The sequence below is a fragment of the Hyphomicrobiales bacterium genome (genome assembly GCA_016710435.1).
Taxonomy (GTDB): Bacteria; Pseudomonadota; Alphaproteobacteria; order Rhizobiales; family Aestuariivirgaceae; genus Aestuariivirga.
Genome location: JADJVV010000012.1, coordinates 1 through 44,955 on the forward strand (window position 1 = coordinate 1; position 44,955 = coordinate 44,955).

57 protein-coding genes are annotated in these 44,955 nt (G+C 59.6%); 26 read left to right on the forward strand and 31 right to left on the reverse strand.

What is annotated here, in order from left to right:
• Nucleotides 1–40 precede the first annotated feature (40 nt).
• From IPM06_18505 to IPM06_18540, 8 genes are all read left to right on the forward strand, one after another.
• Nucleotides 41–2,884 (forward strand): hypothetical protein, encoded by a 2,844-nt coding sequence (locus IPM06_18505; GenBank protein ID MBK8772394.1) that lies wholly within the window; start codon nt 41–43, stop codon nt 2,882–2,884.
• Between the two features lie 28 nt (nt 2,885–2,912).
• On the forward strand, nt 2,913–3,173 hold the full coding sequence (locus tag IPM06_18510; GenBank protein ID MBK8772395.1) for a hypothetical protein: 261 nt from the start codon (nt 2,913–2,915) through the stop codon (nt 3,171–3,173).
• Nucleotides 3,173–3,532 (forward strand): hypothetical protein, encoded by a 360-nt coding sequence (locus tag IPM06_18515; protein MBK8772396.1) that lies wholly within the window; start codon nt 3,173–3,175, stop codon nt 3,530–3,532. Before IPM06_18510 ends, IPM06_18515 begins: the two co-directional genes overlap by 1 nt.
• Nucleotides 3,532–3,768, forward strand: coding sequence for a hypothetical protein (locus IPM06_18520; protein MBK8772397.1), 237 nt, complete (start codon nt 3,532–3,534; stop codon nt 3,766–3,768). Before IPM06_18515 ends, IPM06_18520 begins: the two co-directional genes overlap by 1 nt.
• Before the next feature lie 2 nt (nt 3,769–3,770).
• Nucleotides 3,771–4,133, forward strand: coding sequence for a hypothetical protein (locus IPM06_18525; GenBank protein MBK8772398.1), 363 nt, complete (start codon nt 3,771–3,773; stop codon nt 4,131–4,133).
• Between the two features lie 2 nt (nt 4,134–4,135).
• Complete coding sequence (locus IPM06_18530; GenBank protein ID MBK8772399.1) at nt 4,136–5,704, forward strand: hypothetical protein; 1,569 nt, start codon at nt 4,136–4,138, stop codon at nt 5,702–5,704.
• A gap of 73 nt (nt 5,705–5,777) precedes the next feature.
• Nucleotides 5,778–6,242 carry a M15 family metallopeptidase gene (locus tag IPM06_18535; GenBank protein ID MBK8772400.1) on the forward strand — a complete coding sequence of 155 codons (465 nt, stop codon included), beginning with the start codon at nt 5,778–5,780 and terminating at the stop codon, nt 6,240–6,242.
• Complete coding sequence (locus tag IPM06_18540; protein MBK8772401.1) at nt 6,239–6,703, forward strand: hypothetical protein; 465 nt, start codon at nt 6,239–6,241, stop codon at nt 6,701–6,703. Before IPM06_18535 ends, IPM06_18540 begins: the two co-directional genes overlap by 4 nt.
• On the opposite strand, the gene IPM06_18545 is transcribed toward IPM06_18540, so the two are convergent.
• Nucleotides 6,693–7,943: an AAA family ATPase gene (locus tag IPM06_18545; protein ID MBK8772402.1), complete on the reverse strand. Its 1,251-nt coding sequence runs from the start codon at nt 7,941–7,943 to the stop codon at nt 6,693–6,695. The genes IPM06_18540 and IPM06_18545 overlap by 11 nt on opposite strands.
• Nucleotides 7,943–8,752 carry a hypothetical protein gene (locus IPM06_18550; GenBank protein ID MBK8772403.1) on the reverse strand — a complete coding sequence of 270 codons (810 nt, stop codon included), beginning with the start codon at nt 8,750–8,752 and terminating at the stop codon, nt 7,943–7,945. Before IPM06_18550 ends, IPM06_18545 begins: the two co-directional genes overlap by 1 nt.
• A gap of 262 nt (nt 8,753–9,014) precedes the next feature.
• Here IPM06_18550 and IPM06_18555 point away from each other — a divergent pair, with 262 nt between their 5' ends.
• The 18 genes from IPM06_18555 (at nt 9,015) to IPM06_18640 (ending at nt 31,143) form a co-directional block, all read left to right on the forward strand.
• Complete coding sequence (locus IPM06_18555) at nt 9,015–9,659, forward strand: DUF2815 family protein (protein MBK8772404.1); 645 nt, start codon at nt 9,015–9,017, stop codon at nt 9,657–9,659.
• 16 nt (nt 9,660–9,675) lie between these two features.
• Nucleotides 9,676–10,695 (forward strand): DUF2800 domain-containing protein, encoded by a 1,020-nt coding sequence (locus tag IPM06_18560; protein ID MBK8772405.1) that lies wholly within the window; start codon nt 9,676–9,678, stop codon nt 10,693–10,695.
• Between the two features lie 51 nt (nt 10,696–10,746).
• Complete coding sequence (locus IPM06_18565) at nt 10,747–10,884, forward strand: hypothetical protein (GenBank protein ID MBK8772406.1); 138 nt, start codon at nt 10,747–10,749, stop codon at nt 10,882–10,884.
• Nucleotides 10,884–11,099 carry a hypothetical protein gene (locus tag IPM06_18570; protein MBK8772407.1) on the forward strand — a complete coding sequence of 72 codons (216 nt, stop codon included), beginning with the start codon at nt 10,884–10,886 and terminating at the stop codon, nt 11,097–11,099. The genes IPM06_18565 and IPM06_18570 overlap by 1 nt, the downstream gene beginning before the upstream one ends.
• A gap of 348 nt (nt 11,100–11,447) precedes the next feature.
• Complete coding sequence (locus tag IPM06_18575) at nt 11,448–11,951, forward strand: hypothetical protein (protein ID MBK8772408.1); 504 nt, start codon at nt 11,448–11,450, stop codon at nt 11,949–11,951.
• Nucleotides 11,938–12,372 (forward strand): DUF3310 domain-containing protein, encoded by a 435-nt coding sequence (locus tag IPM06_18580; GenBank protein MBK8772409.1) that lies wholly within the window; start codon nt 11,938–11,940, stop codon nt 12,370–12,372. Before IPM06_18575 ends, IPM06_18580 begins: the two co-directional genes overlap by 14 nt.
• A gap of 9 nt (nt 12,373–12,381) precedes the next feature.
• Nucleotides 12,382–14,445, forward strand: coding sequence for a hypothetical protein (locus tag IPM06_18585; GenBank protein MBK8772410.1), 2,064 nt, complete (start codon nt 12,382–12,384; stop codon nt 14,443–14,445).
• Between the two features lie 8 nt (nt 14,446–14,453).
• Nucleotides 14,454–15,770, forward strand: a complete 1,317-nt coding sequence (locus tag IPM06_18590) for a hypothetical protein (GenBank protein ID MBK8772411.1) — start codon at nt 14,454–14,456, stop codon at nt 15,768–15,770.
• 79 nt (nt 15,771–15,849) lie between these two features.
• Entirely contained in the window at nt 15,850–17,193 is a 1,344-nt protein-coding gene (locus IPM06_18595; GenBank protein MBK8772412.1) for a hypothetical protein, read from the forward strand.
• A 13-nt stretch (nt 17,194–17,206) separates the two neighbouring features.
• Nucleotides 17,207–17,524, forward strand: a complete 318-nt coding sequence (locus IPM06_18600; protein MBK8772413.1) for a hypothetical protein — start codon at nt 17,207–17,209, stop codon at nt 17,522–17,524.
• Between the two features lie 77 nt (nt 17,525–17,601).
• The gene (locus IPM06_18605; GenBank protein ID MBK8772414.1) at nt 17,602–17,973 is read left to right on the forward strand and encodes a hypothetical protein; all 372 of its coding nucleotides are present in this window, start codon (nt 17,602–17,604) and stop codon (nt 17,971–17,973) included.
• 61 nt (nt 17,974–18,034) lie between these two features.
• A complete protein-coding gene (locus IPM06_18610) occupies nt 18,035–18,814 on the forward strand; it encodes a hypothetical protein (GenBank protein MBK8772415.1) in 780 nt (259 codons plus the stop codon).
• Nucleotides 18,814–20,952 carry a hypothetical protein gene (locus tag IPM06_18615; protein ID MBK8772416.1) on the forward strand — a complete coding sequence of 713 codons (2,139 nt, stop codon included), beginning with the start codon at nt 18,814–18,816 and terminating at the stop codon, nt 20,950–20,952. The genes IPM06_18610 and IPM06_18615 overlap by 1 nt, the downstream gene beginning before the upstream one ends.
• On the forward strand, nt 20,945–22,579 hold the full coding sequence (locus tag IPM06_18620) for a hypothetical protein (GenBank protein MBK8772417.1): 1,635 nt from the start codon (nt 20,945–20,947) through the stop codon (nt 22,577–22,579). Before IPM06_18615 ends, IPM06_18620 begins: the two co-directional genes overlap by 8 nt.
• Nucleotides 22,580–22,588: 9 nt before the next feature.
• Complete coding sequence (locus IPM06_18625) at nt 22,589–23,278, forward strand: hypothetical protein (GenBank protein MBK8772418.1); 690 nt, start codon at nt 22,589–22,591, stop codon at nt 23,276–23,278.
• 12 nt (nt 23,279–23,290) lie between these two features.
• Entirely contained in the window at nt 23,291–23,641 is a 351-nt protein-coding gene (locus IPM06_18630; protein MBK8772419.1) for a hypothetical protein, read from the forward strand.
• Nucleotides 23,641–25,092, forward strand: coding sequence for a hypothetical protein (locus IPM06_18635; GenBank protein ID MBK8772420.1), 1,452 nt, complete (start codon nt 23,641–23,643; stop codon nt 25,090–25,092). The genes IPM06_18630 and IPM06_18635 overlap by 1 nt, the downstream gene beginning before the upstream one ends.
• A gap of 24 nt (nt 25,093–25,116) precedes the next feature.
• A complete protein-coding gene (locus tag IPM06_18640) occupies nt 25,117–31,143 on the forward strand; it encodes a hypothetical protein (protein ID MBK8772421.1) in 6,027 nt (2,008 codons plus the stop codon).
• Between the two features lie 50 nt (nt 31,144–31,193).
• Here IPM06_18640 and IPM06_18645 read toward each other — a convergent pair whose 3' ends face one another.
• From IPM06_18645 to IPM06_18785, 29 genes are all read right to left on the reverse strand, one after another.
• Nucleotides 31,194–31,418, reverse strand: a complete 225-nt coding sequence (locus IPM06_18645; protein MBK8772422.1) for a hypothetical protein — start codon at nt 31,416–31,418, stop codon at nt 31,194–31,196.
• Complete coding sequence (locus tag IPM06_18650) at nt 31,411–31,716, reverse strand: hypothetical protein (protein MBK8772423.1); 306 nt, start codon at nt 31,714–31,716, stop codon at nt 31,411–31,413. Before IPM06_18650 ends, IPM06_18645 begins: the two co-directional genes overlap by 8 nt.
• On the reverse strand, nt 31,713–32,210 hold the full coding sequence (locus IPM06_18655; protein ID MBK8772424.1) for a hypothetical protein: 498 nt from the start codon (nt 32,208–32,210) through the stop codon (nt 31,713–31,715). The genes IPM06_18650 and IPM06_18655 overlap by 4 nt, the downstream gene beginning before the upstream one ends.
• Nucleotides 32,197–32,373 (reverse strand): hypothetical protein, encoded by a 177-nt coding sequence (locus IPM06_18660; GenBank protein MBK8772425.1) that lies wholly within the window; start codon nt 32,371–32,373, stop codon nt 32,197–32,199. Before IPM06_18660 ends, IPM06_18655 begins: the two co-directional genes overlap by 14 nt.
• Nucleotides 32,366–32,590, reverse strand: coding sequence for a hypothetical protein (locus IPM06_18665; protein ID MBK8772426.1), 225 nt, complete (start codon nt 32,588–32,590; stop codon nt 32,366–32,368). Before IPM06_18665 ends, IPM06_18660 begins: the two co-directional genes overlap by 8 nt.
• A complete protein-coding gene (locus tag IPM06_18670; protein ID MBK8772427.1) occupies nt 32,587–32,988 on the reverse strand; it encodes a hypothetical protein in 402 nt (133 codons plus the stop codon). The genes IPM06_18665 and IPM06_18670 overlap by 4 nt, the downstream gene beginning before the upstream one ends.
• A 183-nt stretch (nt 32,989–33,171) precedes the next feature.
• Nucleotides 33,172–33,387: a hypothetical protein gene (locus tag IPM06_18675; protein MBK8772428.1), complete on the reverse strand. Its 216-nt coding sequence runs from the start codon at nt 33,385–33,387 to the stop codon at nt 33,172–33,174.
• Nucleotides 33,388–33,690: 303 nt separating this feature from the next.
• A complete protein-coding gene (locus IPM06_18680) occupies nt 33,691–33,867 on the reverse strand; it encodes a hypothetical protein (GenBank protein ID MBK8772429.1) in 177 nt (58 codons plus the stop codon).
• Nucleotides 33,867–34,082 (reverse strand): hypothetical protein, encoded by a 216-nt coding sequence (locus IPM06_18685; GenBank protein ID MBK8772430.1) that lies wholly within the window; start codon nt 34,080–34,082, stop codon nt 33,867–33,869. The genes IPM06_18680 and IPM06_18685 overlap by 1 nt, the downstream gene beginning before the upstream one ends.
• Nucleotides 34,082–34,345 carry a hypothetical protein gene (locus IPM06_18690; protein ID MBK8772431.1) on the reverse strand — a complete coding sequence of 88 codons (264 nt, stop codon included), beginning with the start codon at nt 34,343–34,345 and terminating at the stop codon, nt 34,082–34,084. Before IPM06_18690 ends, IPM06_18685 begins: the two co-directional genes overlap by 1 nt.
• A 488-nt stretch (nt 34,346–34,833) precedes the next feature.
• The gene (locus tag IPM06_18695; protein MBK8772432.1) at nt 34,834–35,073 is read right to left on the reverse strand and encodes a hypothetical protein; all 240 of its coding nucleotides are present in this window, start codon (nt 35,071–35,073) and stop codon (nt 34,834–34,836) included.
• Nucleotides 35,070–35,435 (reverse strand): hypothetical protein, encoded by a 366-nt coding sequence (locus IPM06_18700; GenBank protein ID MBK8772433.1) that lies wholly within the window; start codon nt 35,433–35,435, stop codon nt 35,070–35,072. Before IPM06_18700 ends, IPM06_18695 begins: the two co-directional genes overlap by 4 nt.
• Entirely contained in the window at nt 35,432–36,496 is a 1,065-nt protein-coding gene (locus IPM06_18705) for a hypothetical protein (protein MBK8772434.1), read from the reverse strand. Before IPM06_18705 ends, IPM06_18700 begins: the two co-directional genes overlap by 4 nt.
• 17 nt (nt 36,497–36,513) lie before the next feature.
• The gene (locus tag IPM06_18710) at nt 36,514–37,857 is read right to left on the reverse strand and encodes a hypothetical protein (protein MBK8772435.1); all 1,344 of its coding nucleotides are present in this window, start codon (nt 37,855–37,857) and stop codon (nt 36,514–36,516) included.
• Between the two features lie 29 nt (nt 37,858–37,886).
• Nucleotides 37,887–39,104 (reverse strand): hypothetical protein, encoded by a 1,218-nt coding sequence (locus IPM06_18715; protein ID MBK8772436.1) that lies wholly within the window; start codon nt 39,102–39,104, stop codon nt 37,887–37,889.
• Nucleotides 39,088–39,336 carry a hypothetical protein gene (locus IPM06_18720; GenBank protein ID MBK8772437.1) on the reverse strand — a complete coding sequence of 83 codons (249 nt, stop codon included), beginning with the start codon at nt 39,334–39,336 and terminating at the stop codon, nt 39,088–39,090. The genes IPM06_18715 and IPM06_18720 overlap by 17 nt, the downstream gene beginning before the upstream one ends.
• A 21-nt stretch (nt 39,337–39,357) precedes the next feature.
• Nucleotides 39,358–39,738 carry a hypothetical protein gene (locus IPM06_18725; protein MBK8772438.1) on the reverse strand — a complete coding sequence of 127 codons (381 nt, stop codon included), beginning with the start codon at nt 39,736–39,738 and terminating at the stop codon, nt 39,358–39,360.
• 169 nt (nt 39,739–39,907) lie between these two features.
• Nucleotides 39,908–40,183, reverse strand: coding sequence for a hypothetical protein (locus tag IPM06_18730; GenBank protein ID MBK8772439.1), 276 nt, complete (start codon nt 40,181–40,183; stop codon nt 39,908–39,910).
• Complete coding sequence (locus IPM06_18735; protein MBK8772440.1) at nt 40,173–40,382, reverse strand: hypothetical protein; 210 nt, start codon at nt 40,380–40,382, stop codon at nt 40,173–40,175. Before IPM06_18735 ends, IPM06_18730 begins: the two co-directional genes overlap by 11 nt.
• 139 nt (nt 40,383–40,521) lie before the next feature.
• On the reverse strand, nt 40,522–40,905 hold the full coding sequence (locus IPM06_18740) for a hypothetical protein (GenBank protein MBK8772441.1): 384 nt from the start codon (nt 40,903–40,905) through the stop codon (nt 40,522–40,524).
• Nucleotides 40,906–41,026: 121 nt separating this feature from the next.
• Nucleotides 41,027–41,212 carry a hypothetical protein gene (locus tag IPM06_18745; protein MBK8772442.1) on the reverse strand — a complete coding sequence of 62 codons (186 nt, stop codon included), beginning with the start codon at nt 41,210–41,212 and terminating at the stop codon, nt 41,027–41,029.
• A 21-nt stretch (nt 41,213–41,233) separates the two neighbouring features.
• On the reverse strand, nt 41,234–41,599 hold the full coding sequence (locus tag IPM06_18750; protein MBK8772443.1) for a hypothetical protein: 366 nt from the start codon (nt 41,597–41,599) through the stop codon (nt 41,234–41,236).
• Nucleotide 41,600: 1 nt separating this feature from the next.
• Nucleotides 41,601–41,933: a hypothetical protein gene (locus IPM06_18755; protein ID MBK8772444.1), complete on the reverse strand. Its 333-nt coding sequence runs from the start codon at nt 41,931–41,933 to the stop codon at nt 41,601–41,603.
• An 88-nt stretch (nt 41,934–42,021) separates the two neighbouring features.
• Nucleotides 42,022–42,195, reverse strand: a complete 174-nt coding sequence (locus IPM06_18760) for a hypothetical protein (protein ID MBK8772445.1) — start codon at nt 42,193–42,195, stop codon at nt 42,022–42,024.
• Nucleotides 42,196–42,198: 3 nt separating this feature from the next.
• Complete coding sequence (locus tag IPM06_18765; protein MBK8772446.1) at nt 42,199–42,402, reverse strand: hypothetical protein; 204 nt, start codon at nt 42,400–42,402, stop codon at nt 42,199–42,201.
• Nucleotides 42,377–42,724, reverse strand: a complete 348-nt coding sequence (locus tag IPM06_18770; protein MBK8772447.1) for a hypothetical protein — start codon at nt 42,722–42,724, stop codon at nt 42,377–42,379. The genes IPM06_18765 and IPM06_18770 overlap by 26 nt, the downstream gene beginning before the upstream one ends.
• A 274-nt stretch (nt 42,725–42,998) precedes the next feature.
• On the reverse strand, nt 42,999–43,220 hold the full coding sequence (locus IPM06_18775; GenBank protein MBK8772448.1) for a hypothetical protein: 222 nt from the start codon (nt 43,218–43,220) through the stop codon (nt 42,999–43,001).
• Nucleotides 43,217–43,501: a hypothetical protein gene (locus tag IPM06_18780; protein MBK8772449.1), complete on the reverse strand. Its 285-nt coding sequence runs from the start codon at nt 43,499–43,501 to the stop codon at nt 43,217–43,219. Before IPM06_18780 ends, IPM06_18775 begins: the two co-directional genes overlap by 4 nt.
• 640 nt (nt 43,502–44,141) lie before the next feature.
• On the reverse strand, nt 44,142–44,669 hold the full coding sequence (locus IPM06_18785) for a hypothetical protein (GenBank protein MBK8772450.1): 528 nt from the start codon (nt 44,667–44,669) through the stop codon (nt 44,142–44,144).
• Nucleotides 44,670–44,955: the final 286 nt, after the last annotated feature.

Consider the following 44,955-nt stretch of genomic DNA (forward strand, 5'->3'; position numbering starts at 1 on the left):
CACGGACGCGCTCACGGCACAGGCGGAGCCCTGGGATGCCATGGACAAGGGAGCCTTCCCGTTCCCGGAGTACTTCCCTCTCTACCGGGTGACCTACAAGGCATCGGTCGCCTACACCGGAGTCACTGGCCGGGTTCGCATCGAGAAGGTCACCAGCGTTGCCCAGGGAGGCGAAAGCGGAGTCTCGGGAGCCACGGTGCACAACTCCCTGAGTGGTCGCGATGCGATCGACGCGCATCCAGCCCTCTCGATCACTGACATCTACAATCTGACCAACGGGGCCCTCCTCAAGAAGATCTCCACCGGAGTCGTGGCGGCCACGGCCGCGGATCTCCCGGCGCACGCATCGCGCCACCATTACGGCGGATCCGATGCGCTGACAGGGCAATCCATCGGAGGACTCCGCGTATCGGACAAGCCGACATTCGCAGGACTGATCTCAAAGGTGACTGGAACAGCTACCGACATCGATTTCTACAGCCTGGGCGGATACCGGCAGATGTCGTTTCGATGGAGCGACACGTCACAGCAACTTGAACTCTTCTCCTCGAACGATACTGGAGTAGCTCGCGCGAATCGGATGCTGATTCCGCGCTCGTCATCTTCGCCGGTTTCGATCCTTCTTGGATTGACAGTTACTGGCACGACGACTCTTGACACGTCTCTCTCTGGGATGCTGAAGGCTACAGCCGGAGTTGTTTCGGCTGCAAGCGCAAGCGATCTTCCGCTTCATGCTTCTCGTCACCACTCTGGGGGGTCTGATCCACTGGCTGGCCAGTCGATCGCAGGACTCCTCACCAATAGCGTCCCAACATTTGCTGGACTCAACCTGAAGGTTTCTGGAACAGCAGCCGATCTCAACTACCAAAGCTTGGCTGGTGTTCGCCAAATGTCTGTCCGTTGGAGCGACGCGTCGCAACAGATCGAGGTATTCTCTTCGAATGATGCTGGTGGATCGCGTTCTAATCGAATGCTGATTCCGAGAGCAGATGCATCTCCAGTTCAGATCCTTCTTGGCTTAAAGATCACTGGCACAACGACTCTCGATACCAGTTTGACGGGGATGTTGAAGGCTACGGCCGGAGTCGTGTCAGTTGCCGGCGCATCCGACCTTCCTGCGCACGCCTCACTCCACCAGTGGGATGGAGCAGACCCGATCCAGGGGCAACTCCTGCTTGGGCTTCGCGCGCACGAAACTCCATCATTTGGAGGGATCCAGAGCGGATCTGTAACTGGATATTTACCTATCCGCGGAAATACTGGCGTAGAAATCGCAAGGTTCAACGCTGATGGATTTATTAGCTATGGCGATATTACGCTAAGTGGCGACTTATCAATCGCAAATCTTAGCGGAGTTCTTTATGCGGCAAATGGAAGAGTTAGAGTAGCGATTGGAGCTGATCTTCCTGCGCATACGCATTACACGACAGATGTATCCGAAGGAACAAATCTCTGGTTCACATACCAACGAGCCCGTGATGCGATAAGCGGAAGCCATCCAATGTCAGTGGTTAATGGCGTTGTTTTGCACGCAGACACTGATGGATATAGGCACGTTCCGGCAAATGGTACAACAAATAGCGGAAAGTTCCTTGTATCTGGCGGATCGGCTGGATCATACACATGGGAAACAATCGCGGCAGGAAGCCTACCGGTTCACGCATTCAGACACCATTACAATGGATCTGACCCGCTTGCTGGGCAGTCGATTGCAGGTCTACTTATATCTAGCTCTCCTGAGTTTGCTGGATTGAAGATTGGGTCGATAAGTGGAATCTTGAAGGCGACGGCAGGAGTTGTTGGCGTTGCTAGCGCAAGTGATATTCCAGATCATGCTGGAAGTCATTACTGGGATGGTGGAGACTCTATTCAAGGACAGAGCCTGGCTGGCCTTCTTCCATCATCTAGCCCTGCTTTTGCTGGACTGACCGTTGGATCGCTTACCGGAATGATTAAGGCTACGGCTGGCGTACTAAGTGTTGCTAGTGGAAGCGACATTCCTGACCATGGATCTCGCCATCATTATACTGGAGCAGATCCTATTACTGGTCAATTGCTTTCTGGACTTCTTGTGACGAGCACGCCAAGATTTAATGGGGTTAACCTACAGGGAGCAACATCAGATTATTCCAGCCTTCGCTTCTATGATAATTCAGGAGTTCTAAAGCATCAGATATTTAGGGCATCAAACTCAAATGGCGGAGTATTATCGATAGTTGGGGCTTCCTTAACGGACTATAGGATTACTATCCCATCGCTTGGAACGCTTCCAATCGAAATCGATGGAGGTATGAAGTTTTTCAGCGGAGATCTAACGCTAAATACTTCGCTGAATGGGATGCTGAAGGCTACATCGGGTCTTGTCGGAATTGCTGGAGAGTCTGATCTTCCAGGAGGACCATACCTTCCTCTTGCTGGCGGAAAGCGAATCAGCGGGTGGGTCGCCTTTGATGCTGTGCTTTATGCCACAGACTCGATAGGGTTTTCAGGATACACAATGGGTCAGCTTGGAATGGAATTGTATACCGCATATTCCATCTATGGAGACGTCCAGTATACGATTGAATCTCCAACTAACATCGATAATGTTGTCAGCTTTGAGAGCAAGGGAACTTTCAAATTCAAGCCAAAGCTGTTTTCGTCAGGCTTCGAACTACCCGTGCTCGGGGCGCAAGAAGTCATCATGCTGGTTGGGGATACGGGTGCTGACAACCCGTACTACTGGTACACGGCGACTCAGAACGTGAGGTATCGAGATGGAGGGGCTACCGTAAGCGTGTCTGCTGGCGGGAACGCCATCAACGTGGACGCCAGGGGCAAGTGCATGATTCTTGTCGGGCCAACGACAAACTCCTCAGACCAATGCTCCCTCTACATCGTTTGAGGGTATATTTCCGGGAAGGAGGGATCTCATGCCACAGATCAGCGTCAACTTGGACCAGACCACCCACGACCTATTACAGGCGGAGGCCCACCAGCTCGGAGTCTCCCTGGAGGAGGTCGCTTTTGGTGACCGTCCCGTGAAGGATGTCGCCAGGGAGAAGCTTCACCAGGCGCTTTCCCGCGATTTCGATGCTGGAAAGATCCCGTCCGAACTGGTCGCTTCTGCCATCGCCTTCGGGCTGAAGGTAAAGGCTGACCGCGAGCAGTCCAAAGCCAAGGGAGTTGTCTGATGAGCAATATCCTCCAAGGGCTCACCAACGAGAAGGCCAGCCAGATCGTCATCGCCATGAGCATGATGACCGGGCCAGGGGCGGAAAGCCGTATTGAGTTCGTGGCTGAGCTCCGCAAGCGGTCGCTGGCCAAGACCCTCGACAAGGACATCGTGGTCACCCGCCGCGTGGCGACCGACTTCCGCAACGGCATCATGTCCGGAGTCCAGGAGAAGGGCCGTACCGACATGGAGGCCGCCTTGCTTCTGGAAGTGGCATCCACGTTGGGAATCCGGTCCTGGATCAAACTCCCCCAGGCAGAGGAAGCCAAGGACGAGTTCGACCCGCCAGAAAACATCCCATTCGACGGAGCTGAATAATGACTCAGGCCCAACAGAAACAGGTTTCGGTCGCAACTCTTGTCACGATTTGCACCCTGTTGGGCGGAGTCGCCGGGGGAATCCTCACCGCCTATAAAATCGGTGACGATCGGTACACGCGCAATGAGGTGACCGCCCAGATCAAGGAAAAGCTCGACAATCTGGAGAAGGGGCAGGATCGTCTCGAAAAGAAGATTGATATGCTTTCCCAACCACTTGCACACAAGGCGGACTGACCATGCTTCTCGAACTTCTCAAGAAGGCCACATCGACGGTTGCTCAACCAGCCGCCAGCGAGTGCAAGAGTTTCGACTCGCGCGAGAAGGGACTCCGCTCCGTTCATTCCGTGAAGACCTTCACGATCGCCGGTCCGAATACCGGGACCTGGTCGGCAACGGTTGTCGTCGGAAGTACTCCGGACGGCAAGGGGTGGAGACCAACCACCAAGACCTACATCATCTCGAACTCGACTCCTGCGGTTGATGATGCTCTGGACATTGCTGCCGACAACTGGGGAGCCTGGATCACCGCGTACTCCGGCGATGCAAATGTGCTCGGTTCCAATGGATGGCAGGGGATCAACGTGATGGTAGAGGCGTAATCATGGGAACCCCATGGCTTCAGCCGACTCAGGATCCCTCCACCAACACCACCCGGTTCGATGGGGAGGTAGAGGTCGCCGGAGTAGTCACCGATTCCCTTGGCTGGCCAGCATTCCGCGACCGGTACGAGCTGAATTTCCCGACGCTCGCAGATACCGACGTCTGGACAACGGAAAAATTTCTGACCGCGTATCAAAACGGGGCAGTTCAGACGATCGTGATCCCAGCCAACACGTTCACAGCCAACACCATTGGACGCACGCTGAATTTCGTCTTCGATCTCGGGCTCCAATTTGTGCTCCCAACTGACGCGCTCGCCATGAAAATCTACGCGAACGGCGCTTTGCTGGGATCCGTCGGAATCAATCTGAGGCAAACTGCGAACCTGCCGAGCGGACGCGCTCACATCCTGAAAATCGATGCATCATTCATGCAAACTGGATGGACGGCAGGAACCACCTCAGCATCGGGCCGATTCCATGGGAAAAACTCGCTCTATCCGCAGGATGGCGTGACCGGAGACATCGACATCGGCGGGTTAGTCAAATCCTCCGACGGAACCCCATCGTTCAACGCAACCGTCGATCAAACCATCACCATCGGTCTAACCTGGAACACCCGTGGGAATTTCGGTGCAGGCGGGATCACTCGCGTCGGAAATCGTTTCATTTGGCCTACGGCGGCTGGCTCTGCGGTTGTCGGGGCGATCCTCGAAACCTCGTCGGAAAATGTTCTCGGATCCACTCGAAAAATTTATGCCAGGCTGAACGACAACGTCACGGTTACGGGGAATGCCACCGCCACGAATGGACTGCACGTCATCGCCGCAAATAATAGCGGGATTGTCACGGTCGGATATTTGGGGGGATCATACCGCGCAGTTGAACACGGGTTGACAACCGCACACCTTCAGGCGGCCTGCTACAACAAAGCAACGAAGACGTTTTTTGTCGCTGGCGTTGGTGGCGTGATTCTGAAATCGCTGGACAACGGAACCACCTGGGCGGCAGTCACAAACGCCCAGACGTGGGACATCTATTCAATGGTTCCATTTGGGAATGGTTTCGTGGCGGTCGGAAACTCCACCACCCAGTATCTGACCTCGTCCGATGGTGTCACTGTGACGACCGGTACCAATACGACGTCACAGGTCCTCCGGGCGGTCTGGATCAATGCTGCCGGAAATTGGCTGGCGGTCGGCGCTTCCAATGCGGCGCTCTGGTACAACGGATCCACGGTCGCTACCGGTAAAAGCACGGGGATGAATGCGTACTCCGTCTATTTTGACGAGGCCACATCCAAATGGTGGGTTGGCGGAACACAGCTATGGTCCACGTCTGATCCGTCCACGTCCGGCACCTACGCGCAGGCCACGCTCCCGTCATCCGGATTCGATGCCTGGACCGGTACTATTGGTGGGATCAACTCCAAGGGCACCTACATGATCCTCTGTAACATCGGAGGTACGCACGTTTTGTTCTCAACCAACTCCGGTACAGCATGGTCGCGACTCGGGTATAATAACGGCCTATGGTTCGGAGACTCGGCATCCATTCGGTTGGGGCTATGATCCGCCGCGCTCGTGGACTCTGGACCCTCCTCCTCAACCTTACCCACGGCAGCGCGTACCAGGAGGGGCAGGGGTGAGCTACATCCTCGGTACCCGGTCACGCGAGAATCTTGTCGGCGTCCATCCCGACCTCGTTCGCGTCGTGCTCCGTGCCATCGAGATCACAGCCCAAGACTTCCAGGTCCACGACGGAGTCCGCACGACCGAGGAGCAAACCGCCCTCGTTGCATCTGGGGCCAGCCAGACCATGGACTCCCGCCACCTGACGGGCCATGCGGTCGACCTGGTTCCGGTAGTCAACGGGAAGCTCCGGTGGGAGATCGTCCCGTGCTGCAAGATCGCGGAGGCGGTGCGCACGGCGGCCAAAGATCTCGACATCGCCATCCGTTGGGGCGCATGCTGGGACGCACGGCTGGACCTGTCGACATCCTCGACCGAGGACATTGTCGCAGGGTACGGGGAGAGGTGCCATCAGCTCGGAAAGCGATGCTTCGTTGATGGCCCTCACTTCGAGCTTCCGAAATCGGAGTACCCATGACCTTTCCGATTTCCAGGATCATCAAGGGTGACGAACGACTCCGTCGAATAGGCGCTCCTGTCCCCGATGGCTATTGGGACATCTCGATCGAGATCAAGCAGCAGGAATGGAACGGGATCGGATCCGACCGTGGCTGGTTGAAGGCGTTGGTCATGCCGACCAACTTCCTTTTCCCCTGGATGCTGGAGGCAAGCCTTCCTCACGACCTCTGGTGGGGCGTGTTCAACGATGGCAAGCGCGAGACCTTCGAGAAGTCCAACTGGGCATGGAAGGACACCTGCTACAAGCTGGCCGACGACTCGTTGAACTGGATGTGGCCCAAGGGATTCCGCGAGACCTTCCGGGATTCCAGGAAGTTCCAGTCCCGGCAGGGGTGGAAGATCCTGATGTCGGACAAGTGCTGGGAGGTTTTCCAGGAGTCGGCACGGCTGGTGGACGAGGGGTCGGAAACTACCGCTTGACCAGGTCATAGAACCTGGTCCTGCTTCCATCAAACCCCGCCATCGTTTCTCCATGAGGCCCACGCCTGTTCTTCGCCACCGACACCATGCGCTCCGTGTCTGGCGACATCGATGCCGGGTCCTGCCATAGGAAGATCACGATGTTCGCATCCTGCTCAATCGCCCCTGACTCCCGTAGGTGGTGGAGTGCAGGCCGCCCCGCCTTTGCGCCATCCCTGGAAAGTTGCGACAGCAGGATCACCGGGATGTCCAGGCTCATTGCCATCAGCTTTGTGCTCCTGGAGATCTTGGCCACCACGTCGTTGCGGCTGTCGCCATCCCCGTCCATGAGCTGGAGGTAGTCGATGCAGACGAGCTCCAGGCCACCACCATTCTTCATGGCCATCGCCTCCGCCTGAAGCTCCGACACCGTCGTGCAGTGCACAATCCGCAGGTTCTTCTCGCGGATCATCATGACCTCGCGGCATGTCGCCCACTCCTGCGGCGTCAGCGTGCGGTTCGCGATCCTGTCGATCGGGATGTTCGTGAGGATGGACATCATGTTCTCGATGAGTTCGTCCTCCGACATCTCCAGGCTGTTGATGAGTACCGGACCCACAAGCGACACGTTGCACGCGATGGCCAGCATCAGCGACGTCTTCCCTGCCCCGGGTGTTGCCCCAATGACGATCTGGTTCGTCCTGCGGATCTGGATGTAGTGGTCGAGGAACTTGAGTCCGGTCTTCAGGCACTTCGGCTTCTCATTGGTGAGGATGCGTCCGGCTGCCGCCATGATGCTTCCAGATCCCGCCGTACGCCCGGCTGCCATGTCCGTCAGGCGGGAGATACCCCTCCATGCTGTCTGGACAAGGTCGATCGCTGATCCGCCCTCCTGGGCCTCCGCAGCCAGCTTTCCGGCGAAGGTGATGGCGGAGCGGGAGATGGAGTGGTCGCGGACGATCTTGGCGTACCCCTGGAGCCCGATGTCGGAGACGTACTCGTCGGCAACCTCCATCAGCCAGTCGTCGCCGCCAACCTCATCCAGGCGGCCCTGGCGGCGTAGCTCCTCAGAGATGACCAGAACATCGCCCCGAAGACCGGAACCCGCCAGGTTGCGTGCGCAGGACCAAAGAACCTGGTGCCTGGGGATGTAGAAGTCGAGAGGGTCGACAGAAGCGAGGATGGCGGGGATGGCCTGGGATCCGCGGACGGCGGCGGCGATGATGGCGCGCTCGGCCGAGATGGAGTGGGGGGAAAGCATCAGTTGTCTCCGAACGGGGCGTAGGGTGCGCGTGCGGCGGTCTCGGCGGCACGGCGGGATGCGATGTAGGCGGGGCCGTGGTCCCGCTTCCAATTGTTCGAGCAGGTCCTGGCGCAACCCTTCCAGTTCTTGATGGGCTTGCCGTCCTTGAACTCCCAGTTGCCCTTCTCGTAGTGGGCGTAGGCGCTCTCGGCGTCAACGGCCGGCCACCAGGGGAACGTCTCCTTGGCGTAGGCATGCCACTCCTCGATGGTTGGTGCTGCTGGGAGCGAGGTTGGAGCTTTACGCTGACGCTGCCTAGCTTCAGCCTTTACGGGCGTGGGTTGTTGCTCCGGTGAGCTGACAGTTTTGCCTTCGCTGACGTTGCTTCGTGTCGCTGCGCTTTGTTCTTCAGAAGTAACAGATGAAGTAACAGATGTATGATCGTTCGCCGTCCCGGACGGCAATCGTCCGCCATCCGCGGCGGCAATCGAATCGGATTCCGGGCGGCAAACGAGAGCCTCCAAAACCTGGAAGTTGATCGAGTACCAGATGGTCGCCAAAGACGCTCCGCGCTTCAGGATTCCACGGCGCTCCTCAAGCACCCCGACCTCACGCAACTTCCTCCTGGCGCTCTCCTGGCGCTCGTTCGTCAGTCCGGTCTGCTTCTCCATCTGATCCTTGGTGCAGTACCACCAGGACTCCTTGTACCAGTTGTTGGACAGGTCCTGCGACGAGATAGCGCTTCCGAGCCAGATGGCGGCGTCCGACCCGAACGAGCGGACGATGTCGGCCGAGACGGCGATCAAGCGGAATTTTGAGGGGATCATCGAAACCTCGAAGATTGGGAGCCAGCCCCTGCGGTAGAAACCCTTCGTCCCCTTCAGGGATCTGGGCGCAGAGGCTGGCTAACCATTCGAACAAGTCATATAGCAGGTCGTTTCTACGCGGCCTGACCCATAGAAGATACTGCCGAAATTTATTTTCCGCAACCCCTTGTTTTCTGCGTACGCATATCGTATATTGTATGGACCAGGAGGGCGGCGAGCCCCGATGGAACCTAAGCCAAACCAGAAACACGGAGAGAACCAGATGTCAGCCACGCCATTCACCAGTCGCCTCGAATTCGTCCGAAACCCAGAAGGTGTTCTGCAAGCCATCAAGCTGCACAACGTCCGCCTGAGCTACCCGAAGCTGTTCAAGCCGGAAGCCGACAGGAACAACCCATCGGCCGTCCCCAAGTTCGGCGCGGTGTTCATCGCCAACCTGAGCGACGCCGAGAAGGGCGAACTCGCGAAGTTCCTCAAGGAGGCATCTGCCGAGGCATTCAAGAAGATGCTCCCGGCCGACAAGTACTTCGCCAAGAACGGCGACCTGTCCGGGAAGCCAGAGTACGCTGGCTGCACCACGTTCTCCGCCTCCGAAGGTGAGAAGAATCCTCCGAAGGTCTACAACCGCCACGGCATCCTGACCAAGTCGGAGATCGAGGTGTACTCGGGATGCATGGTGACCGCAGTCATCAAACCCTGGATCCAGAGCAACACCTTCGGCCAGCGCATCAACGCTTCGCTCCTGGGAGTCAAGTTCGCCGGTGACAACGAGCCGTTCGGGCCTCCTCCTGTCGACGTCGCCACCATGCTCGGATGCGACCCGAACCAGGCGGACCCGATCGACTCGGTGATCCCTGGGTTCACGCCGTTCGCGAGCAACGACGACGACAGTTCACTCCCGTTCTGAAATTGCAGGAGGGATCATGCAATTCACCAGACACACCCTGTGCGGCCCGTCCTCCCTTGAGAGGCGGGCCCTCTGCCCTGGATCGCTTGCCCAGGAAAGCTGGCTCGACCGGGGAGACGAGAAGGACGAGGACGCTGATCGCGGGACAACCTGCCACGCAGCGATGGAGGCATTCGTTCTCGGGAGACCGGAACCAGAACTGACTGACGACGAAGCTCGCGACGTCAAGAAGGCCAAGGAAGCCCTGGAGATGCTCCTCATGGGAGATGTCATCCTCCAGGAGGAAGTTGCACCGAAGGTCCGCAAGACCAGAGGTGGCGCCAATGTCTACGTCGAACTCGAGCTCCTGGATCTTCCGTACTCCATGGAGTCCAACGAGATCGGAACGATGGATCTGGTCTTCATCTACGAGGACCACATCCTCCTCATCGACTGGAAGTTCGGCGGGTCATTTGTCCCGGCTCCAAAGTGGAACCTACAGCTCAAGGGGTATGCACTCGGCCTGTGGAATGACTTCCCGACCTTGCCCATCCACGTTGTCATCGTTCAGCCACAGGTGATGGTCGACTACCAGGTCGTCCCCTGGGTCTACGAGCCCGAGGAACGGGACGAGTTCTTCTCGGAACTGTCCGGGATCGTCTCCAGGTGCCACCGCGAGCCAGACCTGCTAGTCGTCGGGAAGGCTTGCCAGTTCTGCAAGGCCGCGCGCCACGTCACCTGTCCTGCCATCCAGCGGTCGCTGGGCGCCTTCGCCAGCATCAACGCCGCCGGAACCCAGTGCCTGGAGGAAATGAACTCGATGGAGCTGGGTCGCGTCATGGCCGCTGCCAAGGCTGCCGAGAAGGCCGCGACCGCGGTTGTTGCCCAAGCCAGGAAGCTGGCCATGGGAGGTAAGGCGATCGATGGCTGGTCCTGCAACCAGGATTCCTCCGGCTCCTACCGGCTCGCCAGGAAGGCGGCGTCGCCAGGATGGCCGAAGGATGCCATCACCCACGACTACTCGGACAACCTCCGGGAACTGCTGTTCAAGGATTGAATCCCGAACCGGCCCACGGGATCATGGGCCACCCACCACAAGGAGAACGAGATGAACAAGAAGCCAGCCATCGCTGCCCCCGCCGCCAAGAAGGCTCCCAAGCCTGCCGTCGCCACTGCGGTCGCCAAGCCGGTGCCCAAGGGAATTCCGGTCAAGGCCGTCGCTACCAAGAAGGCCGGGAAGAAGTAATGCCCACCTACACCGTCATCAGCAACGAGAAGAGCAACGTCGAGGCCGTCATCATCGCGCCCAACCGCGCTGCTGCCCGGGCCGCCGCCCTGGCCTCCGTGTTCACCATCCGCGAAGCCACCACCGAGGACATCGTGGACTTCACGCGGTCAGGCAAGGAGATCAAGCGGTACGCCCCGAAGGAAGCGAAGCCTGCGTTCGTTGACCCGAACTAGACCAACATCCTGGACGGCGATGCACAAACTTGAGCAACTGACGGACAGCGAGTACATCAGCCTGGCGGTCAGCAATGGCTGCCTGGCGTGCTCACTCGACCGGAACCCAGGGACGCCAGCAGAGTGGCACCATCCACGGGAAGGTGTTGGAAAAGGGGAGAGGGGGCCAGACCGCGAGGGCTACCCCCTTTGCCCTTCCCACCACCGAACCAGCGTTGGATGCTTCTCGATTCATCTGCACCCGCGCGAGTTCAAGCGGCTGTACGGAAACGACGAGAAGATGGCGAAGCTCACACGGATCGGGGTCCAGAGGATTCTCGATCGATCAATCGGAATGAGGAGGGCGAGATGATTTGGATCGGGGTCGACAACGGAGTCAGCGGAAGCATCGGGATCATCGGGACCGGACTCGAGCCAATGCTGGTGAACGCCAGGGAGTACACCAGGAAGAAGAAGCGCGGTGGCCTCGAGGTCGACCCGACAGCCTTCCTCCAGATCATCACCGAGCACGGCCCTGTTGCCGGCGTCATCCTGGAGAACCCATTCCGCGGGCAGCACAGGAACGTCGAGGTCAGCGCCGCCCACTTCGACTCCGTGGCCAGGACGATGATGGAGATCCACCAGATCCCGTTCGTCAGCGTTGCCTCCGGAGACTGGCAGCGCCCGCTCTTGAAGGTTCCTCCCCGGAAGAAGGGGATCAAGACCGACACCAAGCGCATCTCGATGGAGGCTGGCGTTCTCCGCTGGCCATCCCTGCGCGCGCAGATCGAAGACCAGGGCGACGCCGACGCGCTGTTCCTGGCTGTCCACGCCATGCACGAATTCCCAGGAGGCGGAGATGCCAACTTTTGATGAGCAGGAATGGCTTGACGGAAGAGGCTTGCACCCAAGAGAGGCCAGGGTTTTGATTGAAGAATTTCGTAAATCGAAAGCATCTGGAATGACAGTCGACGATTGGCTGAAAGCAAGATCGCAAGCGATGAAGGATGACGTTCCGCCACCTCCGCATCCAAGGGAGATGTCACCACCCGCCCAGAAGCACGATGCCCACTACCGGGAGATCGAGGCCATGGGCGTGGAGCCGATAGCTGTAGCAGAATCGATCATCGTCGCCGGCATCCCGCCAGAGTACCACGAAACGGTGCGCAGGAACTATTCCGCCGCGCTCGCTGTGAAGTACCTGATGCGGCTTGGTCACAAGGATGATGGGAAGAAGGAACTTGACAAGTCCGCGAACTACATCCATCGGGCTAGAACCGGAACTTGGATGTAAGTTTCTTCTATGGGGAAGACGTTCGCAAAGCAATGGTGCCAGCCAATCGAGAACCTTCCTGAAGACGAAAGGAAGAGGATCGCGGCCTGGGCGCTCGAGACGATCGACCGCGACTCGAGGTACTACGCTCCGCTTTGGAAGCGCGGACGGACATGCCTCGAGTACGTCGAGGGAAAGATCTTCAGCCTTGCCGAACTCGAGGAATTTGCCAACCGCGAAGTCGTCCCCATCCAAACTCCCGAGCTGAAGCCTGCCCTTGACTCGATCATGGGCGAGCTCCTAAACACTGGCAAGTCCGGCGCGGTCACCGCTGTCGGGCCTGAGGATGCCGCTGGCGCCAACGTGCGCACCGTCATCATCAAGGCTGTGGAGCGTGAGAACCAACTCCGCTTCCGGGAAGCCCAGATCGCCAGGGACACATTCACGACCTCCGTGCCTGGCTGGGCCTGGATCGAGGCCTACGACCCAACCAACCCAGACGAGCCCGGCCTCACAGTCCTCCAGGAGGAATGGGACGGGGTGATCCCCGACTGCGCCTGGACCGACCGCCAGATGCGAAACCTCGGCCACGCCACCCGGATCAGGCAGTGGTCGATCGAGGACATCGAGCGGTATGTCAAGGATCCCGAGATCCGCGCTAAGATGGTCTACGAAGCCGACAGCATGTCGACCACCCTGGGAGCCGACTACTCGGGCCGCGATACGATCGTGGAGAACATCCGCGCTTCCCGCCAGAAGTTCACCCAGACAGGGCAGCTTGCCGTATTCGAGATGACCCACTGGGTCAGGATGCGCATGGCCTCGTGGTATGACCCGGTCTCCGACGACTCCGGAATCATCCCGCAGAACTGGGGCCCGAACGAGATCAACTCCTGGATGCAGCAGAACCCGCAGATCCAGCTCCAGGAGAATGACAACCAGCGCGTCCTCTGGGTGACCACCATCACCTCGACCGGAATCCTGCTGGCCAATGGCCCGCACTGGCTCCAGGCAGGCGTCTTCCCGGGGATCCCTTGCGTCCCCGACAGGATCAATGGGAAGTGGGCAGGCCTCATCGAGTTCGTCCTGGACGTCGTGAAGGCTGGAGCCTACTCGGAAACGGAATGGGCGCACTCGGTTCGCACCCTGAACAACAACCTGCTGAAGGTGCGCAAGGGTGCGGTCGCCGACATGGATGCCTTGCGTCGCGAGATGGCAACGCCGAACGGAATCGTCGAGATAGAGATGTCGGCCGACATGGACAGCGTCCAGTTCGTGGAGAACAGGCGCGAGCAGAAGGCCTTCGCCGACTGGAAGGAATCCACCCGCGAGCAGCTCTCCCGCCTCCTGGTGCCCGACAACTTCGTCGGCGGCACCCAGTCTTCGCAGGAAGCGAACTCCGCGATCGAGACCCGCATCCAGCAGACGCTCTCCCGCCTGGCGCCCGTCGTCTGGGGATGGCACGCGTTCCGCCTTCAGATCCGCCGCGTGCTCACGAAGGCGATGCCCTACGCGATCACGACCCAGAAGGCGTTCAGGCACATCGACCCGAAGAATGGCGACCAAACGGTTGAGGTGAATACCCCTGCCGAGTACGACGTTTACGGCGATGTCGTCCGCACGATGAACAATCTCGCTGGCGACGAGTATGACTACATCGAAATCGAATCCGACGATTCGCTGACTGGCCAGGAATTCGAGCGCCAGCAGTTCGGCGCATTCATGGAGAAGTGGGGCAACCTGCCTCCTGACGCCCTCATCCAGGTCGCCAAGAACTACCCAAACGTCAGCGTTCAGCGTCTTGGCCGCGACATGGAAGAGTCCGCGAAGAACACGCCGCCTCCGGCTCCCGAAGTCAAGGCCTCGGTTACGCTGCCTCTCGACAAGCTCGCCGCGAATCCGCTTGCACAGAAGGCAGCAATCGCGCTGAACATCCTGAAGCCGGAGGATATTGAAAAGATCAACAATCCGAATGGCTTGCCTCCGGGTGGACCGGAACCTATTCTTCCTGAAGCAATGCCATCCCCTGATGTTGGGGGAGGGATTGAGCAAGCCCAGATGAATCCACAAATGCAAATGGAAGGGATCCCATGAGCACCACCATGACCGCACCGCCCCCCACCCCGCAGTCAGCGGCACCCGTTGTTGCGCCAGTCGCACCAGCCTCCGTTGCCGCGCCCGTCGTTGCGGTCGCACCTGTCGCTCCTGTGGATCAGCAGGCGGCTCCTGCTTCGAATCCGTCTCCATCCATCGAGCCCAGGTTCTCGAAGGACGACTACGACCTCCTCATGAAGGGCGGCCCGGCAGCGCAGAAGGCGTTCGCCGACCAGCTCACGGACGAGGAGAACAAGATTGTTGCGAAGGGCGGCCTCGCCTCCCTGTTCGCCAAGGAAGCCGCGGCGGTTGATCCCCCGCCGGTGGCCCCGGCCCCGGGCGTGGAGGTTCCGCCTCCCGTCCTGGATGCCGGAGCCGAGGATCCTGCCTGGATGCTCAACGAGGACGAGTATTCCAAGGCGGATCCAAAGACCCGCGCCCTGTTCGACGCGCTCCTGGATGCCCAGACGAAGCTCGAGCAAGCTCCTCCTGCCGCCGACCCATTCGCCAACGACCCCGTCATCGCGTGGCGTCGCCAGGCCCTGGCAAGCGGAACCTTCGACATCCCGGACGCGCCCACCATCGACGACCTCGGTGGCATCGAGCTTCTGCGCAGCCTGGATGAGGCCTTTCAGCAGGAAGACCCGAACATCTGGATCAAGGCCGCCAGCGACCTGGTCAACCAGGCTTCGAAGGAAGTGGTTGCTCGCCAGGCCGCGACCATGCAGGCCAAGATCGACAACGCCTACGAGACCGGAGCCAGGACGTCCGAGTTCCGCTCCGAGCTCAAGTCATTCGTCAAGTCCACTCCCGACTTCAAGGGAGTGGCCGACGACATCATCGTGCGTGACCCCGAGGGCAACGCCATCCTGAACGAGGCTCACCCAGCAGCCGGGTTTGCCAAGTGGATAAAGGAAGAGTCTGTCGCCGGCCGCCTAAATGACAGCTACGTCCAGAAGTACGGCTTCGAGCCGCTCTGGCATCTGTTCCAGTCCGACAAGGCTGGTGGCTACGGCAAGATGATGGCTGGTTTGCGCCAATCCCTGGGCAGCTCGATCACCAAGAAGATGTCGGACGTCAGGGCGAACGCCCTCAAGTCCATCCAGGCGCCATCCGTTGGCGGCCAGGGATTTGGTGGAGCTCCAGTCGGCCAGTCGGCCAGCGAGCTGTACCACGGATTCGACCTCGCCACCCTGTCGCGGGACCCACAGGCCGCGCGACAGGCTGTCGACACCTTCTACCGAACCGGCAACAAGGAAGCCTCCAATGGCCTTGTCGCCGCGCTCCAGAACTATACCGCCAAGCAACGAGCTGGCGGACGGTGAGATAGAGATTTGCACCGCCCGGTTTCGGGCATCAACCACGTTCTCCAAAAGAGAACGGCTTCAATGAGGAGAGAACACCATGGCTATCGGCCAGCTTGATTGGAGATCCCAGGCGGTTGGGTCCAGCGACGCGGTGAACAACTACGTCGTCCAGGCCGCACTCGAGCGTCAGAAGTTCTACGAAGTCCGCGACAGCGGCGTCTTCGGGGACATGGCAGTGGACAAGACGGATGCTTCCGGCAACGGGATGTTCGACGCCAACGTCGACGTGTCCGGCACCGGAGCCGTGTGGTCCGCGTCCGACGCCAACAGCGACGAACATCGCTTCATGCTGGAGCGCATCGTGGGCGGTTCCGCCACCTATGGCGACGCGCCCCCGGCTGAAGGCGACTACAACGCTTACCTGTTCCAGTCGGTTTTCCAGAACGAAGTGGACAGCCCCAAGCTGCCCATTCCTGGACGGATGAGCCAGCTGCGGATCAAGAACATGATCCCAGACACCAAGGAGCCGGCTCGCCGCGCCTCCAAGGCCTGGCAGATCGAGGAGCGCGACTTCGACTTCCACACCGCGCTGACCATGGGCGAGTCCTACGGTTTGCTCCTGGACCCCGCAACGGTGCCTGGCGCCCTCGGCAAGGACCTTGGTCCTGGCGTGGGAACCGACGCCCCCTGCGAGCTGCTCATCACGGCAACGGCCGGAGCCCAGGTGACCATCCCGTCCCAGGGCCCCCGCAGCACCCAGTATCGTGATGCCGTCATCACGGCGCTGGCCGCGCTGTCCGCCTCCGGCTCCAAGTACATGACCCGGGTTTCCCCCCAGGAGATGTACTACCGCGCCGACGAGGCCAAGATCAAGAAGGTGCGTGGCGCCGACTGGGACTACGAGGGAATCATCGACGGCTCCTGCCTGAAGGATCTCCTCAACAGCTCCAGCGACCTGATGAAGCAGTTCCAGACCGCCCAGCAAGGCCAGGGTACCGCCAACCAGCGGTCCTTGAAGAATCTGGGTGGCATCATCGTCGACGGCATCCGCTTCATCCCGTCCAAGACCCTGGAGAAGTTCCGTCCCTACGGTAACGGATCGAGCACCGGCCTCAACGCCGGCTCGCCCATCCTGCGCTACGGTGACGGCACCCGCGATCGTCGCAACAAGCGGTTCACCTCGTCCGACTACAAGATTGGGCTGTGCTTCCTGCTTGGCGAGGCCGCGCTCCTGGAGCTGAATAACGGCTCGATCGCGGACGTGGAGATCGAGACCCCGGACGGCAAGGGCTGGGAGACTTTCTCCTGGACCATGCGCGGCGTGCGTCGTGGATTCTGGCAGCGCCGTGATGGCGAAGCCATGACCGCCACCGACGGATGGCTCCAGCAGAACGTGATGGAGTTCGCTTTCAACATCAACTCGGCCAGCGCGCTGGTCTAAGGAGGATCTGAACATGGCTCGTGCAACCGATACCCTGTTCGCGGTGAATGTCGTTCCTGAGCGGACGACTCGCGATCAGCTGAAGGACGCCAACGGCGATCCCTTGTCCAACGCTCTGTTGGCTGCTGTCGTTTCCGATTTGTCGGGAGCTGCCGTCAACCAGACCTTTGCCATCATCCTGACGCAGGACGTCCCGGCCAGCTCCGGAACCCGGTATAAGGGATTGGTGAAGGGCTCGCTGGCGATCGACATCGTCAACGGGAAGCAGTACATCAAGACCTCGGCCGTTGGTGCAACCGACGCCTGGGCCGTGGTGGGAACGCAGACCTGACCGGAACCGAGAGGTAACGATCAAAGGGGCCAGGGCAACCTGGCCTTTTTGCTTATATTCAAAAAACGGAGGATCACATGGAAGTCAAGCTTATTAAGGTCGGGGCCATCCAACCGAACAACCAGATCCACTCGTTCTCCCAACGGAAGAACTTCGAGTGCATACTGGAAGGCGATCCCTCCGCGTGGATCCTCACGGTCACGGACCTCGAGCTTGTCTCGAACGCCGTCAAGTACCACGGATGGTGCCTGCTCGAGCCGGAGAACGTCCAGTGCCCGATCATCCCGAACTGCGATGGCCACGATATGCCATCCGACTTCATGTTCGAGCGCGGCGATCTCGCCAAGCGGTACTTGAGCAAGCAGACCGAAGCCACGCAGGAAAAGCTGTCACGGTTCACCAAGAAGAAGGCCAAGGATGATCCGAACAACCCTCCAGCGGCTGACTGAACGCCTTCCAAGGGCGTTGCAGAACAGGTACTCGCTCCCTGCTGGAGCGTTCTGGGTCGACATGTACAACGATCTGCTCGGTGAACTCGAGCGGATGGCGTGCGGCCCGAACGGAATCATCAGCGTCCCGATTCCGTGGGAGATGTGCCAGAACGAGGTCGTGCTCCCGCAACAGCTCGTCGACGTGACGGCCGCATACCGCTCGACGACCGGACCCGAGAATGGCAAGTTGAGCATCGCCCCATCGGAGGGCGGCTTCTTCATCGTTGATGAAGTTCCTGCTGCGTCCACCATGGTTGGCCACGACAGCCTGTCCCTTCAGCAGTTTCGTGGGCGCGACTGGGTTGCCAGCGACGCCATCGACCTCGCCCTCGCCGGCGACGCCATCATCACGCACTCTGGGCCTCCAGGCAACGACAGCTACTTCATGTCGAGTTTCCCTACCGCCGCCTGGATCGCCACAACCGTGACCGCGGACTCCACGGGTCGCAACGTAGCCGCCATCCCATACGAGCAGGGCGAGCAGGACTGGGCCCCGGTCGGAAGCCAACACTCCTTCGTGTTCCGCGACTTCCTGGTTGCCATCGGTCACCGCAAGTACAAGCGGGCCGCATCCCTCGCGTCGCAGTCCAGCATCGCCCCGGAGTGGGATGAGCTGGTCGCCACCTGGCTTCGGTTCAAGGGTGAGACCCAGACTGACGCCGAGTCCGAGCAGGCCGCCTTGTGGGCCAGGGCGTGGGTGGCGCAGTCCGAGCGGTGGAAGGCGTTCCATACCAGGGCTCCCATCAATCTCCGCCCCAAGGGCCTCCGCCTGCCACTGGTGATGAACGGGGCTCGCTGATGCCCGATGTGAACCGGATCCAGCTTCTTGGCCAGGACGATGGCGAGGACAGCCTCAACCAGGTCCAGGACGTCGGCGGCAAGGCGATGGTCGAGCTCCGGAACCTGATTCCTGGGAAGACCTCGACTCCCCGTGGCGGCATCCCACGCATTGCGGAGAATGCCGCGCTCGCCAACCTGGATTGGGTATACCCATTTCGGTCGACTCTCCAGCCGGAGCTGACGATCGGGAAGATCGGGGTGGACCTGGTGCAGATCGACCAGCGCGCGAACGTGGTCGTGATCCGCAGCAAGGCCTTCCCGTCATCTGCCACCAAGCCATGCGCCGAGCGCGTGGGCGACACCGTCATCGTGAGTTGCGACTATCCGTCCCTGGCCACGACCGCATGGGCCGTGACGCAGGATGGCCGCTCCCTCAAGGTGAGGCCTGCCAACATCGAGCGATCCTCGAGCACGGTTATCTCGGCCGCATTCAACCAGTTCTCGTCCGCCTTCATGAATCCGAAGCGTGCGGCCCGGATGTTCTCCACCACCTGGGTGATGCGTGACGACGACGGCGCCATGTCTCCCACAGGATCTGGCGTTCCTGGAACGACATACACCTGGGGCGAGGCGAAGTCCGAATCCTGGGAGGACCTGAACGGCCGCTTCATCTTCGGCGGCGAGGACCTCGATGGTGAGGGCGAGCTCGAGGTGACGGTTACGGTCTCGAACATTCCAGAGGGCGCGACGCACCTTCGGATGTGGTGCACCAAGATGTCGGAGTGGGAACAGCTCTCCGGGAACGATGCGGCGGCGACCATCGTTGCCGGCCTGTCGCTGCGCTGGTGGATGGACATCTCGATCGCCGACCGGGTTGTGACGCCCAACGGAATCCAGTTCACCCAGAAGCTGAACAAGTCCGAGGGATCCCTGGCTGGGGAGATCAACGCAGTCGACACGACAGGAGCCAACGAGGTCCCGCCGTGTCGCTCAATGCGGTACCTGAACGGGCTCCTGTGGGCATGCGGCGCCAAGATCGGAGACTCCCCGGGCCGGTGCTACTACTCCCTGGACGTGACCGGAACCAGCCCGCTGCGCTCCCTCTCCCTGTTCAACCTCACGGACAGGGCGATCGACACCAGCCAGGACGACACCGAGCAGTCGATGGGACTTGCCTCCACCAGGGGCCACCTCATCATCATCAACGAGCGCGACGTGTGGATGCTGGACAACGGCGACCCTGACAACCAGCCGCGCAAGATCGCCGAGGACATGGGCACCCTGTTTCCTGGAACGATCTGCGAGCACAACCAGATGGTCTGGTACCTGTCCAGCCAGGGGCCTGCCCGCATCAGCGGCGACACGGTGGAGCTGGTGGAGAAGTTCTCCATCTCCGACCTGTGGCCATCCCCAGATGGCGGCGACCCGTACTTCCATGCCTTGAGCCGCACCGAGAAGGCGAGCGTTTGGAGCGTCTGGCACAACAACACCTGGTACATTGGAAACCGCAACCGCGTTGTCGGCATGAAGATGTCGGCCAACAAGATCGAGGGTGGCTTCCGCGTGACTCCAGCTTCTGGCTCTGGCGTGGTCACCGCGCTTCCTGCCAGGATGTCCGACTCGCGCGTCATCATGTTCGGCGGCGGGGCGATCCATACCTGGATGGATCCGAACCAGACTGTCGACGGCAATGGTTTCTACTTCACAGCTGAGGCCCGATATCGCATTGGGCGCATCGATGGACGCCGGTGGTACAAGGTGGCCGAGGCCTATGACATCCTTGCGCATGCGCACTGGGATGATGACGGCGACATGCTGACGACCGTCGAGTCGCAGGGTGATCGGTACGCATTCCTGTTCAAGTATGAGCAACGTCCCATCACGGACGCCCTCCAGAACTCCGACATCAGCAACGGTGCACGCTGGGTCATCCAGCAAGGCCTTCCTGAAGGCATCATCGGCGCGTTCTTCGTGGTCGGGATCCGGAAGATCGTGCGCGGCCCGTTCATCCTTGGCGGCATGGAGATCGGAATTGTGCCATGCAAGGGCCATGAATTCGAGTACGTTTCATTTAGTTCCGGCCAGGTGATCGAACCCGAGCTGGACGGAAACCTTCTGGTCTTCGATCCAGAGTTCAATCGAGGGTACGATGGGTGATAGAGTCACACGCCAGTTCATCGACGAGACGACCGGAGACCCGATCACAGGCGGTCAGTTCCGCCTCGTCTCGAAAACCGACACGGCGTATGCGAACATCACCTTGGTCGAGATCCCTGACCAGACTCCAGGTGTTCCTGACGGACGCTATGCCTCCCCGACGACGGTTCAGACTGGCGTGTACGGGATAGAGCGGTATCTCAATGGCGCATGGGAGCCGACCACCGATGAGCTGACTGTTGAGCCTGGCCGCTGGCGCAATAGTGGCGGCGGCGAGATGATCGTTGCCGACTACCTGGAGGCAGTGATCCGCGCCGGCGGGCACTTTGGCGAGGGAAGCAACCCAGATCTCGTCACCCTTGGAACGGTTCTCAGCTACGCTCATGATGAAGGATTCAACACGGTTGTTGTGGGATCCTTCCGCGGAACCAAGGTGTGGACGGGAGCAGCCGCCCTGGTCGTCCCTGACGGGATGTTCCTGGACCTGGCTGGAGCGACCATCCAGTGCTCGACGCCCGACGTGGCGGCGGTGCTGTGCGATGGATCGGCCTGCATCGTCAACGGGACCATCGCCTGCTCCGGCACCGGATCCGCCCAGCACGTCACAGCAGGAGACCCTACCAAGGAGATCTCATTCATCGACGTCGCCTTCACGGGCCTGGCAGGCACCCATGCGACCGTGACCACGGCAGCAGGAGCGAACGCAAGAGCGACATTCATCGCCTGTTCCAACGTCGTCGTACCCACCATCGACGCAACTCTCTCGGTCGCTCCGCAAACGGTGATCGGCGGAAGGCAGAACGCCTCCCAGGTGAATGGGGATCCTTTCATCCCGGCCGCCCAGGCAAATGCCACGGCTACAGAGATTGGTGATCTCGTTCGGTTTCTCCAGTCCGCCGTCGCTCCTGCTGGCTCCGAGATCCCACCAACGAGCGAGCCGTTCACGAACATGCGTCAGGTTGCGGCAGCAATGAGGGATTTGTGGTTCACGCAGAAGCCACTCATCTCTGGTGCCGCCAGCGCAACATCTGTCGTCTATGCGAAAAAAGACTCTGACCTCGGAGTTTCTGACCCAAAGACGAAAATCACTTCGATCAGCGCAAACGCGTACGGAGATTCCGTCAACTCGAACGCTTCGATTTCTCTGAATGGGGTCGAAAGAAAATGCATCGTCATCGAGAATGGGAAATTCAGGTCAGCAAAGATCTACATCGCAATTGGCGCTCTGCACCAATTCACGTTCACTCCAGTCATTAATCCGCAACCTATCAATGTCAGTGGATCTATCGAGGTGAATATCGCAGACTTCATCTCTGATTTGAAGTCTGCATTTCCAAGCAATTCGATCAAGGGATTGAAGATCGACTACAAGGAAATGGTTGTCGGCGTTTCGAACATCGGCGGATCTCCTCTATACAACGGAGGAAGCAACTCTTTCGTGATCCCGATCGTAGATCCTGTTTCAATCAGCTTGTACAGGCCGGTGTATCCTCTGTACTTCTACACGCCGAACACGAAAGCGTACAACGCGAAGATCGTGATCGAGATCGACGTCGAGATGTTCAACGAATCAACCGCGAACGGTCTCTTCCAAAGGTACGGGACGATCGCGTCCCCATCCATCTAAGAGGAAACGATGGCTCAATACACGAAATACACGGGACCATCTTCTGGCAATCGTCTTGGCGTTGCGGCTGACGAACTGCTCGGTCGTCGCATTGCTGGCCGTGACCCGGGGCTCAACGCTCGCTTCGCCATGGCGGACGAGGCAACACGCCAGTCCGTAGCCAACGCCAATGCGACGAACGCAGCGACCCTTGCTCGCGGAGGCGGAGCGTTCTCGCCAGCCATGCGCAGGAACGTCCAGGGAGGCCAGTACCAGGGCGCCCAGGCTGTTTCCCAGAACATGCTGGGCCAGGCCTCGCAAGCTGCCCAGGCACAGGATAGCGCCATGCAGATGGGCATGGCTCGTGGTCAACAGGACGCGGACCGACAGATGGGATACCTGAAGCTGGCCAACGAGAATGCCCAGGCGATGGGTGACGCAACGACGTCATCCGCCCTCCAGGGGATCTACATGGGTGGAGCTGGCCAGGAGTACACGGATGCGGGCCGCTCCAGTCAAGCCCAGGATGCGCAGCGCGCAGCCGAGGAAGAGGCGTGGGCGAAGCGCTACATGGAAAGCCAGAATGTGAAGGGTGACGAAGATCCCGCCTGGAAGCGAGGGCTCAAGGGAGTTCTTGGTGGCGCGGCAGCCGGGTCCGCATTTGGGCCAATCGGTTCTGGCGTAGGCGCTGGGGCCGGAGCCCTTCTTTCCCTGTTTTGATGGAGGCTTCTGATGGATAACGTGAATGGTGGATTTGGCGGATTCATGAAGAAGTACTCCAGCTGGGACTTCTTGAATTCTCCAAAAGCAAAATCTGCTGATGGAACAGTGGCGACCCCTGGCTCTGGAGCAGGCGATCTGACGACGGTTCAGAAGATTGGGCGCGGCGGCCAGATGGCGAACACGTTCTTGCGTGACTTGTTCAGCGAGAGTGATGCGCGCGCGCAGCGCAAGCGCGAACTCGAGGAGCAGAACGCCAGGCTTGCCGAGTCGTTCCGATCGCAGCTTCCTGCCTTGGTCAAGGTTCGCCAGGATCTAGCCAATAGGACGGCCGCGCTCTCCTCCCTTTCGAGGATGTTCTGATGCCACTGTTCAGCGAAGCCATGGGCCAGCAGCTTGCCGACTACGGTGACCTTCGCGGGAAGCGTCAGGAGAAGGGCTTCAACCTGGCCGCCCAGCTTGAGCACATGAAGCGCATCACCGCCCAGGTGGACGAGGAGATCGCTCGACAGCAGGAGCTTGAGGCGTCGACACAGGCTGCCCAGGCGATCCCGTCGATGGCCGCTCCGGATCAGGTTGCGCCCACCCCAAGTATCCCGGCTGCCATCCAGTTCGCGATGAAGTCGGAATCCCCGACGATCATCCCGCAAAATCCAATTCCTGGATTCTCTGTCCCGATGCCGGGCGCCCCGGCGCCAATGCCTGGCGTCTCGTTCTCGAGCGCGCCGAAGCAGCCGCTCATCACGGGTGAGATCGGAAAGCGCTCCGTTTCCAACCGCGGCATCTCAAGCGAAGGTCGCAACACAGCGGAGCGGACCATGTTCGGTCTGCTCTCGAAGGCTCCGGAGCGCGAGCTGGACCGTAACCGCATGCTGCTCGACAGGATGACCAGGGAACGCCCAGACCTTATCGCTTCCATGTACGACGGAGACCAAGAGATCGCCAAGGGCTACGACAGCGAGATCACCAGGCTTCAGAACTCGGTGACCGCTGGTGACGCAGCCAAGGACAAGCTGTACGTCGCCCAGCTTAACGCCTCCCAGCGTGCGACCGGATCCTACATGAGCGCGGAGATGGCGGCAGAGAGGATTGTGGCGGCAGCAGCAAACAAGGCTAAGGACAACGAGTCCAAGATGGACCTTGAGTCGTTCAAGCAAACCTTCAAGTCAAAGCAGGAGCTTGCGAAGAATGCTGCCAAGGCGGCTGACCGGATCATCCGTCAGATGCGCGCGAAAATCACTGACCCAGAAACTCTTCAGTTCGCGACCCTTGAAGAGCAGGACAGGTTGCGCGCGAACGACAACTACTACTCCAAGAGAGCGGACGCCCTTTCCACCACAATCCAGAATGCTGTGGCCGGGCTGTTCTCGAGAGATAAGGAAACAGAAGCGCGGTCGTACCAGATTCTCACGCACTTGCAGTCAATCGGCGACGCTCCTGTTCTCCCAAATGAGAGCGACAAAGAGAAGACGTGGGGAGATAGGGTCGATGAGTTCGGCGGAGGCACCCAATACAAGGATAGGCTGAAAGCTCTCGAAAATGACGCGAAGGAGTTCAAGGCTCGCACTGATTCTGCCGGAGCTGTGCCTGTACTTCCTGACCAGACATCCGGCCCAGCCCCCAATGGCGACATCGGCGCAATCAGGGCCAAGAAGGAGAGGCGTTCCATCGCGCCACCTCCACCGCCCGCGAAGCCTTCCGTTTCAGCCAAGGAGATCGAGGCTGCCGTCCGGGCCGAGTACGCGAAGCTTGGGGCTGACGAGGCCACGATCCAGACCGCCATCAAGAAGCGGATTGCGAAGGCTAGGAAGTAGCTTTCCTACAAAAGGGAGGCCAGGATGGGGAAGCTAAAGAAACAGGTCGTCGACGTTCTCTCGATGCTTGCATCGGAGGATGGAGATCCGGTTGCTCCAGCCAAGATCGAGGAACAGCTCTCGGGAAAGAGCGACGCCTTGGTTGACCTGTTTGCCAAGGACCTCGGCTACGAGGGCGACAGCTTCTCCAGGCAGTATGGTGGAGCCTTTGAGCCGGACGCCCCTGTCGCGCCAGCCAGCAAGACCGAGCAGTTGTTCGGCCGGATCAAGCCTCTCCTGACTGGTAGCGCCGACAGCACTGGTGCATTCAAGGCTGGCGGCAAGCAGGAGGCTGAGTCAAACCGCACGATCGAGGGCATCTACAATGAGACTATCAAGGCAGTCAAGGGGCGCGTCGGAAAGATCCTTGGCCAGGACGCCAACTTCAAGCCGATGCTGTCGCCGCTCGGCAGGATCCTCAATGCTCCGAAGGTCGAGGAGGCCACCAAGCAGGCGTCAGCCGATGAGCTCGGTCGCGTCGTCGACCTGAACTCGGCCGAGCGGTTCGTTCGCGACCTCGCGTCTGGTGGAATGCCGCAAGATGGCACGCTGAACAAGGTGACCGGAGCCTTGAACGCTGGCGCCTCCCCTGTTCGAAGATCTGCAATCGGAAAGATCGGTCCTGGACTTACAAACACATTCTCGCTCCCATCCATCATCGGAAGAGGCAAGACGAAGTTCATGGAGGGCGACGTAGCCCGCTCTCTCGATCTGATTGGCCTGACTGGTGCGCACAATCCTGTCGAACAATTCAACACGGCTCGTGATGCCGCTGACGCAGGCCTTCTGCCGTCCCTGGCTGGTGCCGCGGCTGAAGGTGAACTGGATGCCGTGAAGGCCAAGGCCTACGCGAACATCCCGCTGACGGAGCAGGAGCAGACGATCCTTGATCGCGAAAACCGCGGACTTGGATCGAAAATTGGTGGAGCAGTTGGCGACATCGCGCACGAGGCATGGCGTGATCCAGCAAACTTCCTTCAGCAGCAGGGCGACGCGCTTGGAGATCCATTCAATGCCGCCCTCATGCTCGCGACCGGAGGCGCGGCAGGTGCTCGAAGCGCTGCCGCCAGATCCGCTGGAAACATGGCTGCGCGCGCTAAGCTCATCCCGAAGGCGGGCATCCCGCTTGGCAAGCCCATCGGCGCCCTGGCTGAAGTCGGCGCTGTCGGCGCTCTGGCGCAGGCCGGCAATGAGGGACGCATCACCACCGAGGGAGTGGTTGGCGGAATCCCGCTTGCTGTCGCAACATCGGCCATTGGTCGCATCGCTGGCGGACGTCGCGCTCGCGCCGAGGGCGGGGCCGCCCCGCGCCCCGACGAGACGGCCGCGCCCACCGCGCCCCGCGCCACCGTGCCAACCCCGGACGCGCCTCCCATCATCACGCCAATTCCTGACGTGACCATCCCGCCACCTGACGCCACCTCGGTGCCGCGCACCAGCGTCGACGGCACGCCCATTCCCGACGCGCTCCCGGCCGCCTTCGTCCCGGAGCAACCTCGCGCCGGGCCGACACCAGAGCCCGGCCCCAGCCAGGCTCCCAAGGCAAAGGGGCGCAAGGGAAGTCGCATGAAGCGAACTGCGACCGGAGCCGACGTGTCGCCCGCCCGTGCCGCCGCCCAGACCCAGTCCATCGTGGAGACAGCTCGGCGTGAGGCGCAGCACTTCTCGGATGCCGGGGATCCTGAACTCGCCAGATCCATCATCGAGCGCACGCGCCCAATGCAGGAAGCCCTTCATGGTCCTGACGCACAGAGGGCGATGGACGCCACCCTTGCTGACATCGCGGCCACCACCGAACGCAGGCAGCGCGGGAAGGCCAAGGAGAAGCCGAAGCAGATCCCCATGGACAATCCGCCCATGGACAAGGAGGCGGCCCGGAAGGCCATCGAGGAGGCTCGCCGTGAGGCCCAGTACTACGCCCGCAATGGGGAGCTCGATGTCGCCAACAAGGTGATCGATGATGCAGCCGACGCCTTCAAGGCGAAGCATGGTGATGACGCGCCCAACGCCATCGAGACGGAGAAGAGGATTGTCGCAAAGCAGGTGCCCGCAAAAAAAGCTGACCCGAAGCCGGCCAAGGTAAAGCCCAAGGTCCCGGCTTCGACGGAAGAGGCTGTCGCCATTGTCCAGGAATCCCAGGACAAGATCAATCAGGCCGTAGCCGACGGTGACGCGGAGGCGGTGCGCACGGCTGCCGAGGAAGCCTCGGAGGCGATGAAGGTCGTGCACCCGGAAGGAGATGTCGCGGCCACCAAGACGCAGGAGATCGTCCAGGAGGCGGAGGCCAGGATCGAGGCAGCCGCCCCACCCCCGGAGTCTGATGCAGCCCCGGCGCCCACCACTCCTGACGCACCATCGTCCGAAGTTGTGCCGGATGCCGTGCCAGCACCGGAGCCCAAGGCTCCGAAGACCAAGAAGCCGAAGCAAAGTAAGGAAGAGGATCCGATCGCGCTTGCAAGGAAGTTGCGCGGCGGAGAGCCTGATGGAACCGAGTCGAAGGAACGGCTGACGGTTGAAGTTCGCACACCAGGCGCGAAACCAAAGACTCTCAAGTTCTCGTCTGAAGCCGACTACAAGGAGAATCCTGTCACGGCCGCGCTGAACGACTTCCAGAACATTCGGTCCGTAAACCATTACATGGGACCGAGTAGCCCGTTTGCGAACGTGGAAACTCGCGTTGCCGTCGTGAACAAAAAGCTGAACAGGTATTCGGAGAACATCACGAAGGAGTACGAAACTCCTGATGGCCCAAAGACCTACGCGGAACTTGCGGAAGAAGGAACGCAACACGTCTTCGACGCAATCACAGATGGAGACGTCGCCCCATACGAAGCGTTCCTTGCAGAAAACAACCTGACTCCAAAGAAGTTCGCCGAGATCATCGATGCCGCGTCCATGCCGATAGATCTCCAATCCGAGATTGGTGCCATCAAGGAGGTTGTCAAGAATGGGCGTGACGGGGCTGCCCGCCGAGGCGGACAAACCATGGCGCTGGCTACCAGCCTACTTGGCGCTGTTGCCAGCATGCTTGGGGTTGACGATGCTGGACTCGCAACGATGGCGGCCGCACCAATTCTTGCGGCCACTCCAGAGGCGAGTCGTGCGGTCGCCACTTCTGTCGGAAACGTCTTGACAAATATCGGCGACGCCACGCAACGAGGAGTTGGAAAGCTTGAGACCAGGTCGAATCGCCTGGATCGGAAGACGCTTAGCGTGATCTCCGAAAGTGGAAACAAGAAGGCTGTGCAGTCCGCCATGAACGTCGGCCACAAGACGCGCAGGGCTACAGCGACGGCCGACGACTTCATCGGAAAGTACGGTGGGGCTGTGCGTCAGGCATACGAGGGCATTCCATCGTACGAGACGAGCGCAATTGGGCAGATGGATATTCCAATTCGCGGAATCAAAACAAACGATGCCGTGTATCATGTCACCGATGCCATCGAAGGCAAGAAGGACCCGAGCACATTCTCTCCTCCGGTGAAGCGCTTGTACGATGCGGCGAAAAACTACTGGGATGCGACTCGCGCATGGAACGAGAAGCTTACTGGGCGCAAGGGACGCGACAATTTCGTCCCTCGCCTGGAGAAGCAGTTCGAGGTATACGAACTCACCAAGAAGGCGACCGAGCAATACGGAGATTCGTTCCCTGACAACGAGGCGACGACCACCGTATCCGCAAGGATTCCTGACCCAGTAGACCCAGTTGTCGATGCTGCGGTGCGCGCGCAGGCAGACGACATGATGGCAGGATTCGAGGTGATGCCTGATGGAACTCTCGCTCTCACGATTGATGACAACGGAAGACCTGTTCTCGAGAACAGAGCATGGTACCTGTGGGAGCTTGATGACGAACACGGCGACTCGATGAAGCCGCATCTTCCAGAGATCTTCAAGACCGATCGCGTCAAGGACGCTGATGGAAACGAGACGACAATTCCCGTCCTCCGCAAGGACAAGGCGTGGACAAAGGAGATGCTGTACGACCTACTGAAGACTGAGGGTATTCGGTTGCTGACGAAGCGCCACTCCGTAGACCCGAACGCTCCAGCCGCGCACACAGGGATGTCGAGAGACTTCAAGTCGAAGCGCTGGCAACTTGATCCATCGCTCACCGGGCGGCGCCTCATGCCCTACCTAGGCGACCAGTTCTACAACCGCAACATCATGGATCTGATTGCACATACCGGCGAGCGCCAGGCGCGCGGGCTTGCGCGCATCGAGGAGTTTGGTCGCGATCGAAGCGGGCTCTTGCGTCCGATGCAGCGCATCCGCGCAGGAGTTCCGCGCAGCAAGATGTCGGACGCAGAACTTGGCGTCGTCATGATGAAGGATGGATCGTACCGCCTGGCAATTGCTGCCGACGGCGATGCCTACATGAACTCCATCGTGCGCGACATCGATGATGCTGCGATGGGGTATGCTCGCCCCTACATGGACGCGACCACGATGCACAAGATCTCCAGGATCGCATCACAGATGGTCAGGTTCCCGCTTCTCCTTGGGAAGCTGACGACGGCAGTTCCTGACGCGACGTACCAGGTGACGTCCGCCGCCAACATCGGGCTCGGCACCGAGTTCGGTAAGCAGCGCCTTGGAGTTGCGTCACACCAGATGCCTGGTGGATTCCGCTCGCTGGCATCGTCCATCCTTGAGGGCGCGGCATTTCCAGCAAAGCTGATCGGGGCTGACAAGGCGCTTCGTGACAAGGCTGCATCCATCAGGTACCACGACCCGATGTGGGAGTACATGCAGGCCGGTCTCGTCGACAACGCATCCATCCTTGGATCCAATCCGCTGGAGCGCGCTACCGTGCAGGCGCAACGCATCTTCGGTGCGTTCTCCCGCAACGCGGAGGGAGCAGCGATCGCAGCGCGCCTGGCTGGAATCGAATGGCTGAAGGGATGGGTCGCCGAGGCAAAGCGGACTGGCCGCATTCGCAAGGGTGACGCCGACAACGTCCTCACTGAGGGCGTGCACCGCAGCATCAGCCGCGCCGACATTCGGGAACTGATGGCGCTTATCGATGAGAATGGCGAGCCTCGCGACGAAGGCTCCGCCCGAAGGTTCCTTCAGGTCGCAGCCCCGTTTGCGGACGAGGTGGCCAGCCAGATCAACGGATCGAGCAACGTCTTCCATCAGCCACGGATCACTAGCTCGCTTGACGCCAAGAACTGGGCGTTCATGATGATGACACCGTTGACCCTTGCATCGAATGCGATCGCCAACATCAATCGCGCCAGCAAGGGGAATCGGTCAAAGCTTGGGAAGGTTGCTTCCGTTTCCGGTAGGACCGCCCGCCTGGCCGCCACCTCGGCCGCTGGCAGCCTCGCCAAGACGGGGATCATGGCGACCAACCCTGCGCTGGCGGCAACCCTGCTTGCCATCGCCACGGGCTCCGTGGTGCCAGTAGGGATTGCGGCCCTGACGACCGGAGCCTGGAAGGACACGGACAAGTTCGATGTGAACAACGAGCGGGCAGAGGCGTCATGGAATTACCTGAAGGGGGTTCCATCCAGCGATGCGGCCGACATGATGGGGGCTGCCGCCCGTCTCACGGCAACAGGGCTTCCGGTCAACCCTCGGTTCCTGGACTTGAACATCATGCCAAAGGAAGTGTCTGACGCTGCTGGGTTCCGCGCGCCACCTGGAGCAAGCGGAGCAAAGTTCGTCGGGTCCATGCTTGAGCCAGGCCTATCCGCCCTTGCAGACGAGACGTACCGGCGAGGCACGGATCTCAAGCTTGCGTATTCCTTGGCAAAGAATGGAGGAATCGCAGACGCGATCCAGTTGGCGACCGCCTCCACGTTCCTTCCGTCCACTAGAGAGATGGCAGGGATGAAGTTCAAGGATCTTCGCGAAGGAATGAAGCCGATCGATGCTCGCGAGAAGAAGCGTGACGACATCGAGCTCGCGCGCAAGCCGTATGTACCGGGCCTCAAGCGCGACGCGAAGGTCAGGAAGAAGACGTCGAAGATAAAGGGAGTCAGGGCGATCAAGGAATACGAGTAGGCCGAAAACGAAAAAGCCCCACCAGGAATTTCCTGATGGGGCTTGCCAGTTCACGTCACCTCGCGCAACGAATCTTCCCAGTATGTGGACCAGTCGCTGAACCCGATCCTGTACGACTCCTCGTGCGGATCATCCGGAGACGGCATCCAGAACTTCCACCCGGGCTGCTTGACGGGCTTGAGCTGGTACCAGTGCCACTCGCCAGCGTAGTCCTGGGCAACCCACCCTGGCCCGTGTTGGCGTCGGCCAACTTCGACCGCCTGGTCCTCATCCATCCTGGAGATTCATGGGGCGGTAACTTTCCTTCACCACCTCATACCTTTCGGCCCAGCAGATGGAGCTCTCGTCGAAGTCCCACCCCTTGTCCATCGGGCTGTCGTCGCCAGTTGTCGACGCCCCGTAAAACCCGATGATCTGATCGTTGAGATTGACGACAACGAAATCATCGAACCACCAGCGTCGTTCGCTAACCATGTGCCGGTGGATTTCTCGGCAATTCCAACGAAGGAATTTGAAGACATCCGTCTCCGATGTCTTCGCCATCTCCTGCTTCACAAATTCAAGCGCTGTCATGTTTGATCCCTTTCAATTGGTTTCTTGAGCTTTCCCATCGCCGCGAACTTCGCCAGGATTTCCTGAAGCGGCTTCCGTAGAACGGCGCCACCCGACGACTTCACCTTCTGCTTCACCTTTTTCTTCGGCCTCGGACGTGACTCGTGGACCGGAATCCCGATCGCCACCTTCCTCTCCGAATGCTTTGCCTGGTACTCCTGGAATGAGAGGCCTCCCCCATTCCGTTGGTGCACCTTCCAGTTCTGCCACAGCTGCGATGTCGATCCTTCCGGGCGCACCCGCGGCTGCCTCATGACGTGCACCCGGCGTGTGGCCGCCGCCTTGTTGTTGCCTCGGATCCACAGGAACAGGCACCAACACGGAACAGGTCTGCCATCCTTGCGTTGTGCATACCCCCAACTCTTGTACTCCTTCAGCCGGAAGTTGACCTCCTCCGCGTCAACGGTCGGGCCGAAGTCAGGAAGCTTCACGTTGAGCGGGCTACCCATCGTCATCCTCGATATTCGCCCGATGGTACATCTCGATCTTCACGATCTCCAAGACGCCGATCACCTCGGAGATCGATAGGATTCCGCAGTACTTGTCGATCAGGTCCTCGATCTCGCCCTGGAGGATTCCTGGGATCGGGGCGGTGACCCCGGTCTTGTCGTCATCCATGGTCGTCATCCTGGAAGTACTCGCACTCATCGCCCCCACTGCACGACTTCCCGCTGGACCCGTTGGCGCTGCCGCCGAGCGGGGCGAGTGCCAGGATCACGAACGCGATGACGCCGGCGCCGACGGACCCGAAGAACAGGCCGACGCCAGTGGCGATCATCGCGGCGAAGGCGATCCATGATGTCCACACAATCAAGTAGATGGTTTTGAGTTTCATTCCCCATCCCACCTATCGATGAATTCTGGGCGAACCAACTCAACTTGCGTCCAGTCAATCCCTGGCCGATGCATGAATGCGTACTGCTTCAGAGGGGCTCCGAACGCCGCATCGTCGACGTACAGGTGAGCAAACGCCTTTGGGGATTGCGTCCACAGAAACTGCTCCGGGTTTTTGTTCACGCCGAACAGATCGATGCCGCGCTCCTTGTACCAGTTGACGGCATCCTGAAGCTCCTTCCCGCTACGCATCGTCCACAGGATCAGCTTGACTCCAGCCTTCGCGGCCTCGCGAAGCTTGTCGACAGCGAGCGGAAGCTCTGGCCCGACATCCGGGTACCTGTGGTCAACAACCGTTCCGTCGAAGTCGACGGCGATGATCTCGTATTTCAAACTCATTCGATCCTCCAGTTTGTTTGTTGGTTATCTGCGTCGGTGGTCACGAACGATCTTTCGTCGCAACAACTTGATGACACGATCCTCGAGATCCTTCGACCGTTCACGAAGCGTGCCGACAACCTTCTCGGCACCCTTGAGTCGTTGTTCCAGGAATTCGAACTCGCCCATCCCGAACAGCTGCACCTAGAATTCGATCTGCTTGGTCGACCCGTTGAACGGAATCTCGACAGCCATCGGACATCCGTGCTTTCCGGATGCGATGTCGTTCTCGATTACCTTCGCGATCTCGTGGGCCGCCCGACGAAGGAAGCGAGTTCCGGCCTCGACCTTCATCTCGTGGCTCATGCGGGCATGATCCAGCGCATTGATCTTCTCGGAGATCCTGTAGGTTTCGCTCATTTGGAAATCATTTCCTGTGCACGCAGGGCGGCGAACTCATACCCCTCTTGCGCTGTGCGTATTTCCCATGCATCCCATTCTCCATTCAGATACCGAGATGTGAACGCGTTACGATCCCACTCCGGAACCACACGCTCCGTCTTGAGTCTAGCGATCTCGGTGCACGCTGGCTCGCGGACGACGCCGCCACCGATCCCAACGGTGTAGCTGCCGCATTCGTACGCTCCTTTCCTGCCGCTCCATGGCATTCCGCAGTTCGGACAATTTTCTTGTTCCATCCCGATCCCTCGTTTGTTTGATGTTTCAGTACGACCCTTGCCGGAATGCCCCGACCAGGATCACGGCGATTGCGATCCCCGCAACCCACCCACTCATTGCTGTCGTTGTCGCCACCACGGACGCGAACGCCCCGATGACGAATGCGGCCCGGACGAACCGGAACTGCCGCTGCCATTGCTGTGTCGTATTCTGGTCGAACATCAGAGCCTCCCCGCTTTCGCTTCAAGCCCAAGCTCGTGAATCCTGGCCTCGCACGCCATCGCTGCCCGCTCACTTGGGATGGCATGGCGCCCCGACTTCATCCGAAGCAGGTTCCACCGTCCTCCCACCTCACGGTACAGCACCTTCCACAGGGTGATGGCGTGGTCGGCCGCGGTCCACTTGGCCTGGGCCTCGCCGACGATCTGCCTGGCCATCAGGTAGTCGCCTTCTTGGCTTGCTCATGGGCGGCTAGGCAGATCATCCCGTAGGCCGTCACCCTCGCCTTCCCGAACTGGTCCAGGGTCACGGCGCCGTCGTCCTCCAGGGCCTTGATGTGCCTCTGGACTCCGCACTTCGAGCGGTACCCCGCCTCCTGGGCCACCAGGCTGCGCGACGCCACCCTTCCTGCCTCCTGTTCTTTTGCGAGGATTCGGAGCACCTGAACCCTTCGCTCGTTCTGCCACGGGTACGTACTCATGACGTTTCCTTCTGGTTAGTTTGTCCGACTCCCGGCACCATGCCTCGATGTCGACGGCGGGAACCCCTGCTGCAACCAGCGACAGGTTCACCCTCTCCATCATCGCCATGACTGCCAGGTCTATTGCGTGCGTTTTCGTGATGTCGAGGACCTCGGCCAGAACGCTGACGATGACGTCGGTTCGCGCCAGCATCCTTGCGCCCACGGCTGTTGGTTGGCGCGACCACTTGTCGATGGCCCCGCGCTGCGACTTGTTTCTCCACGCCACTTTGATGGGCTTCACAGCTCCTCCCATGCGACCCGATGGATCCCACCACCGGAGTCCAGAAGATACACCCCAGTCCGGTCGGCTGAAATGGTGACGACCCAGCAGGCAGGACCTACCTGTGGGCCGTCAAATGGGAAGGGCTTGAAGTCGTTGGCCCGTACGGCCGCCCCAAGCGCCTTCCTGGAGGGGAAGGAAGCGACCCAGCTACGGGCCGCCTCGATCATCGCGGTGGGCCCTGGACGGCCAGGGACGCCAGCCACGCAGGGAACAACGAGATCCCTGCGAAGACGGACGCGACATGGCCAGCGACCGGACCCAGGTAGGCACTCATCACCACATCCACCAGCCCCACCAGGAACAGGTAGAACAGGGTGAAGGCGGTGACGATGAACCAGGTCCTGGACGGGAGGCTCCTGATGTACCAGAGGATGACGATTGCGAATTGCTTGAGACGATTCATTCGTCACCACCCATTCCATCGATCGCTTCCCGGGCAGATCGCTCCGCCTCGGACACGGTCTGCCCCTCGCCCGTCTTCTCCCCCATCACCCATGCCACGAACGACATAGGCCCTTCCTTGGTGACCTCGATCTCGAATCCCTTGTGGTTCACGACGTACTTCATAGGCGACTCCTGTGGCTCGATGATGAAGGTACCGCCGCGCGCGGCAGTCGCCATGATGATGCGTCGCAGCACGGTGAAGGCGCCATCGTCCGCCAGGTTGACGGAACGGACGGTTCTCGTGCCGTCGGTCCAGGACACGGTCGTGGTGGCGAACAGCGGGGTGGCGTTGCGCACGGATCGATACAGCTCCTCGATCACGACACCACCTCCTGTCCATCGATCGTCACGAACTCCCCCTCGAACACCTTGGGCGCCTCCTCATCGTCGTCGTCATCAAGGGCGCGCTCATAGTACACGTACTCCTCGAACTCCGAGAGTGGCAGCCCCCCACTCAAGAACTGGAGAGTCATCCAGGCGTCACGAGCGAACGTGTCCGCATCGTCGCCATCGGTATCATAGATGTGTGCCTCTGCCTTCAGGGCCTGCATATCGATCTTCCCCTGAACCGCGATGATCGCCCATGCCTCCGTCTGTTTGGCGAACGTCTCGCAGAACTCCTCGTACACGAGGTCGCTCCAAAGCTCGTCGACCTTCGGAATTTTCTTTTCCTCGAGGTCAGGAGTGGCGTCGTCGACCAGCTTGTTCCATCGCCCGTACCAATCCTGCTCCCAGTCGCCCTCGCGATCCAGGGATCCGACGGTGGTGCATCCGTAGTTGCGGAAGCCAGTGCGGCCGATGTCGCGGTAACCATCGTTGGAGTAGAAGCAGCCGTTCACCTCGAGCCAGTGGCCGATCCTCGTCACCGCCCCGCTTGGCGTCATGACGGCCAGGCGGTCGGTACCGATGATGGACCTGATCGCACGGAGCGCATTCGGGTCATCCAGGTGGTCCATGAAGAAGGGCATGGCGTCCCTGGCGAACGCCATGGTGTCGCTGACACCCTTGTCGTACCCGTAGTCGCTGATGATCCCGTTGTGCATGAGGACCGGAGTCTGCGTGACCTTGCACAACGCCTCCATCGCCTCCTGGTCCATCCCGATGGGGAAGGGATGGGTGTGCTTGGGGTCCGTGCGTCCACCATGCGTCCCGATGCGGAAGTGCAGGAACATGAGGCCACGCTCGATGTTCGGGTCCAGCGCCCGCAGCATCTCGATGGCGTCCATGAACTCCTCCAAGGTCTTGAGCCCCTTGTAGATCTGGATGCCCCCGTTGCACGGGTAGCAGATCCCCGCGCCATCGCTGTTGGAGCGCCAGCAGTTGGCGAAGGTGTTGGCGTCAGGAAGCTCGACGCCGGCAGGTTTGATGATGGCGATACACATTTTTTTCGTTCTTTCGTTTACGCCGCACGCTGGCGGCGCGGTACTGGTTTGTCGATGGATCCGACATTCACCTTCATGGGCCCGATAGACATTCCCATTTCGATGACGTCGGCGATGTGGTTGTTGAACATGGTCGGCAGGAAGATCTCGTCGAACGGAATGTACGACGCCAGCCAAGGATCCTTGGTGTCGTCGCACCACGACCAGAGATTGTGGTACAGCTGGATCTGGGCATGGAAGCGATGGATGTCGAGCGTCATCCCGGCGATGCGGAACTCGACAAGGTCGTCATGCGGCTTCAGTTGGGTTGCGCCATGCCCCTTCTGGGTTTGCCAATCCTTGGGGTCGTCCTTGATGGATTGCTCGTGGTGGACGTAGCTCTCGCGGCGCCTCCTGGATGCGGGGTCCGTGAACAGCATCAACGCCGACCGGAACCGCTCGACCGCGATTGTCGCAGCCCTCATCCCGTCCTCACGCAGCAGCTTCATGTTCGTGTGGCACCCAGATGGGTACAGGTCAAGCCGCGCCTCGTGCGTCTCCATCAGCTCGAAGAACTTCTCGTAATCCCCCCAGATCGCAAGATGGTCAAGCGCAGTCCGCGGATGCCCAATGAACTCGATGCCAGTCGCTCGCGAAAGAGACCCGTCACGCGTCGGGAACGCGAAGTCCTCGCCAAGCGTCGTCACGTAGTCGTCCATCAACCCATTGTTAGGGCTGTCGAACGATCCGACCTCCATCTCCAGCCCGATCATCGGACCAGGGAGCGTCTCGTGCTTCTTGAATCTTCCGTGTTGTCCGTATGGCTTGATGCGCTCGCCGCAACTTCCACCATCACGCTCCTCGTCATCGTCGTCATCGCAATCACACGGATGATCGTTATGATACGACGAATCACAATGTTCGCAAAAGTGGTGGTTGTCATCGTAGCACGACTGACACAGATTCATGTAGTCGTACCCAGCATTGTCGACGTCATACATGAACCATTGATCGCAATCCTCACACTTCCACGCCTCACTGCTGCAACAGGTGTCGCAGAAATGCTTTTCGGGACTGCGTCGACCAGTGCTCACGCTGTTCAACTCATCCTCAAAATACTCCTCGCAATGCTCGCACCAATACGCATTGTCACTGATGCACGATTCACACCACTCCTTGGATTCTGATGCATTGTCAAGCGTGACGTGCACAAATCCCGATCCTTCAGGATTCTTCCATTCGCTACAGCATTCGCACTCGATCCAGTCCTCGCAGTTGTCGCAATGGTCGTATTCCTCGTCCTCGGAGTCGACCTCGACCATCTCACCGCATCGCGGGCACTTCACGAGGATCGGTTCCTTCTCCTCCTCATCGACTTCCATGACGATTTCCTCGCCAAATTCGTGAGTGTTCAAAATGGCGCCTCCTGGAGTTGTGCAATGTTCGCCATGGCATCGTTGATGACGGCGTAGTAGTGGGATTCAGCAATCTTTGCGAATTTCCACCACATTTGATGTCGGAACGAATCGCTCCGCGATGGATCGTATTCATTTATGCGCTTTGGCTCATCAACCCATATCCCATTCGGATAGTCGCTGATATTGCACATGAATCCAACCAACCACCATTTCGGGGCATCCTCCAGCTTCACGAACGACGGCGCGCTCGCAACACCATTCTCGGTATCGAATGAGAACACCATCTCGCCAGTCAGCAGGCCGCGGAAGATCGCGATCTTGCGATCATCACCATCGCCAATCCACACGAGATCGCCGATGTCGGCGCCATGTACTGGCTGGCCAGCCACGATGCATCGGTATTCGAGAGCATCCGGAGTGACGGAGGAATGCGCGCACGCCCGATTGATAGCTTCCGTGTAGTACGCCTCATCGATGCAGCAGAACATCCAGTTGTCGTCGAATTTGTACGACCCACTCGTGATGCGAGTGAGAATGTCGCGCCGTCCCGAGTCGAATTCGTTAAATGGCGAATCCTGGATCGCGCAACGCATCCCGATCATCCATTGTTCGTCGTGATCGAGGGTGAACAGCTCGAATGGAGTGTTGACCGTCTTTTCTCCAGACATCGTCTTGATGGTGATGCTGTTTTGACCGTTGACGCTCTTGATGATGGCGATCTCGCGACGCGCATTGCTCCTATCGCCATTGTCCTTCACCCACACCAACCGTCCAACCACCATTTGGATCACATGCCACTCGACGGCGCGAGTTCCGTACGACGATCCAGGAAATCCTCGTTCTTGCGCAATCACCCGCTCGGCAACCGCCATCTGCTCGACGCCAACCTTGCGACGGAAGTGCGACTTGGTCCAGTTGGATGGGCGGGTGCCGACCGAGTCGCCCACTGGACGCCAGCGATCCGGCTCCTTCAGGGGCGCCCACTGGTCGCCATCCTGGATCAGGTCGTCGTCGACCAGCATGCGCCACGCACTGGGCGCCAGGAGTTCCTGGGGCGGGGTGGTGTACGGAAGGGGTAGTTCCTCCTGGGCGGGACGGCGGGACGGCAGGTCGACGGGGTAGCCCGCCGCGGCAAGGGCCTCGCTCATGGACGACCGGAACCAGTCGTCGTCCAGCATCTGCATTGCGATGATCTCATGGATTTTTGGCATTGTCGTTTTCCTCGTTGATGATGATGTTCTCGCTGGCAGCCATGCGGAGAACGTCCGCTCTGGCCATCAGCACGTTTGCCCGTCCAGCCAGGATGGTCGCCTCATCGAGGAGGCGCTGCCTTGCGCTTCCCTTGAGAAGGGCGAACGCCCCGTTGCACGGTTGGTCATTGAGCATCGCGGTGACCCGAACGGCACCACCGGACACCCAGACACTTTCAATTTTGACGTCCATGTTATGGCGTTTGCACACGAGTCACCTCTTTTGTTTTGCGTTGATTTCGGCCATCACCTCAGAAAGCGGGCGCTCTCCTTGCCCGAACCCGCCTTCCCTGACTGGGCGACCATAGATCCATTGGGATCCGTCCCATCGGTAGAAGCAATTCCACCAAATGCACTCTGCGTCAACAGGGTCTTTGACGATGATAGGTGCGTTTTCATCTCCTTTCAAAAGGAGATGAAAACGCACCTTTGAATGAAGCATTGCAACTATCCAAGCTCCAATCTCTCCTGGAGAATTGCGATACTCCAAAAGATGAGGACCAATATCCATTGGCCCTCCATCAAATTGCTTGTAGCGCCCATACCACATTTTATCGATGTTGCATTGCGCGATGATGATTGCTCGCGTTCCCACGATTATTCCTTTCGAAGACGGATGATTTTGCGTTTACGGCAAACCCAGTTTTCCCAGGGCTCACCTCGTTTATTGACACTCATGTTCCGGCCGAACAGGATACATGGACCCTCCCCAGCATAGAAGCACTGGCGACACCGCTCAGGGCGGTGTGGCGTCTTTTTCCCCTTCACTGGCACCCCCAGATCTGCCTGAACTCGTGCAGGGACATCAAGGAGGGCTCGCAGTCCCCGTCGATGGCCTGGACGGTGTACCCGATGGCAACCCGCTCATGCCCCTCGCCGCAGGACGTGGCGGCCACGAGGTCACGCCGATCCTGGAAGCGGTACACGCAGATCGTGGTGGACTGGTAGTAGGTCTCCCGGTATTCCTGCACGGGACCAGGCTCGGTCGGGGTGCAGGATGCCAGGAGGATGGCGGGGAGAATGAGGAGCTTACAGGTCATGAGCGACTCCAATCGAGAAGGAGCGGTACAGGCTCTCGATCGACGCCTTCAACAGGTCGTCGTTGTTGACCACCAGGTATGGCGTCGTTCCTGGAGGATAGTCGGCGTTGTTGAAAACGACAGTCGACTGTTTTGCGTAGCCGACATCCTGGATGCGGATCACGCCGCCATTCGACATGAACTTCATGAAGTCAGGCATGGAGCCCTCCTGTTGTTGCGGACCCGACCGGATCCTGTGTGAGGACATCTCCACGGAATCGAACCGTGAGGGCGAAAGTGAAAAGGGAGGATGGCCATTGAAACCATCCTCCCCATGATTTGGTGCGACCGGAACCCGGTTAGACCAGCGGGCAGAACCGGAAGAACACGGACTTGGGGAAGTCCGTGGGGAACTTGCCCACGGCGTCGCCCACCAGACGCAGGCGACCCGGCTTCTCGGTCAGGGCCCAGAAGTCGCCCTTCTTGATCTGCGCATCCTGGGACAACTGGATCTTCTCGATGCCCGCGATCTTCAGCTCTTCGTTGGTGGCGTGACGGAGATGGTGCGCAGCGACAGGGGCGGAGATTCCGTCCTCGCCCTGGATAATCGGAGTTCCATCCTTCGTCGCAGCGACCACGGCAACGGCGGTTCCTGTGCGATCGACGACGACCACGCAACCGACCGGGAACTCGTTGTCCTGGGCGATGATGGCACTCTTGGCGGTGTTGAGGAGATTCGACATGGTGTTTTTCCTTTTTCTCGATGTTGGTCGAGCGCACCGTACCACGGCGCTCGTGTCATGGGATGGGCCGCCACCCGGCGGAGGGGTGGGTGGTCACCGCGATTCGCGGCCCGATGGAGGGTTACAGGATGTCGTCGAACACGTCACCAATTCCACCAGCGATGTCGTCGGTGAGGTCGGTGACAGCCTTGAGGGGCGATCCTTGGCGAGATCCGTTACCTCCGGTGGCGATGTCGACCCCGGCATCCAGGATCTTGATGGGGGAGATAGCAAGGCCAACGCCGAGCTTGAAGAGGGATCCGAGCATGATTTTCTCCTGGGTGATTGGTTATCCGTTGCCGTTGCCGTCGCCGTCGCCGTTGCCGTTGCCGTTGCCGTTGCCGTCGCCGTCGCCGTTGCCGTTGCCGTTGCCGTCGCCGTTGCCGTTGCCGTCGCCGTCGCCGTCGCCGTTGCCGTAGCCGTAGCCGTAGCCGTAGCCGTAGCCGTAGCCGTTGCCGTCGCCGTTGCCGTCGCCGTCGCCGTAGCCGTAGCCGTAGCCGTAGCCGTAGCCGTAGCCGTAGCCGTAGCCGTAGCCGTCGCCGTCGCCGTAGCCGTAGCCGTCGCCGTCGCCGTAGCCGTAGCCGTAGCCGTAGCCGTAGCCGTAGCCGTAGCCGTAGCCGTAGCCGTCCGACCGGATTAAAAGTGGTTGTGGCATACTACCACCCGCTGACGACGGCGATTGCCACGATCGGGGTACAGCGGACGGTTCCGCCATCGTCGACCACGGTTTTGGCGGTCGGACCATTTGCCAGCTCCGCCAGACCCTTGGTAGTTCCCCAGCGACGGATGTTCTTGGCGCCACGGATGGTCACAGATCCGTCGTCGTGGTCCTCGCATGTTCCGACAAACACCCAGCCACGGTCGGCCACGATGATGCGCTTGTCACCCATGATGGGGCTGGCGAGCTGGATGCTGTCCTTGCGAACGAAGTCGACGGGCTTGCCGCCGATGGTCAGGGTGATCTCGTTCTCGTTGTTCAGATTGCTCATGGTTTCCTCGTGTTGTGAAATGGGGATTTCCCCTGGTGGATAGGCGCCCCGGCAGGATTCGGACCCGCCATGGCCAGTTAGGGCGAAATCAAAACTCGATGCCAGCCAAGATTCCTTCAAACTTGGAGACGCGCAGTTTTGCAAGATGCACAGCCCACTCCGCCTGGGAGCGGAATGGCGCTGGAACCTGCATCTTGTCCATCTTCCCGCTGGAGACGATGTTGTCCGCGATCGAGATGATGAGGACTACTCGCGGGTCCACGAGTCAGTCCTCCGACCAGCACTGCCCATACCGTGACTCGTAGCAGGTCGACAGGCGTGTTGGTGCTGTGGCCCGTGCCGCCATCACCACGACCACCAGGGGTGGTGCGGTGACCAGGGCGACGGTGTCACGATGGGGCGCCTGGACCGGAGCCAGGGTAGCGAGCAGGATTCCGATGGTGTCACGCACTGGGGGAGTCCTCGCCAAGAAGGGTCTTGAGCTTGGCGACCATCTCTTCGGGGGACAGCCCCTTGAAGGTCTCCATGATCTTCTCCGTCTTCTCCTTGGCATCCACGCCATTGGCGATGGCCATGATGGCGGATTTGACGATGTAGCCAACGACCCAATTCTTCTCGAACGCCTCGGCCGTGGTTGCGGTCATGTTGGTGACGACGCCAGCCATCGTGGATTTTCCGTCGTCGTTCATCCCCATGAAGGCGATAGCTAGGTTGGCGTCAGTCGCTTCGGCCAGCGTCTTCAATTCGGTCATGAGGTATTCGACGCGCTCTCGTTGTGTCGCGTTGAGCATTCGCTTCTCCTGTTGTTGTGAAATGGGGATGTCCCCGTGTGGAAAGCCCCGTGACGGGATTCGAACCCGCCATGGCCAGTTAGGGGCGACGCTGAAGCGAGATGATGGCGATGATGAAGCCGCCAGACGTCACGATCCAGGAAGTGATGAATGCGTACCGAAGCAGGGAATCAATATCCACGAAGACCTCGGAGGACGACGGTGGCGCGAACCCTCCCTTGCTCCCAGCGCCGGTCATTGCGCTTGAGGACAGACAGGAAGCGGAAGAGGGCGATCATGAGCCGGGCTCCAGGACGATCTCGGGAAGCTTCCCTTCCCACAAGGAACCTTGTGGATAGTATCCGGCAAGCCTGAACTCGGACAGAAGCAAGAACTTCGCTTCACGCCGAGTGATTTCTCCATCCATGTACCGATTGAAGATTTTTCCCTCTTTTTCGGTGGAGCAGAACATGGCGAGCTCTTCGATTGGCAGTTCGCACAATGCGGCAAGCCTCATTTAGATTCTCCTTGATTAAGAGCGTTTTCAGCGAGATCAGCGACAAACATCATGTCGTTGAAATGGCCTTCATCTTGTGTTGGCGAAAGCTCCTCGGATTTTCTTGCAGAAAAACTCATGATCTCCGCAAGAACAGACCGAAGATGAGATTCATTCGAATGCAAGTGCACGACTTGCTTCATCAAAAATGTTTTCATTGGTGCGAACACCTTGCAAACGGTATCAGACCCGGTGCATCCAATTTTATCATACTCGCAATCACCGCACGACGGCAGAAGCATTCGTTTCTCCTTTGGCGATTAGTTGGTAGAAGCGATCGCTTAGGCGTCTCCGAAAGAGCCATTCACGGATCGGGGGAAGTTCGTTGGAGTCCATTATTTTGTCTTCCAAACGAGGTAGGCGACGCCAGCATAAATCCCTACAGTCAAGATTTGATGCGCAATCTCGTAATTCATGTGTCCTCCATTGTTGAGCGATTAGGGATCCCGCCACCTGCACTGAAGCGGAAACGGCGAAAAACCGCGCCCGGGCTCTCCGGTCGCGTTCTTTCCGTTTGGTGGCGGTTTTGGTTTGGCCTTTCCGGTTTTCTGGTCCCCAGCGACTAGCTGGGAATCCGGAAAGACTCATGCATCCATTGACGGATGCCCAACGATGTCAAAAGAAACGAGGGGACCGGAACCCACAAGCATTGCTTGTCCCATGGAGGGAAGGGAGGCGGAAGAGTCGCGCCTTAAACCAGCTCTCGTGAGTCGATGTCTCGCGACTCGCGGAAAAGCAACGTGCAAACGTGCGTTAGGGTCGGAAGTAGTCGCGACACTGCACGGATGACGAAGGGATCTAGTCCAGATCCAAGGATAGAGGACGGTAGGCCATTGCAGGACCTAGCGAAGGACCGGGATCCTTCCTTTCCGTCCAAGTGGCCTAGAGGGTCGCCACGTTGCGAAGAGCCGCAACAATCGCCCGACGTTCTGGGTGGTTGCGGGGAAGTCCGTTTTCCTTGGCATCCTCCAGTGCTTCCACCAACAAGCGAGCGCACTGGACGGTGTGAGCGTTGTCGGAAACGAGGATCTTTCCCCCTTTCCCGCCAAAGGAAACGGTAGTGTCCAGATCCTTGACCACGGAAGCGACGCGATGGCCAAGGGCGAAAGCATCCTTAGCAGACTTCACGGTCGGTTCACGCCAAACACGAACGCGGGAAGGTTCAGTTTCCGTGGAAACGTGAGAGACAATGGTTTCCTTGCGTTCCTTGGCCGTTTTGAAGGTTGCCACGGATGCCACGAAGGAAGCAAGGGGGGAAACCTTCTTGGAGGGACCGGAACCAGCTTTGCGCATCTTCGCCTTCTCTTCCTTCGATGCCGAAGCATAGAGGGACATAGCAAGGGCGATCTGTGCAGGAGTCAAGGTTTCCGTGGTTTCGGGCTTGTCGGTTTCGACGTTGTCGGTGTTCATGGATAGACTCTTTCGATTTTGCGATTGTGACGGTTTTGGTGGAAAGGGTGATGGAGGGGTGCAGGATCGTTAAACCATTACAGGATAACGACTTACGCCCAACCCGCGACACCCGCAAAGAGTGGCGCGCGCCTTACCGTGTTCGGGATTTAGTGTCCCGGCTCATCGAAGGTACCGTCCAGACCTGCCGAACGGAAATCGGTCAATCCGAGTGCAGAGTATGGGTAACGCGCGCGAAAACGTGCCCCGGGGGAGGGGTTTATGGGGAGGTAGGCGGGCGCGTGAA

Bases quoted from the DNA above. Each gene is read 5' to 3' on its own strand.
- IPM06_18505 (MBK8772394.1), top strand. From the start codon at position 41: ATGGACAAGGGAGCCTTCCCGTTCCCGGAGTACTTCCCTCTCTACCGG.
- IPM06_18510 (MBK8772395.1), top strand. From the start codon at position 2,913: ATGCCACAGATCAGCGTCAACTTGGACCAGACCACCCACGACCTATTA.
- IPM06_18515 (MBK8772396.1), top strand. From the start codon at position 3,173: ATGAGCAATATCCTCCAAGGGCTCACCAACGAGAAGGCCAGCCAGATC.
- IPM06_18520 (MBK8772397.1), top strand. From the start codon at position 3,532: ATGACTCAGGCCCAACAGAAACAGGTTTCGGTCGCAACTCTTGTCACG.
- IPM06_18525 (MBK8772398.1), top strand. From the start codon at position 3,771: ATGCTTCTCGAACTTCTCAAGAAGGCCACATCGACGGTTGCTCAACCA.
- IPM06_18530 (MBK8772399.1), top strand. From the start codon at position 4,136: ATGGGAACCCCATGGCTTCAGCCGACTCAGGATCCCTCCACCAACACC.
- IPM06_18540 (MBK8772401.1), top strand. From the start codon at position 6,239: ATGACCTTTCCGATTTCCAGGATCATCAAGGGTGACGAACGACTCCGT.
- IPM06_18545 (MBK8772402.1), bottom strand. From the start codon at position 7,943: ATGCTTTCCCCCCACTCCATCTCGGCCGAGCGCGCCATCATCGCCGCC.
- IPM06_18550 (MBK8772403.1), bottom strand. From the start codon at position 8,752: ATGATCCCCTCAAAATTCCGCTTGATCGCCGTCTCGGCCGACATCGTC.
- IPM06_18555 (MBK8772404.1), top strand. From the start codon at position 9,015: ATGTCAGCCACGCCATTCACCAGTCGCCTCGAATTCGTCCGAAACCCA.
- IPM06_18560 (MBK8772405.1), top strand. From the start codon at position 9,676: ATGCAATTCACCAGACACACCCTGTGCGGCCCGTCCTCCCTTGAGAGG.
- IPM06_18565 (MBK8772406.1), top strand. From the start codon at position 10,747: ATGAACAAGAAGCCAGCCATCGCTGCCCCCGCCGCCAAGAAGGCTCCC.
- IPM06_18570 (MBK8772407.1), top strand. From the start codon at position 10,884: ATGCCCACCTACACCGTCATCAGCAACGAGAAGAGCAACGTCGAGGCC.
- IPM06_18575 (MBK8772408.1), top strand. From the start codon at position 11,448: ATGATTTGGATCGGGGTCGACAACGGAGTCAGCGGAAGCATCGGGATC.
- IPM06_18580 (MBK8772409.1), top strand. From the start codon at position 11,938: ATGCCAACTTTTGATGAGCAGGAATGGCTTGACGGAAGAGGCTTGCAC.
- IPM06_18585 (MBK8772410.1), top strand. From the start codon at position 12,382: ATGGGGAAGACGTTCGCAAAGCAATGGTGCCAGCCAATCGAGAACCTT.
- IPM06_18590 (MBK8772411.1), top strand. From the start codon at position 14,454: ATGACCGCACCGCCCCCCACCCCGCAGTCAGCGGCACCCGTTGTTGCG.
- IPM06_18595 (MBK8772412.1), top strand. From the start codon at position 15,850: ATGGCTATCGGCCAGCTTGATTGGAGATCCCAGGCGGTTGGGTCCAGC.
- IPM06_18600 (MBK8772413.1), top strand. From the start codon at position 17,207: ATGGCTCGTGCAACCGATACCCTGTTCGCGGTGAATGTCGTTCCTGAG.
- IPM06_18605 (MBK8772414.1), top strand. From the start codon at position 17,602: ATGGAAGTCAAGCTTATTAAGGTCGGGGCCATCCAACCGAACAACCAG.
- IPM06_18610 (MBK8772415.1), top strand. From the start codon at position 18,035: ATGTACAACGATCTGCTCGGTGAACTCGAGCGGATGGCGTGCGGCCCG.
- IPM06_18615 (MBK8772416.1), top strand. From the start codon at position 18,814: ATGCCCGATGTGAACCGGATCCAGCTTCTTGGCCAGGACGATGGCGAG.
- IPM06_18620 (MBK8772417.1), top strand. From the start codon at position 20,945: ATGGGTGATAGAGTCACACGCCAGTTCATCGACGAGACGACCGGAGAC.
- IPM06_18625 (MBK8772418.1), top strand. From the start codon at position 22,589: ATGGCTCAATACACGAAATACACGGGACCATCTTCTGGCAATCGTCTT.
- IPM06_18630 (MBK8772419.1), top strand. From the start codon at position 23,291: ATGGATAACGTGAATGGTGGATTTGGCGGATTCATGAAGAAGTACTCC.
- IPM06_18635 (MBK8772420.1), top strand. From the start codon at position 23,641: ATGCCACTGTTCAGCGAAGCCATGGGCCAGCAGCTTGCCGACTACGGT.
- IPM06_18640 (MBK8772421.1), top strand. From the start codon at position 25,117: ATGGGGAAGCTAAAGAAACAGGTCGTCGACGTTCTCTCGATGCTTGCA.
- IPM06_18645 (MBK8772422.1), bottom strand. From the start codon at position 31,418: ATGGATGAGGACCAGGCGGTCGAAGTTGGCCGACGCCAACACGGGCCA.
- IPM06_18650 (MBK8772423.1), bottom strand. From the start codon at position 31,716: ATGACAGCGCTTGAATTTGTGAAGCAGGAGATGGCGAAGACATCGGAG.
- IPM06_18655 (MBK8772424.1), bottom strand. From the start codon at position 32,210: ATGACGATGGGTAGCCCGCTCAACGTGAAGCTTCCTGACTTCGGCCCG.
- IPM06_18660 (MBK8772425.1), bottom strand. From the start codon at position 32,373: ATGGATGACGACAAGACCGGGGTCACCGCCCCGATCCCAGGAATCCTC.
- IPM06_18665 (MBK8772426.1), bottom strand. From the start codon at position 32,590: ATGAAACTCAAAACCATCTACTTGATTGTGTGGACATCATGGATCGCC.
- IPM06_18670 (MBK8772427.1), bottom strand. From the start codon at position 32,988: ATGAGTTTGAAATACGAGATCATCGCCGTCGACTTCGACGGAACGGTT.
- IPM06_18675 (MBK8772428.1), bottom strand. From the start codon at position 33,387: ATGAGCGAAACCTACAGGATCTCCGAGAAGATCAATGCGCTGGATCAT.
- IPM06_18680 (MBK8772429.1), bottom strand. From the start codon at position 33,867: ATGTTCGACCAGAATACGACACAGCAATGGCAGCGGCAGTTCCGGTTC.
- IPM06_18685 (MBK8772430.1), bottom strand. From the start codon at position 34,082: ATGGCCAGGCAGATCGTCGGCGAGGCCCAGGCCAAGTGGACCGCGGCC.
- IPM06_18690 (MBK8772431.1), bottom strand. From the start codon at position 34,345: ATGAGTACGTACCCGTGGCAGAACGAGCGAAGGGTTCAGGTGCTCCGA.
- IPM06_18695 (MBK8772432.1), bottom strand. From the start codon at position 35,073: ATGAATCGTCTCAAGCAATTCGCAATCGTCATCCTCTGGTACATCAGG.
- IPM06_18705 (MBK8772434.1), bottom strand. From the start codon at position 36,496: ATGTGTATCGCCATCATCAAACCTGCCGGCGTCGAGCTTCCTGACGCC.
- IPM06_18710 (MBK8772435.1), bottom strand. From the start codon at position 37,857: ATGGAAGTCGATGAGGAGGAGAAGGAACCGATCCTCGTGAAGTGCCCG.
- IPM06_18715 (MBK8772436.1), bottom strand. From the start codon at position 39,104: ATGCCAAAAATCCATGAGATCATCGCAATGCAGATGCTGGACGACGAC.
- IPM06_18720 (MBK8772437.1), bottom strand. From the start codon at position 39,336: ATGGACGTCAAAATTGAAAGTGTCTGGGTGTCCGGTGGTGCCGTTCGG.
- IPM06_18730 (MBK8772439.1), bottom strand. From the start codon at position 40,183: ATGACCTGTAAGCTCCTCATTCTCCCCGCCATCCTCCTGGCATCCTGC.
- IPM06_18735 (MBK8772440.1), bottom strand. From the start codon at position 40,382: ATGCCTGACTTCATGAAGTTCATGTCGAATGGCGGCGTGATCCGCATC.
- IPM06_18740 (MBK8772441.1), bottom strand. From the start codon at position 40,905: ATGTCGAATCTCCTCAACACCGCCAAGAGTGCCATCATCGCCCAGGAC.
- IPM06_18745 (MBK8772442.1), bottom strand. From the start codon at position 41,212: ATGCTCGGATCCCTCTTCAAGCTCGGCGTTGGCCTTGCTATCTCCCCC.
- IPM06_18750 (MBK8772443.1), bottom strand. From the start codon at position 41,599: ATGCCACAACCACTTTTAATCCGGTCGGACGGCTACGGCTACGGCTAC.
- IPM06_18755 (MBK8772444.1), bottom strand. From the start codon at position 41,933: ATGAGCAATCTGAACAACGAGAACGAGATCACCCTGACCATCGGCGGC.
- IPM06_18770 (MBK8772447.1), bottom strand. From the start codon at position 42,724: ATGCTCAACGCGACACAACGAGAGCGCGTCGAATACCTCATGACCGAA.
- IPM06_18775 (MBK8772448.1), bottom strand. From the start codon at position 43,220: ATGAGGCTTGCCGCATTGTGCGAACTGCCAATCGAAGAGCTCGCCATG.
- IPM06_18780 (MBK8772449.1), bottom strand. From the start codon at position 43,501: ATGCTTCTGCCGTCGTGCGGTGATTGCGAGTATGATAAAATTGGATGC.
- IPM06_18785 (MBK8772450.1), bottom strand. From the start codon at position 44,669: ATGAACACCGACAACGTCGAAACCGACAAGCCCGAAACCACGGAAACC.